Raw genomic sequence first — 57,671 nt, 5'->3', positions numbered from 1 at the left:
GCTGACGCTCGCGGTCGGCTGCGTCATGGCCGCCCCGTTCACCGGAGGTGCGAGCCTGGCCGGCGCGGCCGCGGCGATCGCCGGCCTGAGCGGCACCGCCGCGGCCACGGTCGGCGTCGGCGCCCTCGCCGCCGGCGCGGTCGGCGCGGGCATCGGCGCCGCCGGCGGCCACATCATCGAAAACAGCTGAGCCGCAAGGCTGATCGAAGGGGCCATGTTCCGACGGCGTTCGGAACATGACCCCTTCCCCATCCGGCCGCGCCGCCCTCGCGACGGCGGCCGCACGACCCCTCGTTCCGAGACGATGCGACATGACGGCGGCTCTCTACCGCAAAGAAGCACTCGACAATCTCGCGGGCCCCGACCGGCTCGACGAGATGGTGCGCGTCACCTCTCCGCATGGCTGGGCGGCGCTGGGCACGGCGCTGGTGATCGTGACCGGCTGCCTCGGCTGGTCGATCCTCGGCAGCTATCGCACCACCGTCAGCGGCAAGGGCCTGCTCGTCCCGGCGGGAGGCGCTTTCGTCAGCGTCTATGCTCCCAAGGCAGGCTGGCTCGACAGCTATCGTCAGCGCGGCGATAAGGTGAAGAAGGGCGATCTGATCGCCCGGCTCAGCGCGCCCGAGGACGCCGCCCGCCTCGTCGATGTCGATAGCCGCGTCACCCAGCTCACGGCGCAACGCGTAGCGCTCGCTGCGCAGATCGAGGACCGCATCCTCAAGGAGACGATCGCGGCCCAGCGCAAGCGCGAGGCCCTGCAGGAGACGATCGATCTTGGAGCATCCCGGGTGGACGCGCTCAACACCTTGCTCGGTCAGCGCGAATCCCTCTTGTCCAAGGGGTTGATGCCCTCCGACCGGATCATCGAAACCCGCGAGAGGCTGTTCGCCGCGCGCGAATCGATCTCCCGGGCGCGAACGGAGCTGTTATCGCTCGACGCCTCGCTCCAGACCCTGCGCCACCAGACCGACCAGGAGCGTGCGGCGCTCGATCGCCAGTTGCGCGACGCCGAGGGGCAGCGCGCCCAGAGCCATCTCAGCGAGAACCTGGCGACCACCATCGTGGCCCGTTCCGACGGCACCATCACCACCAACGAGGCCGGCGACCATGCGCTGGTCAGCGCCGGCCAGAAGCTGATGGTGATCGAACAGGGCGGGCCCCGGCTCGACGCGCTGCTCTACGTGCCGGCCGACAGCGGCAAGGAGGTCAAGCTCGGCATGGAGGTGCGCCTGTCGCCTTCCACCGCCAAGAAGGAGGAATACGGCTCGCTGATCGGCACGGTCATCCAGGTCGACGACAGCCCGGAGAACGAGGCGGCGCTGACCCATCGCCTCGGCAACCCCGATCTCGCCCGCCTCTTCACCAAGGCTGGGCCGCCGCTCCAGCTCGTCGTGCGGATCAATCCCGGTTCCGGCGGCCCTGACAGCTACGCCTGGACCTCCCAGCGCAGCGAGCAGATCGAACTCGCCTCGACCACTCTCTTGGAAGGCCAGGTGACCGTGAAGTCGGGCCGGCCGATCAGCCTGTTCATTCCGGCGCTGCGCCGGTTCGTCGGCCTATGAGCAAGGTGCCTCCCGTGCGCTTCCCGCAGACCGGCCGCAAGCGGGTCCCGACCATCTTGCAGATGGAGGCCGTCGAATGCGGCGCCGCCTGTCTCGCCATGGTCCTGGCCCATCACGGCAAATGGGTGCCGCTCGAGGAGCTGCGCGTCGCCTGCGGCGTCTCGCGCGACGGCAGCAAGGCGAAGAACCTGGTGCAGGCGGCGCGCCGCTACGACCTGGTGGCCGAGGGCTGGCGCACAGAGCCGGACAAGCTCGCCGGCAAACCGCTGCCGGCGATCCTGTTCTGGGAATTCAACCATTTCGTCGTGCTGGAGGGGGTCGGCCGCAAGGTCGTCTATCTCAACGATCCCGCCAGTGGCCCGCGCACGGTCACGCATGAGGAATTCGACAGCGCCTTCACCGGCGTGATGCTGACGATGGCGCCGGGGCCCGATTTCCAGCCCTCAGGCGAGCGGACGAATGTCTGGGGCGCGGTGCGCGAGCAGCTCGCGCCCTCGCGCGGCGCCGTCGTTTTCCTGGTTTTGGCCGGCATCGCCGCCCTCGTGCCCGGCATCTTCGTTCCGGCGGCGACGAAGGTCTTCGTCGACGACATCCTCGTCCGCCATCTGACGGACTGGATGCGGCCGCTGCTGCTCGGCCTCGCCTGCGCGGCCCTTCTCGGCGGGCTGCTGAGCTGGCTGCAAGGCTATTTCCTCGCGCGCCTGCAATGGAAGCTCGGCGTGTCGCTGGGCCTGAAGCTGACATGGCACCTGCTGCGGCTCTCGCCGAGCTTCTTCGCCCAGCGCTATGCGGGCGACATCGCGAGCCGGCTCGCGACGACGGAGCGGGCCTGCGACCTGATCGGCAGCCAGGTTTCGGCCATGCTGGTGACCGGGCTCGCGACCCTGTTCTACGGCGCCCTCATGGCGGTCTATGATCCGGTGCTGGCCGGCATCGGGTTGGCGCTCGCTCTCTTCAACGCGGTATTTGCCCGTCTCGTCGCGCGGCGACAGGAGGATGCCGCCCGCACCGTCATGCGCGAATATGCGGCGCTCGGCAGCCTTTCCATCAGCGGCATCCAGTCGATCGAGACCTTGAAGGCGACGGCCTCCGAGGACGATTTCCTGAATCGCTGGGCCAATGCGCAGGCGCGCACCATGAATGCGGTGCACCGCTCGCAATTGCCGCTCCAGCTCCTCGATCTGATCCCGCGCGCGCTCGGCGCGCTGACGATGGCCGCGATCCTCGGCGTCGGCGGCTGGCGCGTCATGGAGGGGCTGATCACGATCGGGACGCTCGCGGCGTTCCAGACCGTGCTGTCGAGCTTCCTGTCGCAGGTGAGCGGGCTCGTCGGCGTCGCCTCGGGCATGCGCGAATTGCGGGTGGCGATGGAGCGCGTCGACGACGTACTGCGCTATCCGCTCGACCGCCGCCTGGATCCGACATTTGCGGAAGCGGCCGAGACTGCGCCGCGCCGCCTCTCCGGCGCGGTCGAGATCACCGATCTCGCCTATGGCTACAACCCGCTCGATCCGCCGCTGGTTGAAGGCTTTTCGCTGACGGTCGCGCCGGGTGCGCGCATCGCCCTGGTCGGCCCCTCCGGCAGCGGCAAATCCACGATCGCGCGGCTGATAGTCGGGCTGGCCGATCACTGGGCGGGCGAGATCGCCTTCGACGGGCAGCCGGCCGACCGGATTCTGCCGGGCGTCCGCGCCGCCTCGATCGCCTATGTCGAGCAATCCGTTGTCCTGATGGAGGGCACCGTTCGCGAGAACCTGACACTCTGGGACCCGCGGGTGAGCGAGCGGACGATCGTCGAGGCCGCCCGCGATGCCGGGCTGCACGACACCATCGCGGCGCGCCCCGGCGGCTACGATGCCCCGGTCAGCGAGGGCGGCAGTAACTGGTCGGGCGGCCAGGCCCAGCGCCTGGAGATCGCCCGTGCGCTGGTGGGGGAACCGAGCATCCTCGTGCTCGACGAGGCGACCTCCGCCCTCGATGCCGCGACCGAAGCGGCGATCCTCGACAATCTGCGACGCCGCGGCTGCACCATCATCCTGGTCACCCACCGCCTCAGCGCCATCCGCGATTGCGACGAGATTCTCGTGCTCGACCGAGGCCGGATCGTCCAGCGCGGATCGCATGAGGCGCTCTACCACCAGCCGGGCACCTATGGGGAACTGATCCGTGCTGCATGAAGCTCCTCACCTGCTCGCCGCCTCCGGCACGACGCCCGTCGATCCCAGCGGAGCCGTGCCCGTCTCGGCCGCCGGCCTGCGGGTCGATGCTGGCTCGGCCGATCTCTATCTCGACTGGCCCGGCCGGGCGGGACGGCGCCGGCGCCTGGCTACTCTCGGTCCCCACGACATCGCCCTGCCGCTTTCCCTGACAGCGGCTCTATCGCCGATTCCGGCGGAAGCGCGGCTCCTTGCCTTTCCCGCGCTGGGATCGCGGCTGTCGGCCTTCGCGATCGAGCCCTTCCTGGCCAGCCTCGATGCCGGCGAGGCCGCCGCGATCGAAGCAGCAGAGAGTTGGGTCGAGCGCACCGCCCGCGCTGCAGCCGAGCCTTTGACGGGCACCCCCGTCCTGCTCGGCGATGGAGAAGGCAGGCTCGAACCGGGTTGTGTCGCGCGGCCGGCGCAAGGGCTGCTCTGGGCCGCAGCCGGCGACGCAGCCCTTCTGACCGATCTGCCGGGCGCCGGCCCGGTTCTCCCCGGAATGCCCGCGGTCCCGGTGACATCGGGTGGAATCGTCGCTGAACGCAGCACCGCGATCGGCTGCCGCACGAGCGCGGCCTTGGCCGCGGAAGGCGGCCTCGCGCGCGCCCTGCTCGGACATCACGAGCGGATAACCCGCGCACTCGCCTTCGCGGAAGCGAACCGGGACGACGACGAGGTCGCCCGCATCGCCAGCAAGGTTGTCCGCGACCGCGCCGTCCTGGCCTCGAGCGTCGCGCCGCTTCTGGCTCCTGCCGCCGGCGGCGTGCTGCACGGCGCTTCGCTCGCGTCGACTTTCCGCACCGTCGCCGAGGCCACGGCGGTCAGCATGCCCTCCACGCCGTCGCCCGAGGCGGGCAAGGATGACGGCCTGCCGATCGAGCGACAGATCGCCGACCTCGCCGCCTGGGCCGGCGTGCGGACACGCCGCATCCGACTGGAGCCGGGTTGGTGGCGCCGGGGCGGGCAATCGGTTCTCGGCTTCCGGCGCGAGGACGGCAGCCCGGCCGCGCTGATCGCCGGAACGGGTTGGCGAGGCGGCTACCGCATCCGCGAGGCGGGCCGGGACCGGCCCGTCGATGCCGGGACGGCGGCTGCCGTCGCCGACTACGGCTACGTGCTCCAGCGCCGCCTCCCCGACGCGGCGATCGACGGAAGCGGGCTGCTGCGCTTCGCCGCGCCACTCGCGTGGCCCGCCCTGATGGCCATCCTGATCATCGGGCTGGCCGGGAGTCTGCTCGGCCTCGTGACGCCGATGGCGACCGAGATCCTGTTCGAGACGGTGATTCCGGCGGCCTCGTATCCCGAACTGCTCCAACTCACGGCCGGCATCGCGGCGCTCGGGCTCGGCGGCATCGTCTTTGAGCTCGTGCGCGGCTTTCTGGTGCTGCGGCTCGCCACGCTCCTGAACACCGATCTCGAAGGAGCGGTGTGGGACCGGCTCCTGCGCTTGCCGGCCGGTTTTTTCCGAAACCACGCCGCGGGCGATCTCGCCTTGCGGGCCGCGGCGATCAACCAGATGCGCGACGCGGTGAGCGGGACGGCGGTCAGCTCCCTGCTCTCGGCGGTCTTCTCGGTCTCCAGCCTCGCCCTGATTCTCTATTACGAATGGCGCCTCGCCCTCGTCGCGATCGGCCTCGTCATCGTCCAGCTCGTCGTGATGGTGGGGGTCAATCTGCGGATGCTCGCCTGGAAGCAGCGGGCTCTTGAAACGGAAGGCCGGCTGCAGGCCCTGGCGCTGCAACTGATCCAGGGCATCGCGAAGCTGAAGGTCGCGGGCGCCGAGGCGCGGGCCTTCGCCCGCTGGTCGCCGCTCTTCATCGCGCGGCGGGCCCTCGGCTTCCGGCAGGGCGCGCTTTCATCCGGCTTCTCCGCTTTCGGAACGGCTTTTGGCATCGCCTCGGCCGCCCTGCTGATCGGGATCGTCGGCCTCGGCGGGATCGAGATCGGCATCGGCCGCTTCGTCGCCTTCAACGCCGCCTATGGCCAGTTCATGGCGGCGACCCTGTCGCTGGGAAGCGCGCKGCCCGCCTTGTTGTCCCTGAAGCCGCTCTATGGCCGTGCCGCGCCGCTGCTCGCGGCCTCGCCCGAGAACATCGGCCGGCGCGGCGCCCTGCACGATCTGCGCGGCGGGATCGAGGTCAACGATGTGGTGTTTCGCTACCGCGTCGACGGCCCTGCCGTTCTCGACGGCGTGTCGATCAGGATCAGGCCCGGCGAGTTCGTCGGCATCGTCGGTACCTCCGGTTCCGGCAAGTCGACGCTGATCCGCATTCTGCTGGGTTTCGAGACGCCGGAGAGCGGCTCGGTGTTCTTCGACGACCAGGAGTTGAGCAGCCTCGATCTGCGTGCGCTGCGCCGGCAGATGGGCGTCGTGCTCCAGTCGAGCCGCGCCACGAGCGGTACCATCCTGGACAATATCCTCAACGGCGCCGCGCTGAAAGAGGCGGATGCCTGGGAGGCGGCGCGCCTCGCCGGACTGGACGCCGACATCCGGGCCATGCCGATGCGCATGCACACCTTCGTCGGCGAAGACGGCACGCTGCTCTCGGGCGGCCAGCGGCAGCGCCTGCTGATCGCGCGTGCGGTGGTGCGCCGGCCGCGGATCCTGCTCTTCGACGAAGCGACCAGCGCGCTGGACAACCGGACCCAGCAGATTGTCTCCCAAGGGCTGGAATGGCTCGACGCCACCCGCGTCGTCATCGCGCACCGCCTGTCGACCATCCAGAACGCCGACCGCATCTATGTGCTGCAGGGAGGGCGGGTCGCCGAGGAAGGAAGCTATCGCGAGCTTCTGGAGCGGGGCGGAGTATTCGCCCAACTGGCGCTCAGGCAGGTCGCGTGAACCAGACATCTCCCGAACGCGACTATGGAATGTTCAGAACCATCGCCGACGATCCGAACGCAGAGGGACCCGATATGAACAGCAAGATCGACAGCAGCAACCGCAAGCTCGACGAGGCCGAGCTCGACGACGTGCATGGCGCCGGAACCGGTGGGCATTGGGACCATAGCGGCAAGGCTTCGATGTGGGTGACGACCGTGCCCGGAGACGCCCATGGTTTCTTCAAGCCGACCAAAAACAGAAGCTCCGTCCGCCCGGACGGCAATGGCGGCTATATCCGCTGGGATCGTGCCGGCAATTGCGAAGCCCCGGCCATCCGCAGAACCTGAACCCTATCAATAATTTGGAGCCTGATCCGATCAGATTGAATCAACCTGATCAGATCAGGCCGCGCGGATAGCCCGCTGCAGGATGCCCGCGTTCCGGCCTGGCCCGGCGCCGTGATTTGAAGCCTCCGCGTCATGACCGTGCGGGAGCTGCTGCGGTGTCTGGCACATCCCACCCCACGTGGCTCAAGGCAGCCACAGCTCGACGGAGAAGACAATGGGCAACGAAAAGCTTGAAACCGGCGAAGATCGCAAAGACCTGAAACTCTCCGATGACGAATTGGAGACTGTCACGGGAGCAGAGAAAATGAATCTATCAATTCTGCATCCGATCGACAGCTGGGGAAAGGTGTTCGGAAAACTCTTCGAACCGTTCAAGGCCACGCTGGATTCGCTCCAAGAAAGATCAAATAGGCACAAGTGATCCAGGGAACACGCGGCGTAAGCAGGCCTCGATAGGCCTTTCTCAACGCAATGACGGGCCCGGCCCGGGAAGGAGCAGACCGATGAGCACAGAGCCCGATAACGCTCCGCTGAACGATGCCTCGCTGGAAGACGTCAACGGCGGCTACAACGTGGTGGATGGCTTGGCGCGGCTCGGACACTCGATCGAGAGCAGTGCTCTGGCTGGCCACAAATTCGGAGCGGACGCCGACAATCATATGGCTGCCGCTGGCGGCGCCTTTGTTGGTATCATTTCCCCTGTCGAGTGGCGCTGCCGTGCCAGAGACCGATCTTCACATCCCTGAGATCGGTCGCCCCCCTTGGCCGGCTTGGCCAAGGGGGGCGGTTCGGCTTCCTTATCGACGCTTGAGCGCGTCCATGAGGGCTGCACCCAGGGCACCCTGGCTTTCCTTCTGCGGTGTCCGCGCCGGCCCTCCCCGGCCCGGGTTACCCTTGCCGTCGCGCGCGTCCTTGCCGCCGCGGGCATCCTGGCCGTCGCGAGCCCCCTGGCCGCCGCGCGCATCCTGGCGCGCGGTCTCACGCGGCCCCTTCGAGCTGTCGCCGCCTGCGTCGCTGCGCATGGACAGCGAGATGCGCTTGCGCTTGATGTCGATCTCCAAGACACGCACCTTCACGACGTCGCCGACCTTCACCACCTCATGCGCGTCCTTCACGAAGCGCTCGGCAAGCTGCGAGACATGGACGAGCCCGTCCTGATGGACGCCGATGTCGACGAAGGCGCCGAAGGCGGCAACATTCGTCACCGTGCCCTCCAGCGTCATCCCGACTTCGAGGTCCTTCATGTCGTCGATGCCATCAGCGAAGGCCGCGGTCTTGAAGGCAGGACGTGGGTCGCGGCCCGGCTTGTCGAGCTCGGCGATGATGTCGCGGACAGTCGGCAAGCCGAAGCGATCGTCGACGAAGCTGCGAGGATCGAGCCTGGACAGCACAGCGCTGTCACCCATCAGGGAGCGCAGGTCGCGCCCGCAGGCGGCGACGATCTTGCGGGCGACGCCATAGGCCTCCGGATGCACCGATGAGGCGTCGAGTGGTTCTGATCCGTCCCGGATGCGCAGGAACCCGGCGCATTGCTCGAAGGTCCGAGGTCCGAGCCTGGCAACGGCGAGCAACTGGCGGCGCGTACCGAACGGTCCGTTGACATCGCGATGCGCGACGATCGCTTCGGCGAGCGCAGCGCCGAGCCCCGATACCCGCGCCAGCAGCGAGGCCGAGGCCGTGTTGAGGTCGACCCCGACTGCGTTCACGGCATCCTCGACCATGGCGTCGAGCGCGCGGGCGAGATGATACTGATCGACATCGTGCTGATACTGGCCGACGCCGATCGATTTCGGATCGATCTTGACGAGCTCCGCCAACGGGTCCTGCAGGCGCCTTGCGATGGAAACCGCGCCGCGCAGCGTGACGTCGAGGTCCGGGAACTCGGCGGCGGCCTGTTCCGAGGCGGAATAAACCGAGGCGCCGGCCTCCGAGACGACCACCTTGATCGGCTTGGGCGGCGGCAGATCGCCGAGCAGCTCCGCGACCAGCTTCTCGGTCTCGCGACTGCCGGTCCCGTTGCCGATGGAGACAAGTTCCACGCCATGCTTGCGGATGAGGCTCGCAAGCTCGGCCTGCGTGCCGCGAACATCGTTCCGCGGCTGGAATGGATAGACGGTCGTGGTGGCAAGCAGCTTGCCGGTGCCGTCGACCACCGCCACCTTCACGCCGGTCCGGATGCCGGGATCGAGACCCATGGTCGCCCGCGATCCGGCCGGTGCGGCCAGAAGCAGATTCTTGAGGTTGCGGGCGAAGACATTGATCGCCTCGGCCTCGGCCTTCATCCGCAGATCGGTCATCAGGTCCACCGAGAGGTGAAGCGACAGCTTCGCCCGCCAGGTCCAGCCGACGACCTCCATCAGCCAGGCATCGCCCGGCAACCTGTCGCCGATCGCGTAGGTGTCGGCGATCATGCGCATCACCGGCTTGACCGGGCGCGGATCATCCCTGTCCACCTCGATGTCGAGCGTCAGAATGTCCTCGTTCCGGCCCCGCAGCATGGCCAGCGCACGGTGGCTCGGCACGTTGGCCCAGCGCTCGACGTGATCGAAATAGTCGGCGAACTTGGCGCCCGCCTCCTCCTTCCCTGCGATCACGCGCGCACGCAACTCGGCCCTTTGATGGAGGTAGCCGCGCAAACGACCGAGCAGTTCGGCATTCTGGGCGAACTGCTCCGACAGAATGTCCCGGGCACCGTCCAGCGCGCTCTTGGTGTCAGGCACGTCGTCGGCCAGATAGGCCGCCGCCAGCTCGGCCGGGACAGCTCGGCGATTGGCCAGGATCGCCTCGGCGAGTGGCCCCAGGCCGCGCTCACGCGCAATCTCGGCCTTGTTGCGGCGCTTGGGCTTGAACGGAAGATAGATGTCCTCCAGCTCCGCCTTGGTCGTGGCGGCAGAGATCGAGGCCTCGAGTTCAGGCGTGAGCTTCTCCTGCTGGCGAATGGCCCCGAGAATGGCGGCGCGTCGACCTTCGAGTTCGCGCAGATAGATCAGCCGTTCTCCGAGCAGGCGCAGTTGGGTGTCGTCCAGCCCCCCGGTCGCCTCCTTGCGATAGCGCGCGATGAAGGGAATGGTCGCCCCCTCGTCGATCAGTGCAATGGCGGCGGCTGCCTGCGGCAGGCGCGCGCCGATCTCGGCGGCGATGCGGGATGCGATTGCGGCGTTGTCGGACATTCAGGACACTGGAACCGTTGCTGGAACAGAGATGATGGTTGGGTGCCTGAGGCGATGCAGCGTGATCGCATCCGCACCGGGCATGTCCCCTTCATAGCACCGCTCTCGATCACCTCCACCCCGCGCCGACGGTCCCACCCGAAACAGGCAATGTCCGCCGAAGGCGAACCGGCGTTCTCCGCCCGACAACGACGCCGCATCCGCCCTCGTCAGAAGTTGACGGCGAGCCGTGCGGTGCCGCCGAGGCTTCTGGTGTTGGTGGAGAGCTCGCTGTCGAGGCGGATGCCGAGCGAGACACGCTCGTTGAACTTTGCGTCCAGGCCGGCGGCGATCAGGGCGCTGTCGCGGTCGGGCCGGGCCCCGCTGGCGGCGAAACTCGCGCCCGGCAGCGCAATCAGGCTGGCGGCGAGGCTGGCATCGCGCTCGACGTAATGAGCCCAGGCGGCTCGCGCGAAGCCGGTGACCGGCACTGCGCCGACCATCGCCTGCCCGTCGAGCTGGAAGCCGACTTCCCAACGGCTGGTGACAGCGTTGCGCCTGGCGACACTGAGTGCACCGGCATTGCCGGCGAACCCGGCCCCTTCCGTGAAGGGACTGAGTGCACCGGCATTGCCGGCGAACCCGGCCCCTTCCGTGAAGGTGGGGCTGCGCACATGCACCGCCTGCAGGGCCGCCAGCGGCGAGATTGTGAGGCCGTTCCAGCTTGCCAGCGCCGCGGTCGCCTGCAGCCGCCCGCTCCAGGCCGTACTGGCATAGGAGGAGCTCAGCGCATTGCCGAGCGCCGGCACGGCGCGGTGGACGTCGTTGTCCAGTCTGGCATAGCCGCCGGCGGCGGCGAGGTTGACCGGGCCGAGCCTGGTCAGGCCATAGAGCCCCGCCTGGAAGGCGTCGCTGTGGATCTTGCCGAGCCCGCCGGACAGCGAGGCGCGCGCCTGGCCCGCGGCGACCGCGACACCCGCGACCGTACCCGGCGCCAGCAGGACATCGGCGCCGACCGCCAGATGCGCGTCATCGAGCGTGCGATTGGCCGAGCCGATAAGGCGCTCGCCATCATTGCGTCCGCGCGAGCCAAAGGGAGCGCCCCAGAGCGAGAAGCGCGCCGGGTCGAAGGTGGCAGGCCCGGCGGCGCTTCCTTTCGAGGGCAGACCGGCGGTGAAGCCGGCCGCTCCGCCGGGCGCCCCCGCCGCACCGGCCAGACGGCCGCGGCCGTTGGGGTCGAGCATGGTGCCGAGGAACGCGTTCGCCGCCTGGAAGCCGAGCGCCGGAACGCTGGCATGGATCTCGCCCGAGAGTTGGTTGACGACGGCCGGAATCGCGCTCGCCGGCTGGTTGTAGAGGTTGAACAGCGGCGAGGCGTCGCCCCCATTCGCCACCGCCCTGTCGATCGAGGCGGCGACGGCATAGGCGTTACGCGGCGAGGTCACGCCGAGCGCAGGCGAGCCCGATGGAGAGCCGGGTGGCGAGCCTGGTGACGAGCCGGGATCCCCTGAGCCGCCGGGTGTCAGCGGGCGCGGGGTCAAGGTCAACTGCACGTCCTGGGCGGTGTAGCTCACGGTCGTGGTGACGCCGTCGCCGAAAGCGCCGGTCGTGTCGACGGTGCCGAAGGTGCCGCTCCGCCCGCCCGCTGCCGAGAGCAGGGTGTAGGGGCTGTTGAAACGGAAGGTCTGGCCGAGTGGCACGATCTGCAGCGTGCCGGCGAGCGCAGCCGTGCCGCTGACATTGATGCGGTCGGCGAGCGGCCCCTGCACCTCGGCACGGTAGGTCGAGACCGCGTCCATCATGAGATTGCCGGAGACCGTCAGCGTGCCCGGAGAGTTGCCAGGCGAGAGCGTGCCGCCGGTGACGGTCACGCCCGGGACGGTGCCCGAGCCGCCAAGCGTGCCCCCGGCGTTGAGCGTCACGCCGGAAGAAGCGGCGATCGAGCCGTTCACGACCAGCGTGCCGCCATCGACTGTGGTCGAACCGGTGTAGCTGCTCGCGCCCGAGAGCGTGAACCCGCCCGTGCCGGTCTTGATCAGGCTGCCATGGCCGTCCGATCCGACATTGCCAGCGAAGGTGCTATTGGCATTGTTGCCACCGACGGTCAGAGTGCGTCCGGCACCAAAGATCACCTGCGCGCCTGCCGTACCGCTGAGCGCGCCAATGCTCTGGTCGCCGTTGATCCGGAAACTCGTATTCGCGCCGCTCAGGGTGACGACGGCTTGCGGCGAAAGCGCATTGCTGCTGACCGCGTCGAAGGCCGCTCCGCCCGAGATGTTGATCTGCCGGGAGTTGAGCAGTGTGCCGCCGAGCGCAATGCGGAGCATGCCGCCCGATACGGTTGTCGGGCCTGAATAGGAATTGACGCCGTACAAGTCCTGACTGTTCGCCCCGACTTTTGTCAGGCCGCCGGTCCCGGTGATATTGCCGAAGAAACCGATATTCGAGCCACCGCCGAGGGTCAGCGTGGCCGAGCCGAGCGCGACGGTCGTCCCCGCATTTCCCGCCAGGCTGGCGACGGCCTGATCGTAGCCCGCGAGCCTCCAGGTCCCGCCATTCAGCGTGATGTTTGTCGAAGAGGGCAGAGCGTTGCCGATGCCCATCTGCAAAGTGCCGCCATTGACGATTGTCGCACCGGTATAGGTGCTGGCGCCAGCCAGGGTCAGCGTGCCGCTGCCGTCCTTGGTCAGCCCGCCCCCGCTGCCCGAGATCACCCCGCTGAAGGTCGAGCTGGCGTCCTGCGAACCTGCGCTCAGCCGCGCCCCAAGCCCCAGCTCGATCAGGCCGCTCCCGCTCAAGCCGTCCACGGCAAGGGCCGAGTTGAGCCGATAGGTGCCATCGATCTGGAGGTTCGTCTTCGCTTCGACGGCGCCGGGATTGTTGGTGGTCAGCGTCGCGCCGGATCGCACCTCGAGCGTGCCGATGCCGGCGCCGACCCCAGTCCAGATGCTGTCTCCCTGAAAGCTCAAGCGCGACGCGCCCGTAATGCTCGTAGAGAACGTCCCGCCGCCAATCGTCAGCGCCGCAGCGATCCCGATTGCGCCACCGCCTTCGAGACGGTTGATTGTCGCTTCGTAGCTTGAGAACTGCAGCGTTGCGCCATCGTTGATGGTGATCGAGCGGAATGATCGACCGAAGTCGGCGAGCCCAAGCCGATCTTGGCCGGCGGCGATGGCATTGCCCCCCTCGATGACCAGCCGCGCACCCAGGCCTCCGAATCCAGTCCAGCCGGTCACGTTGATGTTTCCGGTGTCGGTGGCTGAACCGAGATAGAGGGTCGAATTTCGTCCGAACCGGCCGAACGACACAGACAATGTTCGACCGGCGACGGCCGTCAGCCGGGCGACCGAGTCATCGTCGGTCAACACCTGGCTGCCCAGGTTCACGTCGTTCAAGGCACGGATATGACCAGCCGTCCCAATGAAGGTCAGTGTGCTGAAAGGATAGGGATTATTGGTTGAAACCTCGCCCAGGCCGCCCACATTGCCATTGGTCTGCCCATTTGCGGCATGGGACCCAAGGAAACAGAAGGCAATATACAAAGTGATTGAACAATAAATCCTGTAAAAATTGATGTATCCGCTTCTGACATCATGGTGCCTTGATGATATACGCCCGTTCTTTGTCGGCGGCTTCGAGGAATTGATAGCAGAAGGGCGCATAGCTCGTTATCTGTCGATCTCGATCGGCTCTGGACATCGCATTACTCCAGCCCCCACACAGATAGCAAAGTCCAAACTTTGCAGGTATTCCGCCATGAGCGACGCTTTTCGGCCGGTCAGCCGCGCCGACCATCTGCATCCCGCCGTCGATGCCTATGCGCAGGAGCCCGTATGGTCCTATGCGGTCGAGCTGATCCGTTCGCCCGCCTTCGGCCACGCGTTGCAGAACTACTGCATCGCGATGATGCAGCCACCGGAGATGGCCTGGCCGGCTGACAAGTTCTTCGGACAGAAGCTGCGCTATCTCGTCTCGTTCGCCTTGATCGGCCAGGATGCCCGCTGGCGCCGGAGCGGAGGAGAACTGCCGACGATTTCCGCCCTTCAGCGGTCTGCACACGCCAGCCCCCGGCAGGTCGCCGCCCTCGTCGCTGCGCTGAAGCTGGGCGGGTATGTCGTCGCGACCCGCGCCTCCCAGGATCGCCGCGCCGTGCGGCTACAGCCCGCGATGGCGCTCCTCCTGGAGATCGGTCGCTCACCCCTGGCATTTCTCGAAGCTTCGGAGCAAATCGCCCCGCCGCCACGGCCGTTCGCCGCTCACCTGCGCAGCCAGGACATCGCTCTGGCCGACTGGCTCGGCCGTTCCTACGATATGTTCCTTCAGGAAGACGTCTACTTCGCGCCCTTCGCGAAGATTGTCCGGTTGGCCGAACAGGATTGCGGCTATCCGGTGCTATCGGCCGTGCTGGGTGCTCATTACGCGGCCCGCGCCGGTGCCGCCGCACCTGTTTCGTTGTCCTATGGCGGATTGGCGGAGCGCTTTCGCGTCTCGCGCCAGCATATCGGCAATATCCTGAATGAGGCCGAGCGGCGCGGCTGCTTTTCAGTCGATCACGGCGGCCGCACGGTCGCGGTCGCGCCTGATTTTCTGTCGGAGTTCGAAACCTGGTCTGCGGGGCAGATAGCCCATTATCGCCTGCTCGCAGAACAGGTCAGATTTCAATCGGAGCCGGTACTATCGGAATAGTCGCTTTCCCGGTCCTGCGGTCATCGTAATGGACCACCGAGATCACGCCTGGACATCGGACCGGATATCGTATCCGCTCCGATGATCTCAGCCTTTGTGTTTGCATCGGCTTTCCCGAAAACCGCCGTCCGCTATGTCGGGCCGACGCTAGCGATCTCCACCCTCCTCCGGCTGAAAGCGCGGGCTGCCATAGGGATAGTAGTCCTTCAGCGTCAGGTTCTCGTAGGGCAGAGCTTCGAGATGCACCGTGCCCATGAAGGGCTGCGACGGCTCGACCAGCAGGATCGTCGGCGCGAAGCCGCTATCGTCGAAACCCCGGCGGAAATGGACGCGGGACTTGATCGCGATGATATCGAATTCCGCGGGCTTGAGACCGAGTTCCCGGAGTTCCGATGGCTCGATGATCTGGACCAGATAAGGGCTCAAGACCAGCACATTGCCGTTGCCGAAGCTGACGCAGACGGACTCGTTGCCCATGCCGCGTCGGTTCGTGGCCGTCCGGATATCGCGGATCGTGCCGGTGATGCGCACGGGCTCGCCTGCCGATTCATCGAAGAGGCCGCCGATCTCCGCGTCGAACGCATCGCCGGGCCGGGCTCCGGCCGCGAGCACGGCACGGATAGCCTCGGGCGAGGCGATGGTGGCGATCAGGGTGCGCTCACAGCTCTGCGCGACGATCTCCCGCAGCAGCCAGGTGGCATAGCCCGAGCGATCGCTGTAATCGGCGAGCACGACCGGCGCCCTGCCCTCCGTCACGGCCTCGCGGGCGAGAATGACGCCCTGCTCCATCGTGTGGATCTTCACGGTCTCGAGCAGCGCCTTTCGCCGCCGCCAGGTCCAGTCGGCCATATCGCGGAGCACGCGCTCGGCGAGATCCGGGTCGTCATTGGTCAGGACCTGAAGGCCCATCCCGGCATCGGGAACGTCCGACCAGGGAAATCCGAAGAAGACATTGACGAAGACATCCGGCTCCCGCGCCTCCCAGATCAGCGCCCGCTGGATCAGGTCGGACCAGGGCGAGGCGCCGGTCCACATCACGACCGTGGGTGCGAGGATCGGGATCCGCAGCGACCGGTGCACCGGCTTGAAGCCGCCGCGGATCGCCCTGACCAGCATGCGCGCCGCGCGCTCGCCCTGCAGGTGCATGTCGTAATGGGGGAAGTATTTGACGCAGAAGGCCATGTCGGCCTGCTCTAGAAATGCTTCGTCCTCATTGCCATGGGGATCGAATGTCGCGGAGATGAAGGCCTCCGGGCCGACGACCTCGCGGACGCGCCTTGCGATATCGGCCTCGGGACGCGGCACGCCGCGTACCGCCAGCGCGCCGTGAAGCGCCAGATAGACGCCGTCCAGCGCCGGTTGAGCCTTCAGCTCCTCGATCATGATGCCGAGGAAATGCTCGTAGGCATCCTGCGTGACCCAACCCGAGCCCGTGCCGGTGCGCGGCCAGAGCGGCGAGGTGATGCCGATCAGCTCGACATCGTCGTGTTCGCGCGCGACCTGGACGAAGCCGCCCATATAGCCCTTCGGGTCGGTCGCAAGCAGCACCTCGCCGCCGGCCGGCGAGCCGGGATAGATGAAATCCTCGCGGGTGGTGTCGTTGGGGAGGAAGGTGACCGTCTCATGGGCGAACTGGAGAACGGCGATACGGATCGGCTTGGACATCATGCTCGTTTCACGTCGTAGAATTGTGCGAAGCCAATACGCATCCCGGCCAATCCGCGATAGGCCGTCTTCTCGTAATAGGCGCCGAGCGGGATATAGGGCACCTCGGTGAAGAACTGCTTCTGGATTTCGGCGCAGATCGACTTTTGAGCGGCGATATCCTTGGCCCCGAACCAATCGAGGCGCAGCTCTTCCAGGCGCGGCGATTTCGGCCAGCCGAACCAGGCCTGATCGCCATTGCCGCGGATGCCGAGCTGGCTGGCGGGGTCGAAATTATTGGTGCCGTTCAGATAGGTGAAGAAGATGTTCCAGCCCCCCTTGTCGATGGGTTGCTTGCTCGCGCGGCGTTGAACGACGGTGCCCCAATCGGTCGAGACCATGTCCACATTCATCCCGGATTTCTGCAGCGCGTCCGCGGCCACCATCGCCAGCGCATGGGTCGAGGGGTAATCGGTCGGGTCGAGCAGCACGATGCGCTCGCCCTTGTAGCCGGCTGCCGCCAGCGCGCGCCGGACCGCCGCGAAATCCCGCTTGCCGACCAGAACCTCCGTTCCGGCCGTGGTCGCCAGCGGCGTGTCGGGGCTGAACACGCCGACATGGTCCTTCCACATCGAGCGTTCGTCTCCGGCGACCGCGGTCATGAACTCGGTCTGGTCGATGGCGCCGAGCAGGGCGCGCCGGATTGCGGGATTGTCGAAGGGAGGGTGGAGACTGTTGAAGCGCAGGCAGCCGATGCCGCCGGCCGGATCGAGACCTTCGACCTTCAGTCCGGCCTTGGCTCTCAGCGTCCCCAGCAGATCCGGTGTCGGGTTCTGCCACCAGTCGATCTCGCCGGTGCTGAGCGCGTTGGCCGCCGTCGAAGGGTCGGGCATGATGCGCCATTCGACCCGGTCGAAGAACACGCTCTTGGGGCCGGCGGTGAAGGTGGCGGAGCCATCCGGCCGCGGCACATAGCCTGCAAATTTCTCATAGACCGCCAAGGCGCCCGGCACCCGCTCGTCGGCCTTGAAGCGGTAGGGGCCGCTGCCGACCATCTCGGTCACCTGCTTGTTGGGGTCGGTCAGCGCCAGCCGTTCCGGCATGATGCAGGGCATCGACGTCCCGGTCTTGCCAAGGGCTGCCGGAAGCAGCGGGAACGGCCGCTTCAGCCGGAATTTCACGACGCGGTCGGATTCGGCCGACAATTCGTCCGTCGCATCCATCAAGGCCCGGCCGAAGGCATCGCGCGCGGAAAAGCGACGGATGCTCGGCACCACGTCCTGCGCCCTCACCGGCTCGCCATCATGGAAACGCAGGCCCTCGCGCAATGTCAGTCGCCAGGTCTTGCCGTCGTCCTCGATCGTATGGCCCGCCACCATCTGGGGCTCGAAACCATAATCGGCGTTCTGCCCATAGAGCGTATCGAAGACCAGATAGCCGTGATTGCGCGTCACCGTCGCCGTCGTCCAGACTGGATCGACGATCGCGACATCCGCCTCGGGAACGAATTTCAGGAGCTTTGCCGGCAGCGCGAGGCTGGGCTTTGCGAGGGCCGATACGGCGGCGCCAGCGGCAGCGCCCAAAAATGTCCGACGCTTCATGCCTTGAGACCTTCCGTGCGAGCAGATGGAACGGTCGCGGGTGCCCCCGGAGCCTGCCGGCGTCGCCGCTATGTCAGCACGCCGATCCTATGGCGGCGGAAAGAACGCGTGCAAGGCGCGCAGCGCAAAGCCGCCCCCGTGAATCCGCCATAGTTTGTGCAACTGCTCGTTCCTTAGCGACAAGGCGAGCTCTGATCCGCGCCGCCCCGGCGATCGGAGCCGATCTTTCGATAGCGTTCGGCAGAAGGACGCTCTGAGGTGATCGCAGCCGGACGTATCCAAGGACAGCAATCACCCGGGCTCTCCGGTCCCTTGAGGCTGGTGAAACACAAACGCATGACCGCAGCTCAGGCGTCCTTCGATGGATTTTTCCCTTGCGGCCGGGGGAGCGCCATCGCGGGCATCTTTGTGGTCATGATCGGCGATCGACAGGCCCGTCACGGACGTCGGCGCCTGGACCTGATGACCAGTCGATGACCATCGAGCGGGGTCGCGCCATCCAGCCGCTAGAGGCTTGCCTTGCAAACCGTCGTCTCGACGGTTTCTCCGCGCTTGTTCAACAGCTTCCAACGCTTCAATTCGGCCTGGAAATAATAAGTCGGCAGTCGGTCATCGTCCGGCACCAGCTTCTGCAGGTCGAAGACGTATCGCCGTGCCTCGCCGTGGATTTGAACCATGACCCCGCCCGCAGCGTCCGGTCGGTCGATGACGATCACACCTTCCTCGAAGCTGCAGGTATAGGTCACGCCCCTGTCGGTGTCCGCGTGGGAGACCAGGAGAAGCGCGCTCGGAAGAAGTGCCGCCAAATAGGGGATCATGAACGGGCTCCGGAATCGCTCTCTCCACTCGATACGCGCCCATCGAATGAAAGTTCCCCGCCTGCCCGGGCCACGAGCAGACATGCCCATCGCGGGCGTGATCGCGCTTCCGAATAGATAAATAATAAGGCGCTGCTAAACATGTCATCATGAACAGTTATTCATGGAACATCTTGCCTTACCCGCACGTTTACCTTTTCAGCTGGGGCCAAAACCGAGCCCCATGAAAAGGAAAGAACCATGATCAAGAATCTTGTTCTTATCGCCGCTCTCGCCGTCGTTCCGGTGACCGCATTTGCGCAGTCGAACTCTGGTGCGGCAGCGGGCGCCGCCACGGGCGCTGGCGCTGGCGCAGTGGGAGGCGCAATTGTCGGGGGACCTGCCGGTGCAGCCGTTGGCGCGGTCGGCGGCGCCGCGGCTGGCGCGATCGTAGGAGGTATCGCTGCGGACCAGAGAACCGAGTTCCGGACCTATGTGACGCAGCAGAAGGTCCCTTCGGTGGCTTATCGCGAAAAGGTCGTCGTCGGCGCGACATTGCCCGACACCGTGACCTATCGCGAAGTTCCCGCTCGCTACGGCAAAACCGAATATCGCTACACGGTGATCAACGATCAGACCGTCCTCGTCGAGCCGAAAACCCGCAAGATCGTGCAGATCATCGAATGATCGAGAAGGAGCCCACCCTTCCTGGGTGGGCTCCTGTCTTTGCATTTCCCGGACAAGCCCAAGTCTGACGTCATCACAATATTCTGGGGGAGATACGCTTTGATACGGACACTGTTAATGGCTGCCGGCATTGCCGCGACCGCGATGCTCGGCGCGCCAGCCCAGTCTCAGGTACGGCTCGATATGGGAATTGACCGGCCCGGCTATGACGCCCCCCGATATCGCGAGCGCCGAGCGTATGGCGAGCGTCGGGTCATCCGCGAGCGCTACGCGGATTGTCGGTTGGTGGAAAAGCGTCGCGTCAACCGCTTTGGCGAGGTCGTTGTGCGGCGCTCGCGCATCTGCGGCTGAGTATGACCGGCGCTCCGCCGTGGATGATCCTCGGCTTGTCCACGCACCTGCTTCCTTTCCCTTCCGCACTTCAGCAATTTCCTGGGAGACACCGATGCGAAAGTTCATCCTTGTTGCGGCTGCCGCGCTGGGCTTCGGCTCAATTTCGCCGTCCATGGCGCTGGCCACTCCGGTCGCGGGTTTGACGGCGATCGAGGGCCAAAATCACATCGAGCAGATCAAGCATGGCGGCCACGGGTATAAGGGCCATAAGGGCTGGCACGGGTCTCCCCACTGGAAGCGTGGACGGGGCTACGGTCGACACTACGGCGCCCCCCCTCCACACGCGCGCGCCTATGGGCGCCGGGCACACGACTCCGGATATTACCGCTACAGGTAAGGCTGTGCGGCGAAGCGCCGGCGTCGCGCGTTGCCGCTGCCACATCAGCATATCGCCGCCTGACGCGCATATCGACAGGCGGCGGCGACTGCGGCCGGAAGTGGGGTCAACCGAATCAGTTCCTGCACTTTCACCGTCGTGATTGCACCGTCGTGATTGGCTCCCTCCCCCAACCGCTCTCACAGCCCGTGGACACCGTCTCTTCCCGCGGAGTTTGCGCCCTGAGGAACAGATTGGGGTGCTCGGAATTCCCATTCCATCCTGCCGCAGCAGTTCAGGCTGCGAACCAAAGAGAAGGACCTTCCAAACATGCGCGCCATCGCGTTTACTTTCGCTGCCACCCTGCTTACCGGCACCGCCATCGCCCAGACGGCGCCCGTCCCTGCACCGGCGGAGCCAAAGATATTCGTTTCTGTCGAGGAGTCTTCGGCGCTCGTCAGCAGTCTCAAGGGTCTCGACGTCAGGAACTCTGGTGACGAAAGCGTTGGCGAGATCGAGGATTTCGTCATCGCCGGCAACGGCTTTGATTCCTACATCCTGTCTGTCGGCGGCTTGCTCGGCATGGGCAAGCACTATGTTGCGGTCAGTCCCAGCGCCCTTGCCGTCACCTGGAATGCGTCGGACAAGAAATGGAACGCCCGGATCAACGCCACCAAGGAACAGCTGAAGGCGGCCCCGCCGTTCAAGTATGAAGGCCGCTTCGCGAAGTGAGCGAGCTGAAGTCAGCCCGCGGTCGCCTCGCTGCCGTTCCGGCGCAATGTCCGCTTCTTGGAAATCCCTCACCGTTCAGCAGCGCGCACGGCGCGCCAGTGACCCGAAGCTGAACCTGATTTCTGCAGGGGCGGCACACGTCATCGATATCTCGCGGTCGGGCGATCGCCCGGCACGCGAGAACGCACCTGCCGTAAAAGACACGGACGGCCTACCTGCGGCGCGAGTCATCGCAGCCGTGCGTCGCAACACCTAGTCAGCGAGCTTCGCCGCCTTGATCCGCAGCGTGACAATGACCCCCTCGAGGGACCAATTGTAGTCGATCGAGCCCCCCAATTGCCCTGAGATGCTGCGAACCACGAGGCGGCTACCATAACCACCGGCGCCGTTCGGAGGTTCGACGGCAGGGCCTCCCCGCTCCGTCCAGATGATCTTGATCTCTTCGTCGTCAGAGCAACCCGAAACGTCCAGGGTGCCGGTCTCGGCCGACAGCGCGCCATATTTCAACGAGTTGGTCGCGAGCTCATGGATGATAAGGGCCAGCGTGGTCGCCGCACTCTCACCAACGCCCATGCGCGGCACCGCGACGCGGATGCGCCCGCTGAAGGCGCCCAGGTCCTCATAAGGAGACAGCAGGATCGACAACAGGTCGCCGAGCAGAGCCGCATGGCCTTGGTGGCCCGGGAGCGGTCTCACCAAATCGTGGGCTCGGCCAAGTGCCGCCAGGCGCCCGGTCAATTCGGTGGCCATCTCTTTGGCGGTCGTCGTGGACCGCGACGAGATCAGGGTCAGCCCCGAGGCAATGGACAGCAGATTCTTGACGCGATGGCTCATCTCCCCGGCGAGAAGCTCATGGCCTTCCTCCGCCTGCTTGCGCCCCGTCACATCAAGAAAGATGCCGTAGGCAATGCCATTGTGCAGATGCGAATCGTCGCCAATGCCCCGAGCGGAGATCCATCGGATTTCCTCATCGATAATAATGCGGAAATCTATTTCATAGGAGCCGACGATCGCCCGCGTCGCCGTGAACGCGCTCCGTACCCGATCCCGGTCGGCGGGGTGAATTCGGGCTGAGAGATCCTCGAACTTTACCGGGATGCTGTCGTCCTGCACTGCCCATAAGGCATATCCCCGTTCGTCCATGGCGAACCGGTCGGTCTCCACGTTCCACGACCAAAGGGCCACCCCGGCCGCGCCGATAGCGCGACGGAGGCTCTCAGCGCTCCACGACAGAGGGTTGCTGGTGGGCATAATGACACTCGGTGAGCGGACGCGGGTGGGCATCGTAGCAGCGGAGGCCGGAGTTCTCTAAGCCTTAAGGGCAGACTGCGACCATTGTTCAGGGGAATATCGCCTCCCCAACAACCTGGCAGTTGCGCTCTGACGACCGCCAGCGGAGGTTCGCATGCCCTGGGACGGCGCCGGCGGCGCAGCACACTGACTCTCGCCCAGCCGACCGCGTTCTGCTCCAGCGCCCACACGGCAGGACGCTGCGTCATTTAACATCTGAGTTATACAACTTTTCCGCGGCATCTACGGCGAATGCCGTATTGTCGCGAGAGTGCCGCTACCCTAACTCTCACGGTCGGGCATGCATTGCGGGTGCGTCTCGATCTTGTCCGCGGCGCCGGGGGGCTAGATGAGGCGAGTGCAGAGGGCGGCCGGTGTGGGGCGCGGAGCGCGAGCGCCGCTCGCCATCCTGCGACTGATCGAAGATGCGGCTCGTGGCCGGCAACAATCCGGCCTGCAGGCACGCGGACACGCGCGGCCGGGCCGCCGCGCTGCGTCCTTCCCGGCGACCACGGCGCTGTCTCTCGTCACCTGGCTCGCCGGCCTGCCGCTGGGAGCTGCCGCGCAAACGCCATCCGTGACGGTGACGGGCGATGTTTCGCCTCTTCCATCGCCCAATCCGCTGCCGCATTGGACTCCGGGCGGCTTCCTCAACATTGGTCAAACAGGCACTGGCGCGCTGACCATTGCGGGCGGCGGTACCGTCAGCGTGGGCTCCGAAATTGTCCGCATCGGCGTAGCCGTCGGCGGTAACGGCTCAGTCAGCGTGACGGGGACTGGATCATCCCTCAGCGGCAGTGGACAACTCGATGTTGGACACTCTGGCACTGGCTCGCTGCTCATAGAAGCAGGAGGGACTGTCTCGTTTGATTCCGTTGTCATAGGCAACGCCGCCGGCCCCTCCCATCGTGCCGCGGGCTCGGTGACGGTCACAGGGGCCGGATCGTCCCTGAGCAGCAGTTCGTTCATGTATGTCGGCGGTTTCGGCGACGGGACGCTCACCATTCAGGCCGGAGGCACCGTTTCCGTTGAAGGTGGCGGGGGCATCCTTGGAGTCGCCTCCAATGGCACTTATGGCGGTACAGGCACATTGAACATTGGTGCCGCGTCCGGCCAACCGGCGGCGGCGGTCGGGAGCCTTCTCGCGGCCGAAGTCGCATTCGGCGCAGCCACGGGACGCATTGTCTTCAACCATACCTCTACGGCCTACACGTTCGCGCCCAAGATCACAGGCGCCGGCGCGCTTCTTATCGAGGCCGGGGTCACCATCCTGACAGGGACGAATACCTATAGCGGCGGGACGAACATCAACGGAGGCGTTCTGTCCATAAGCCGCGACGCCAATCTCGGTGCGGTCTCAGGGGGGCTGACCCTCAACGGTGGCACACTCAAAACCACCGGCAGCTTCACCTCGGCACGGGATGTGACGTTGGGCGCAGCCGGCGGCACGATCGACACCAGCGGCGTGTTGACCCTTTCGGGTCAGATTTCCGGCCCGGGCTCTCTCTTTGTGAACGGCGCCGGCACCCTGTCGCTGACCGGAGCGCAGAATGTCATCGGGGGCGCGCTCACCCTCGGCGGCAGCGCGAGCCCGACGCTCGAGATCAAGGGCGGTTCGCTCACGGTCGGCGATCCGGCCGGCTGGGCAATGGGCTGGAACGAAGTGTCGAGCGGCCTGCTCCGGGTCAGCAATGGCGGAACGCTGAAGCTGGTGGACCCGATGGGGTACCTGGCGATCAAATCCGCCATGGAGGTTTCGGGGGCAAATTCCAGCGTCACCAATGAGGGCTACACGGATGTCGGCGGTCCTGCTGCCGCGACCCTGACCATCAGCGGCGGCGGCGTGATGAACAGCAAGGCGGGCGCGCTCATCGAGGGGCATGGGACCTCGTCGACCGTCAGCGTGACCGGAGCCGGCTCGGTCTGGAATGTCGAGCAGCACATGTTCATCGGCTCCAAATGGTCCAATGGAACCGGCGCGCTCGTCGTTTCCGACGGTGGCATCGTCAATCTGAACGGCAACCTCTATTACGATTCCGATGCCGGGCTGGGCCTCGCCAGCGCCACTGTGACGGTCACGGGCGCAGGCTCCCAGCTCAACGTGGTCGACGGCCTCTTCGTCGGTTATGGCTGCGGCTGCGGCGCCACCACCGCCATGCTCACTGCTGCGGATGGCGGCACGGTCAAGGCCGGCTGGGTGGAGATCAGCGATACCTCCGTGCTCAATCTCGGCACCGGCGGGCGCGCGGGCGCGATCGACACGCGCGCGATCCTGAATGACGGCGCCATCGTCGCGGATTTTGTCGATACCGCCACGCTCGCCGCGAACATCTCGGGCACGGGGACGCTGACCAAGCAGGGTTCCGGCCGGCTCATTCTGACGGGGAACAGCAGCTATACCGGGGCGACCTCGGTGCTGTCGGGCCTGCTCACGGTCAACGGCTCGCTGACGGGCTCCGCCATCACGCTGGCCGGCGGCGCGCTCGGCGGTTCCGGCACGGTCGGGAGCGTCATTGTCGGCCATGCCGGCACGGTCGCACCGGGCAATTCGATCGGCACGCTGACCGTGGCCGGCAACATCTCCTTCGCGCCCGGCTCGACCTATCAACTCGAGGTCAATGCCGCCGGCCAGTCCGACAGGATCGCCGCCACCGGGACCGCGACCGTGTCCGGGGGAACGGTGCAGCTCCTGGCGGAACAAGGCGGCTATGGCGCCTCGACGCGCTACACCATCCTGACGGCGCAGGGCGGGGTCAGCGGCCAGTTCGCCGCGGTGGCCTCCAATTTTGCCTTCCTGACGCCAAGCCTGGCCTATGGCGCCACCGAGGTGGCGCTGACGCTCGATCGCAACGCGATCGCCTTCCCGCAGGTCGCCCTGACCCGCAACCAGGCCGGTGCCGCGGGAGCAGCCGAAGCGCTGGGCGCCGGCCACCGTGTCTACGATGCGCTGCTCACGGCAAGCGTCGCCGACGCCCGCGCCGGCTTCGACGCGCTCTCGGGTGAGGCTCACGCGCAAGCGGTCGGCGTCGCGATCGAGGACAGCCATCTCATTCGCGAATCCATCCTCAACCGGCTGCGCTGGCCCCTGGCCGCCGGCTCGTCCGGCGGCTCGGTCAACGGCGCCTTCAGCGCCGACGCGCCCGGCAGATCTGCCGGCACGGCTCTGCCGGCACCGCGCCTCGCCACGGAACGCTTCACGCTTTGGGGCGAGGCGATCGGGGCGCAGGGGCGCACGGACGGAGACCGCAACGCGGCTTCGCTCGACCGGCGCGGCGGCGGCATGCTGCTTGGCGCCGAGCTCAACTCGACCTGGAGCGATGCCGGGCACTGGCGCTTCGGCATCGCCGGCGGCTATACGCGCACCGATTTCGATGTCGATGGACGCCGCTCCAGCGGAGAGCTGGGCAGCGCCCATGGCGCGCTCTATGGCGGCATGCGTTTCGGGGCGGTCTCGCTGCGGGCCGGCGCGGCCTATGCGTGGAGTGATCTCGACGTAACGCGCCGGGTGACACTGCCCGGGATCTCCGATGTGCTGCGCTTCGATGGCCGCAGCGCGACCGCCCAGGCCTTCGCCGAGATCGGCTACGCCCTGCCCTACGGGCCGGTCTCGTTCGAGCCCTTCGCGCAGATCGCAGCCGTCACGGTCCGCACCAGCCGCGACGCCGAGACAGGTGGCCCGACCGCACTGCAGGTGCTCGGCCGCGATCAGCGCCTCGGCTTCTCGACGCTCGGCCTGCGGGCCGAGATGCAGTTGGGCGCGACGCCGCTGCTGGCCCGCAGCATGCTCGGTTGGCGCCATGCCTTTGGCGACACGACGCCCGCAGCCAAGCTCGCCTTCCTCGGCGCAGCAACGCCGTTTCAGACTTACGCCGCCCCGCTTGCCCGCAACGCCCTGGTGGCCGAGGCCGGCCTCGCCTGGCGCGCAACCGCGACCACCACGCTCGGCGTCAGCTACAGCGCCGCGATCAGCGACAAGGCCCGCGATCATGCCCTCAAGGGCAGGCTCGACGTCCGGTTCTAGGGCATCGGCCCGAAAGGTGGACTGCCGTTTTCGGGAAAGCCGATGCAAAGACAAAGGGTTAGATCATCGGACTGGATACGATATCCGGTCCGATGATCTCGATGTGAGCTCTCGATAGGGTGTTCATCCGGTCCGGAGCGAGGACGCCGAGGTTGCGAAGCTTCAGTCTCCGTCCGAGGAGGACCGGAACAGCGGACGACCGCCGTCCCGGTTTCACCATGCGGCCAACGGCTTGAGCGGGTGGAAGGTTACCGCTGCTTGCCGGCCGGACGAACGGGGCTGATGCCGTCTACGATGCAGGCTGCGCCTCCGGCATCGTCCACTTGCCATTCAGGATCTCGGCCCGAGGACGGTAGAGCCGAAGCGTGTAATTCCACCCCTGCGTAATCGGCAGGCAATTCGCGATTTTTCCGTCGCAGCCGCCGAACTGGATGTCGATCGCGCCATCGGCACTCTTCTTGCCGGTGATGCTGTTGACCGAATAGGCGTCGTAATCGTTCTTCTGGAAGAAGCCCTTGTCGTTATAGACGCTGATCGACCAGAACGAGTCGACAGGGACATCCTTGACCTTGAGCTTGTAAACCGTTGTGCCGTCGTTCTTGGCCGGGGTGAACGAGGGGTACGATGCGTCCTTGTCGGGGTTGCCGCCCCAGCCGGCTGCCGTGCCGATCAGGTGCTTGACCGGATCGACCTTGCCCTTCGGGCCGAAGGCGTTGGTGAAGCTGCCGGATGCCGCCGACAGCGCTTCGAGCGCGTCACGGATCTTCTTCTGTTGAGCCAGGTCCCAGTTCGGGGCCTCGAACTTGCCAGCCGACTTCTGCTCAACCTTAAGCGCATCCTGCAGCGCGTGAACCTGCGCGAGGTCCTTGGTGTCGTTGGGGTCGACAAGGATACGGACCGCAACGAACACATAGCGGGTGCCGACCTTGTCCTTGGTCAGCGTCGTGCGGCCGGGCTTGTAGACCACCATCGGGGTGTAATGGTCTTCACTGATGACCTGCATCGAGATGAAGCGCTTCCCGGCTTCGGGAAGGGTGATGGTCACCGGGCCGGCGTCGAGGTCGAAGAGCGCCTGGGAGTAGAGCGTATCCCGGTTCATCCGGACCACGGGCTGCTTGTCGATCGGTGTCGGCGTCCTGCTATGGGCGAATTTGCCGAAGCCGCCGTCAGCGGCCGTTTTTGCCATATAGAAATCGGTCTCGGCGCGCTTGAAGTTGTCGACATTGACCGGAACCGTCTGCGCATACGCCGCGCATGGCGCGAGAACCAGGAAACTCAGGCTGTAGATCGACGTCATTCGCATGGAACGGCACCTCATTGGCGTCTCTGATTCATGTGCTMATCGGGGCATGACCGAATGGGTCCGCGTCCGTGCTGCGGCTTATCGCCAGCCCAGGGGGCGGGGGAAACCCGTGATCCGCCCCGCCAGGACTGCCTCCGCGGCATTTCGTGCATGGGCCGCCTGCCCGTCTTGCCATTTCGCGCCAATCGCGACCGGGTCTTCTTCACCAGTTGCGGCAACGCGCATCTGGTCGCGCCGATCCAGATGATGGCGCAGAAAGTTCATGGCGCCCGTTCGATCACGGCAGCAAACCCCGCGCATCCGGCGCAGGGCTCGCGCCGAGCATGGGGCGCTGATCACAGCGATCAAGGCCGGCGACCGGGTGAAGCTGGTCGAGCTCTGCCGCGCTCCTCTCGCCCCCCGCGCGCGACGCTCATATCGCCGCAGGGGAGCAGCGGTCCCGGCGTCGCCGTCAGGAAGGGCGGCGGCTGGCCCGGGGATGACGGCCCGGGCTTTCGAGGGCGGGCCAGAGCGAGATGGCGGAGACGGCGGACTCGGTCCTGTGCATGAGCGCGACCATCGCCAGGAGGCCTGGCCGTTCCAGGAAAGCATCGGCCCGAAAAGTGGATCGCGGTTTTCAAGCGCAGCGTGGTCTAACCTATTGGGACGAGCATGTTCATCAACGGAACGTGCTGCTGACAGCCATACATGTCGCCCTCGCCCGCGGAACCCTGGGCGCGCGGGCGCCTGATCGTGATCTTGATGGCGTTGGCCATGTCGATCTCGAAGAAGGATGAGATGTCCGAGGGGTCAAGACTGTAAGCTTTCGCGACCGTCTCCGGCGTTATCGCGCCGGAATTCCGGATGGTCTCGTAGTTCGCCTTCTCCCTGCACAGGATGTCGAAGGTGATGCGGTAGGGACCGGCATTCTTGCTGCGAACGATGTCGGCGATCTCGCAGAGCGGACGGGCGGCCATGTCACAAATCCTCCAGCGTGACTGGGAAAAGCTCGGTCGGCGAAGCCACCTTCATCAGGTGATAGGCGCTGAACTCGTAGACGGGGCCGACATCGAGGTCGGACGGGGAATAGGGAAAGGCGAGGTTTCCGGAGGGGTTGATGATGCCCTCGTAGTGATGGTGCAGCATGGCTCCGCTGATCTGGTGGCAGGCGGCATGCGCAAGTTCCTGCGAAGCGGCGGTGACCTCGATCACGAGGCCGATTTCCCGCGCTGGCGAATGCTCCCGCTCCAGCTCCTTCATCACGCCGTCGCGGCCATAGACATGGAACTGCACCGAAATAAGATCGGGCGCGAAATAGTCGCGTGCCCGCTCTTCGAGCTGGTCCAGGATGCCGTCGAGCGCCGCGATCGTGGTCGGACAGCGAATACCGGCGATCGCGATCGAGCGATAGCCGGCGAGTCGCGCGCCCTCCAGCTTGACATAGTAGTCCTCGGTCTCGGTCAGCCTGGCACCGGTGACGCGCACCTGCCTATCGCCGAGCTGCTCGAAGGAGCAACCGGTGAGGTCGATCTCATGCCCCGGGCCGCCTTGCCTGAACGGGTTCTCGCGCTCGTAGAGCGAATGTGCGGAGACGGATTTGACGGAAGCCCGCCGCCTGATGCTGCCGGGCTCCAGCACGAAGCCGTCCTCGTCCACGGTGCCGAGCATCACATCCATGGCGAATGGCTCGGCAGAGAATGCGCCGCATTCAAGAATCTTGCCCATGTGGATGGCCAGGGCCGGATCGGCCCCCTTCCAGATCGGATAGGCGGCGATGACGGAGTCGTCGCAGGCGCGGCCGGCGATGATCACGTTGGCGCCTGCGTCGAGCGCCTCACAGATCGGTTCATGCCCCATCTGCGCGACCAGGGTGACCGTTTCGTCGAGCGCGCCCTGCGTCAGGGGGTAGCCGGCCTCGAAGCCGAGCACCTCGTTCGCCGCCACCGCCTGCTTCGCGCGCTCGATCGGGATATCCGAGCGGATGGTGGCCAGCCTGAGCTGCAGCCCGTTCTCGCTGGCGATCTCGCGGACCAGAGCCGCCGTGCGATCGACCTGGACGCCGGATCCCGCGCCGCCGACGCTGCCGACGATAACCGGTATGCCAGCCGCACGCCCGGCACGGATCAGGGCGGTCAGCTCGCGCTTGATGCTCACGTCCGAGACGAGGGGCTTGCCCGAGCCGAGATAATGCGGACCCGGATCGGTCGACCCGGCATCGACGGCGATCACGGCTGGGTTGAGCGACATGCCGCGCGCGAGCGCTTCTTCGCCAAAGCCATAACCTAGCGTTCCGGTGGGGGTGAGGACTGTGATGGGCGGCATTCCTGCCTCTCTTTCGCGAAGAAGTTCCTTCCACGATAGAGGCGGTCGCACGAGGCCTGCGGTCAAATCGCTTCTGCCGCCCCAGACATAACGAAAAGATATGCTAGATCGGAGGCTCCCCGATGGCTGTCGCCATGATTGCGAGCTTGCGGGTCAAGCCGGTCCTGACATGCTCGACGAGAGCGCGCGTGCCGAGCGCGGCATCGCGGAAGCTCGGCAGGGCGACCCAGATGTCGTAATCCACGGCGGGCCGGAAAGGGCGAACGACCAGTTGGCCGCTCGCGAAACCTTCGGTGCTCAACGGATCGACGACCGACACGCCGACGCCGGCCGCGACGAATGAGCAGCAGGCCTCGGTGAGTTGCGCCGTCAGGACGACGTTGGGCCGGGCTCCGGTTTCGGCGAAGGCCTTGTCGACTTGCAACTGCGCGCGATCCTCCTCGACCATGCCGACGAAGCGTTCCCCGGTGAGATCGGTCGCATGGACCACATCCAGTCCGGCCAGCCTGTGGCCCGGCGGCAGTGCGCAGACGGCGCGCATGGTGCAGAGCTTCTCGAACCGCACGCCCGGCCTGTCAGCCGCGAACATGCCGAAGCCGACGTCGACGGCTTGCGTGGCGATGCGCTCGACCAGCAGCCAGGAATTGCGGCTCGACATCTCGATCCGCAGGCCAGGCCGCGCCTCCAGGAATTCGGCCAGGATCGGCGGAAGGATGCGGGTGGCGAGCGAGGGAAAGGCCACGAGCCGGATTTCGCCATAGTCGAGCCGCTGGATCGCCCTGGCGCGCGCCTGGATCGAATCGACGCCGAGGAAGACGCGTTCGACCTCCGCATACAGCATCTGCGCCTCAGCGGTGGGGATGACACCGTTCCTCTGACGATGGAACAGGCCGAAGCCGCATTTGCGTTCGAGCAGCAGAACGAGCTTGCTGACGGCCGGCTGAGACAGCCCGAGCCTCTCACCCGCCCGAGTGAAGCTGCCGAGTTCCATGATCGCCTTGAAGGCCTCGATCTGGCGGATGTTCATGCGCGCGGCGCCTCGGCAGGTGCAGGCATTTCATCACTCATGCCGTGCCCGTGCGCGACGTGGTCGGCGAAGCGTTCCAGCTCGGCCAGGGCATGCGCGACGAAGCTGTCGACGAGGTTGAAGGATCGCGCCGCCTTTGGGCGAATGAGCCAGATGTCGAACTCGACCGCAGGCGAGAACGGCCGGATGATGACGGCGGGGTTGGTGTTGTTGTAGGCGCTGATCGGATCGACCACCGCCACACCGGCGCCGGCCGCGACGAAGGAAAAGGCAGTCTCCGACTGGCCGACCTCGATGCGCAGGCGCCGCTGGATCTTTCGCTCCTCGAAGATCCTGTCGATGACGAAACGCGAATGGTCCTGCGGCCCGAGCGAGATGAAGTCCTCGTCCGTCAGGTCGTGAGCCTCGATGGATCGGCGCGTGGCCAGGCGATGGCCGGCGGGCAGGATGCAGAGCCCGCGCAGCCGGTGAAGATGCGTGCTTTCGACTTCCGGCCGATCGCTCGGCAGAAAGCTAAAGCCAACATCGACATGCTGGGTGGCGACGGCGTCGATCAGGCTACGGGAACGCATGCTTTCGATGCGAAAGCGCGTGTCGGGCCTGTCCTTGCAGAAGCCCCACAGAATGTCGGGCACGACGCGACGGGCGATGGCGGGAAAGGCGGCGATGCTGAGTGCCCCCCAAGACTGGTCGCGCAACGCCGTCGCGACCCGGGCAATCTGACCGACGCCTACGAACATCCGTTCCACTTCAGCAAACAGCGCCTGGGCCTCTCGCGTCGGGGCCAGCTTGCTGCCCTGCCGCTCGAAGAGGCGAAAGCCGCAATGGCGTTCGAACAGGGCGATGAGCTGGCTGACTGCCGGCTGCGAGATGCTCATCCTCTCGCCGGCGCGCGTCACACTGCCCGTGGTCATGACGGCACGAAAGGCCTCGATCTGGCGGACGTTCATGTGACAGCATAAGCTCCAGTTATTCTGCAGCGATAATTTTCTATTGGAAAATTATATTCCGCAAGATGATCATCCCCTCAAGGACGCACGAGGATGTCCGAGGGACATTCCGGCAAGCGTTCGGACAACGGGGATCGTCATGTTCATCGAAAACGCCCAGCGGCGCCTGCGCGCCATGATGTCCGTCTCGGCCGGCACGGTTCGCAGCGCACGCTACCTCACCGGCGCATCGCTCATCGGGCTCGGCCTCGCCGCCTCGCTCGGCGCCGCGCAAGCCGACCAACTCGACCGCGTCAAGCAGCGCGGCAAGCTCATCGTCGGCATCCGCAACGACTACATCCCCTTCGGTTATCTGGACCCCAAGGCCCAGAATGTCGGCTTCGAGGTGGATCTCGCCCGGGCCGTCGCCAAGGACCTGCTGGGCTCGGAAACTGCGATCGAATACGTCCCGGTCGTCGCCTCGAACCGGATCGAGTTCCTGAATGCCGGCCGCATCGACGTGATCTTCGCGACGCTCGGCGTCACCGCGGATCGCGGCAAGGTCATCGACTTCACGCAGCACTACTATTCCATGGCCGGTATCGTCCTGATGGCGCCGAAGGAAGCGACCTACAAGAGCTGGGACGACATTCGCGGCAAGAAGATCTGCGGCAGCCAGGGCAATCTCTACAACCGGACGCTGAGCGAGAAGATGGGCGCCGAGCTGGTGCTGTTCACCGGAACCGCCGAAATCTTCAGCGCCTTCCAGGGCGGCCGCTGCGACGCCATCGCCTTTGACGGCCCGAACCTGAACATGAAGGTCATGGAGGACGGCTGGAAGGACAAGTACAAGATCGCGCTGCAGACCTTCGAATACGTCCCGATCGCCGGCGGCGTGCGCAAGAACGAGCCCGCATTCCTCAAGGCGGTCGACACGGCCATCATCAAGGCCGAGGCCGGCGGGCTGATGGTCGAGGGCGAGAAGAAGTACAATCTCGGCGAGAGCGAATACGTCCAGAAGCGCGCTGCCGATGCGAAGAAGGCGCAGTAGCGCGAGCGCGGAGGGTCAGGCGCGAGCGAGCGGGGTTCGGCTCATCATGCATGCGTTGAAGGTCGCTCCTCGCAACAGGCGCCGCGCCATCGATCGCAGCGCCGGCCTCGCCGGCCTGGATGCCGGCGTGCGACGCATGCTGCCGCCGGCGCTCTATCACTACCTCGCCGGCGCCTCCGACGACGAGGCGACGCACGCCCGCAACCTTCGTGCATTCGGCGAGCTCGCCTTCCTGCCCAAGGTGCTCGTCGACGTCTCGCGGCGCTCGCTCGCCAAAACGCTGTTCGGCGTCGAAAGGCCCCTGCCCTTCGGAATCGCGCCGATGGGGCTCAGCCGGCTGATCGCCCCGGATGACGACATTGCGCTCGCGCGGGCCGCCGCCGATGCCGACATCCCCTTCATCCTCAGCGGCGCTTCATTGACAGCGATGGAAGAGGTCCGGGCGGCCGGCGCGACGAGCTGGTTCCAGGCCTATGTTCCAGGCGAAGCGGACCGCATCGCGAGGCTGATCGACCGCGTCGAGGCGGCCGGCTTCGACACTCTGGTGATCACCGCTGACACCGCCGTGCACCCCAAGCACGAGCGCGCCGCGCGGCACGGCTTCCATTCACCGGTGAAGCCGAGCCTGGGCCTCGCCTGGCAGGGCCTGTCGCGCCCGGGCTGGCTCCGGCGCGTTCTCTTGCGCGACCGCTTGGCCGCGCTGAAATTCCGCTTCGAGAACATGGATGCCGGACAGGGGCCCCCGGTCTTTTCCGCGACCCTGGTCCGCGATATCGGCCGGCGCGATGCGCTGTCCTGGCCGCATATCGAAGCGGTGCGCCGACGCTGGAAGGGCAAGCTGGTCATCAAGGGCATCATGGCGGCCGGCGATGCGGCCGTGGCCGAGAAGGCCGGGGTGGACGGCATCATCGTTTCCAATCACGGCGGTCGGCAAGTCGACTGCGCCGCCAGTTCGCTGGCGGCCCTGGAGCGTATCGCCGAGCGCGGCCTGACGCTGACCGTCATGCATGACGGCGGCATCCGGCGTGGCGCCGACGTGCTGAAGGCGCTCAAGCTCGGCGCCGATTTCGTCTTCGTCGGACGGCCGATGCTGATGGCGGCGGCCATCGGCGGCCAGCGTGGCGCCGCCGAGGCCATCGCCTTGCTGGCAGAGGAGATCGACATCGCCATGGCGCTACTCGGCATCGATGACCTGCGTGGCCTGGCGGAGGTCGAGTTGCTGCGGGATCGGAGACCTCTGTCATGAGCCTCGACTACAGCTGGCTCAGCGACGGCCTCTACCAGACCTGGCTGCTGCGCGGCCTGGGAACGACAATCCTGATGAGCCTGCTCGGCATCGCATTGATGCTGGTGATCGGCGTGGCGGGCGCGCTGTGCCTGCATTTCCGCCTGCCGGTACTGGAGACGCTGACGACCGTTCTGGTCGAGCTGTTCCGCAACACGCCGCCGCTGGTGCAGCTCTTCTTCCTCTATTTCATGCTCTCCGAAGTCGGGCTGAAGCTGACAGATCCGACGACGGGCCGCAGCGTGCCGTTGTTCTCGGGCTTCACCTGCGTGGTGCTGTCGCTGGGTCTCTACAACGGCGCGATTGCGGTCGAGATCATCCGATCGGGTCTGCTCGCCGTGCCGTCTCAGACCGTCGAAGGCGCGCGTTCGCTCGGATATACGCGCTTCCAGACCTTTCGACATGTCGAGCTGCCGATTGGCTTCAGGCTGTCGATGCCGGCCATGACGAACAACGTCGTCAGCCTGATCAAGACCTCGTCGCAGGCAGCGCTCGTCGCGGTTCCCGACATCATGTACGGCGCGACGCAGATCTCCCTCGAGACCTTCAGGAATCTCGAGGTCATGCTGCTGATCTGGATTCTCTACGTCGCCCTGGCGAGCCTCGCCGTCGTCATCCTGCGCCGGCTGGGCGACGTCTTCCGCATCCCCGGATACGGAGTCCAGGCGTCATGAGCCGCGAATGGCGCGCCTTCCTGCTCGGCATCATCGGCGTTCCGGCCGTGCTCGCCGCCTTGCTCTTCGCCGTGTATGGCGCCGAAACGCCGGCCATTCTCGCGAAGATCTGGCTGCGCACGCCGCTGCTGCTCTCCGGCTCGGCCGACTTCAGCGGCTCGACCGGGGGCTTCGCAGCGAACATCCTCATCAGCCTCTGGGCGATGGCGATCGCTGCAGCCGTCGGCGCCGTGCTCGGGATCGGACTGATCTCCCAGGGCAAACTCATCCGCATTCCCTCCGAATTCGTGATGAACGTGCTGCGCAACTCGCCCTGGCTGGTCGTGCTCTACGCGATGCTCTACCTGCTGCCCTTCGAGGTCACGGTCTTCGGCGCCACCGTCTTCCTGTCGCCGATGGTGAAATCGATCGTCGGGCTCGCCCTGCCGGTGACTGCGAACATCGCCGAGGTGTTTCGCGGCGGCGTCGAGGCCATCGCCAGCGGGCAGTGGGAATCGGCGCGTTCGCTCGGCTATCGCCGGCTGCAGATCCTGCGGCATATCGTGGTGCCTCAGGCGCTGCCGCTGATGACGCCGAACCTGATGACGATCTATGCGATGCTCTTCATCGGCACGAGCCTCGTCGTGGTCACCGGGACCTCCGACGTGATTTCGGTCGCGCGCACGGTCATCGGCAGCGATGGCGATCACATCGCCACGGCCGTCTACATTTTCGTGCTGCTGCTCTTCTTCCTCTTCAGCTTTCCGATCGCGATCCTGACACGCTGGCTCGAACGGCGCGTGCGAGCGAGGTGACCATGACGACCGCCATTCCGAAAACCTTCATCGAACTGCGCGACGTCCACAAGTCGTTCGGCGCCTTCCCCGTGCTCAAGGGCGTCTCGCTCTCCGTCAACGATGGCCGCGTTGTCTGCATCATCGGCCCCTCGGGCTCCGGCAAATCGACGATCCTGCGCTGCATCAACGGGTTGACGCCGATCAACAGCGGCAGCATCCGCGTCGGCGATTTCCAGGTGGAGAAACTCCGGACCGACCGCGCATTCATCCCGCTGCGCCATCAGGTCGCGATGGTGTTCCAGCAGTACAATCTCTTCCCCCATCGCACGGTACTCCAGAACCTCACCATGGCGCCCATCCAGGTGCTCGGCGAGAAACCTGCGGAGGTGACGGAGCGCGCCCGCGCCCTGCTCGCCAAGGTTCGGCTGACCGGCAAGGAGGGCGCCTATCCGGGTGAGCTTTCCGGCGGCCAGCAGCAACGTGTCGCGATCGCGCGGGCGCTGGCCATGCAGCCCCGCACCATCCTTTTCGACGAGGTCACCGCCGCGCTCGACCCCGAGATGGTCAGCGAGGTGCTGAGCGTCATCCGCGATCTTGCGCGGGAGGGCATGACCTGCGTGCTGGTGACCCATGAGATGCGCTTCGCGCAGGAGGTCGCCGACGAGGTGTTCTTCACCGATCGCGGCGTCATCGTCGAGCACGCGCCGCCCGCGACCCTCTTCAAGGCCCCCTCCGACCCTCGCCTAAAAGACTTTCTCGACAAGGTTCTCTGAAACGCTGCGGCCAGGATTGATTGCGATGACTGCCCTCAAGGTATTGGTTCCCGACGCGCATCTGCGCGATCTCGACGTCGAGCACGGCGTCTCGGGCGACAGGCTGGACTACATCGTTTTCGACGAGACAGATCCGGACGCGATTCCAGACGAAATCTGGCGCAGTTGTGACGCGGTGCTGGTCTGGCACCGCATGAAGATCACGGCCGACGTGGTCGCCAAGCTCGATCGCTGCAGGCTGATCGTGCGGGTAGGTGTCGGCTTCGACAATGTCGACGGCGCCGCCTGCCGCGCGCGCGGCATCCCGCTCTCGAACGTTCCGAACTACGGCACCACCGAGGTGGCCGACCATGCGCTGGCGATGCTGCTGCATCTCGTGCGGGGGCTCGGCAGCTATGAGGCGCGGCTGAAGGCCGATCCGGTCGCCGGCTTCGTCGCCGAGGACGTGCCGGTGGTGCGCCGTATCCGCGGATCGACCTTCGGCGCGATCGGCATGGGGCGCATCGGCACGGCGGTCGCCCGCCGCGCCGCAGCCTTCGACATGAAGGTCATCTATGTCGATCCCTTCCAGCCGGAGGGACATGATCTCGGCCTGGGCATCGAGCGCGTCCGCACGCAGGAGGAACTTCTGCGCCGCGCCGACGTCGTCAGCCTGCATGTGCCGCTCTCCGACGACACGCGCAATCTTATGGGGGCAACCCAGTTCGCCGCGATGAAACCCGGCAGCATCTTCATCAACATCGCCCGCGGCGGGCTCGTCGATGTCGATGCCCTCCACGACGCGCTCAAGAGCGGCCACATCGCCGCCGCCGGCCTCGACGTGCTGCCCAAGGAACCGCCGGTGCCGACGCCGGCGCTGATCGAGGCCTGGCGCGGCAACGCCTCCTGGCTCGCCGGGCGCCTCGTCGTGACGCCGCACGCCGCCTTCTACTCGGAGGCCGGCTATCTCGACATGCGCACCTTCTCCGCCGAGATCCTGCTCGAATTCCTGTTCGAGGGACGGCTGCGGAACAACGTCAATCCCGGTTGGGACGCCAAGGCGAACTGACGGCCGGCAAACACCTCTCGCACACGGGAACAAGACAATGGCCTTTCAGCAGAGCGAAACCGACTTCAGGGCGCTCAGCGCCGAAGAACTCCAGGCCTGGCGGGCAATCCCGCCGGCCGTAGCCTCCGACTGCATGAACCGCACGCAGGTGATGAAGGCGGCGATCAAGCCAATCGCTGCCGACACGATCCTCTGCGGCCAGGCCCGCACCGTAACGACGATGGTCGGCGATTGCGGGCCGATCTGCTCGCTGATCGCTGCGGCCAGACCGGGGGAGATCATCGTCGTCGATGCCGGCGGCGTCGAAGACACGGCCGTCTGGGGCGGGGTCATGACGGAAGAGGCCGTTCAGAGGCGGATCGGCGGGGCGGTCATCGACGGGGCGGTGCGGGACGTCTCCGATCTGCGCAAGGCCGGCTTCGCCATGTTCTGCCGCGCCATCGTGCCGAGGGGACCGCATCACGGATTTGGCGGAACGATCGATGGCACCGTCGCGGTCGCGGGCGTGCCGGTTCGATCGGGCGATATCGTCCTCGGCAATGACGACGGCGTTGTTGTCGTACCGCTGGAGCGCGCTGCGGAGGTCCTGGCCGCCGCGCAGGCGCATCTGCTGAAGGAGGAGGACTGGATCAAGACGATCCGTTCCGGCGGAACAATACCTGAAATGTTCTCTATACCGGCCGCAAAATAGCAGCGGAACGACGATTGGTTGAGGGTGGCGGCAATCGTTCTGCGCTGGAGGCCCGTATGGCCCGATAGCGAATGCCGGGTTTCGGGCAAGGCATGAATCTCTGGAGCTGGCGCGAACGTCAGCAATCCACCCGATCGGTTCCGTGCATGAGCGCGCCCATCGCCCGAAGGCTTGGGCGCTCCGCCGGACGAGGCCGCCTCAGGCCGGTGCGGCAGGCGCGCCGGCCCATTCGGTCTTGGCCGGGATCGTCTCGCCCTTCATGACGATGGTCAGCAGGCCAAGCCTGGCGTGGTCACCGACATTGGTATCGTAGAGCACCGTGGTCAGTCCGCCGAGGGCGCAGCCGCGGCCGATCTCGATGCGGCCGACCTTCATCACCCGGTCCTCGAAGAGATGGGTCTGGAGGTTGGCGGTCGCGTTGATCGCGGCATAGTCGCCGATGCTGACGCAGTCGAACTCGGTGATGTCGGTCGAGTCGAGATAGACGCCCTGGCCGAGCTTCACGCCGAAGAGGCGCAGCACCCAGGGCAGCATCGGCGTGCCGCGCAGCGCATTGAGCAGGATCGCGCCGGCGGTGCCCCAGTAGAGCGTCGTCATCGCCTCGGTGCGCAGCGCCCACCAGGACCAGAGGCCGCGATTGCCGGGCCGGTAGACGCCCATCACCAGCCATTTCATCAGCAGCACCGCGCTCGCCAGCGCAACCGAGGTGCCGACCGCGCAGGCGATGAAGACCGGTGCGAACTCGCCCCAGCTCTGAGCACTTTCGAGGGCTGGGAAGAGGACAAGCTCGGCCGTGATCGTGCCGAGCGTGATGAACATCATCGTCGGCATCGAGGCGCTGAACAGCTCGAGGACGGCGCGCAGGATGCGGCGCCAGACCGGAGGCCGGAAGGTCTTGGCGATGTCGGCATCGTCGAAGCGCTGGCGCGAGGGCAGCAGGATCGGCGGACTGCCGAAGCGGGTCTCGCCGGGCTGCATCGCCACGTCGGCGGGCGGCTTCGACTTGATGCCGAGCAGCGAGCCCGTCGGCAGGAAGGCGCCGGGCGGCACCACCGCGTCATTGCCGATGAAGACCCGGTCGCCGGTGCGCACGGGCTTTGCGGTCATCCAGCCGCGGCGGACATCCTCGTCGCCGAGCACGACCTCGTCGGCGACGAAGCAATGCGCGCCGATCTCGATCATGTCGAAGCGGCCGCCGAAATTGGTGGCGATCTCGGTGTCCTTGCCGATCTTGGCGCCCATCATGCGGTACCAGAGCCGCATGTAGACCGTGGAGAACAGCGAGGACAGGCTCTGGAGCATCACATCCGAGGCCAGGCCCACGGTCCATTTGCGCAGGCCGTAGCCGGAGGCGATGGCATGCGTGCCCTCGACCGAGCGCGGCATCACGAGCCAGCGGATCGCGGTCACGAGCAGGACGGTGGCGAACATCAGCACCATCGCGGTCGGCCAGGCGAGGACCGGCAGGACCCAGCGATAGTCGATGCCGACCAGCTCCTGCAGCGGCCCGTCGAAACGGTCGAGAATGAAGAAGGCCGGGAAGATCGGCAGCAGCGCCAGCGCCGGCATCACCAGAAGCATGGCGCCGAAGAAGACGCTCTGCAGCGCCCTGACCGGCACCGAGGGCTGCTGGGCGTGCTGGGGCCAGGACGCGGGATCGACCTTGCCGGTGCGATGGCCGGGCGAACCGTCCCAGTGCTCGAAGGCGCCGACGCGGCTGCCTGCGGCGAGCGCGGTCAGATCGGCGAGCTCGGCGCCCTCCCTGATCACCGTGTCATGGCCGATGGCGCAGGAGGTGCCGATATAGGCGTCCTTGCCGATCGTGATCGTGCCGATCACCAGCTCGTTGCCGATCACCTCGGCATTGGCGAGGCTGAGCTTGCCGCCGAGCGTGACGTCGTCCCCGATCTCGACGAGGTCGATCGCGCCGGCCTCGAAGCCGCTGACGAAGACGCCCTTGCCGACCCGGGCGCCAAGCAGACGCATGGCGACCCTGGCCAGCGGCGTGCCCTGCATCAGGTTGAGATGGACCATCCCGGTGAACTGGCGGGCGAGCCACCAGCGGAAGAAATAGACGCCCCAGAGCGGATAGCAGCCGGGCGTCGTGCGCCAGAGCACCAGGCGCTTGCCGAGGATGCCGGCGATCATCACCGAGAGCGTGACGAGCGCATAGATGCCCATCATCATCAGGATCTCGCGCAGCTCGACGCGCCCGTCGACCGTGATCAGCTCGTAGATGACATAGATCGTCAGCCAGGGGCCGGTCAGCGCCAGCAGCAGCACCGGCATGCAGGCGAGCTGCGCCAGCCCGCAGAACAGCCGGCGCCGCAGCGGCGGCGGCGTGAAGGTGAGATCGCGCGCCGGCGGCCGGCCGATATTGGCCTGCCTGCGCTCGTCGAGCCGGGCGGCGATCGCGCGCAGGGTGCGCAGGCTGTAGACGTCCTCCAGCGTGATGCTCGGCAAAGCGGGATTGGCACGCACGCCGGCAAGGAAGGTGGCCGCCAGCAGCGAATGGCCGCCGAGATCGGCGAAGAAATCGGCCTCGAACCCGATCGTCTGGCCCGGGAAGAGCGGCCGGGCGGCGTCGAGCAGCGCGGCTTCGGTCGCGCTCCGCGGCTCCTCCTGCTCCTCGGCAGACGCCGCCATCGTCAGCGGCGCCGCCTTCAGCGCCTTGCGGTCGGCCTTGCCCGAGGTCAGGCGCGGCAGGCTCGCCATCTCCTCGAAATGCGAGGGCAGCATATAGGGCGGCAGGGTCTCCTTCAGGGCGGCGCGCACCGCTGCACGGTCGAAGGCGGTCGCCGTGTCCGTCACCACGAAGGCGACGAGCCGGTCGATGTCGTCGTCGCGACGCAGCACCACGGTCGCCTGCGCGATGCCGGGCAGGTCGCAGAGCCTGGCCTCGATCTCGCCGAGCTCGAGCCGGAAGCCGCGCAGCTTGACTTGATCGTCGATGCGGCCGTGGAAGTGGATCTTGCCCTTCTCCGAAATGCTGACCGCATCGCCCGAGCGGTAGAGCACCGGGTCGGTGCCGTCGCCGCCGAAGGGATTGGCGATGAACTTCTCGGCGGTGAGCTCGGGACGGCCGAGATAGCCCGCGGCGACGCCGGGGCCGCCGATCAGGAGCTCGCCCTCGGTGCCGGGGCCGACGATCGCCATCTGTTCGTCGACGACATAGCAGGTGTAGTTCGGGATCGGCAGGCCGATCGTCACCGCCTCGTCCGGCGTGACCTCGTCGACGGTGGCGACGACGGTGGCCTCGGTCGGCCCGTAGGAGTTGAAGACCTTGCGGCCCGGGCGGCACCAGCGTTGGCGAACAGCCGGCGGGCAGGCCTCGCCGCCGAGGATGATGATGCGCAGGCTCGGGATGTCCTGCGGCATCATCGCGAGCAGCGTCGGCACGGTGTCGAGCACGGTGATGCCGGCCTCGGTCATCAAGGCCGGCAGGCGCTCGACCTCGCCCAGCACCTGCGCCGAGGCGACCCAGAGCGTCGCACCGACGAGATAGGGGACGAAGATCTCCTCCAGCGAGAGATCGAAGGCGACGGAGGCGCCCTGGAAGGAGACGTCGTCAGCCGCCATGCCATAGACGTGGTTCGACGAGCGCAGATAGTGGCAGATGTTGCTGTGCGCGATGACGATGCCCTTGGGCTTGCCGGTCGAGCCCGAGGTGTAGATCGCATAGGCCGGGCTCGCCGGCGTCACGCCCTCACTGCGCGGATCGACCGGCGGAGCGTCCGTGCCGGCGGCGATCAGGTCGGGGCAGCGCACGGCCTCGGCGGGCAGCTCCCGGTCGAGTTTCGCGCCGGTGACGTCGTCGATGACGATGATACGGGCCTCGCAATCGGCGAGGCATTCACCGATGCGCTCGGGCGGGGCGTCGGCGTCGAAGGGGATATAGGCCGCACCGGCCTTGAGGATGCCGAGCAGCGCGACATGCAGGTCGAGCGAGCGCGACATCCACAGGCCGACAAAGGCCCCTGCCCCGACGCCGCGCGCCCGCAGCGCGCGCGCCACCTTGTCGGCGCGGGCGTCGAGCTCGGCATAGGTGACGCGCTCGGCTGCGAAGATGATGGCTGTATGCTCAGGCGTCCGCCGGACGGATGCCTCGAAGATCTCGCCGAGCAGTTCGTCGCGCAGGAGCGAGGGCTCCACGGCGCCCACGAGCTTTCCGGCACCGCGCCCGACGATGGCATGCATGATCCGCTTCCCCCAGCCAGACGCCGCAAGGCTGAACCGCCTGTGCGAGACCGGGATTTGCTAGCGATGAGAGATGTAGATTGCGTTAGGACATTGCGAAGCGTTGTTCCCGCCCTGCCCCACGAACGCTGGGTCAGCGCCAGCAGACTATTCACGCCCCGGAGGAGAACGCCCCCTGGCCGGGGCGATCGATCGCAACGCTTGCGAACAGCACTCTAGATCATCAGACCGGATATGGTATCCGGCCTGATGATCTAACCCTTTGTGTTTGCATCGTCTTTGCCCCGAAAACCGCAATCCACTTTTCGGGCCGATGCTCTAACGACGCGCCCGGAGTTTCATCGGCATGCCGCCCTGCGGCCGAAGCGTGATCCGCTGCTGCGGAACTGGGGGATCACTGCCGGCATATTCGAACCGGAAGGCGCCGATCAGCTGTGCCAGGCTCAGCACCGCCTCGATCATCGCGAAATGCTGGCCGATACAGATCCGCGGTCCGGCGCCGAAGGGCAGATAGGCATAACGATCGATCGTCTCGCGCGCTCCAGGCAAGAAGCGCTCCGGCCAAAACTGCGTCGGCGCGGTCCAGAGGGAGCGATGCCGATGCAGCACATAGGGCGAGATGATCACGAGCGCGCCCTTGGGGATCGCGACGCCCCCGACCTGATCCTCGGCGATCGCGACGCGCGACAGCGAGGGCACGGGCGGGTAAAGCCGCATGGCCTCCTCGATCACGGCGCGCGTCATGGTCAGGCGATCGCCAGCGAGCACTGCGGCGACAGGGTCGGCCGCCACCGCATCGGCCTCGGCCTCGAGGCGCTCCCTGACATCGTCGGCCATCGCGACGAGGTAGAGCGACCATGTCAGGGCGTTGGCCGTCGTCTCGTGGCCAGCGCCGATGAAGGTCACGATATTCGCGCCGACCTCTGCGTCAGTGAGGCCCGTGCCGGTTTCGGGATCACGCGCATCGAGCAGGGCATCCAGCAGATCGCGGGCATGCGGAGCGCTTGGCGGTTGAGACAAGCGCAGCGTTTGCCGGTCGGTCACGATCGCCTCGATCTGCCGCTCGAAGAAATCGATGGCGGACCGCGCGCGAATGCGGCCGATCCGCGGGATCCAGGCCGGTGCGCCCAGGATATCGAGAGGATCGATGCGCCCCTGCGTCGCGAAATAGCGGGTCAATGCCTGCCCGAAGGCCACGGCGCCGCCCGCGATCGCGTTCGAGAACAACGTCTCGGCCAGCACGTCATAGGTCAGCCGCGTCATGTCCTCGCCGATGTCGACGATCCTGCCGGGGCGCCGCTGCGCCATCCGCGCCACCTGACTGGCGATCGGGGGCAGCATCCTGGCGGCAAGCGCTTCGACCCGCCTCGGCGTGAACAGCGGCGCAAGCGTGCGGCGGGCCCGCTTCCAGGCGTCGCCCTCGACCGTCAGCAGCCCCTGCCCCAGTCCCGGCGCGAGAATGGTCTTCTGAAGCGCGTCCTTCGGATAATTCGCGTTGTTCTCGACGAGCACATGTCGGATCGCAGCAGGGTCCGAGATGACGACGCCATAGCCGAGCACGCTTTTGCCCGCGACGATCGGATCCTCGAAATGCTGCTGGCGCCAGATCGTCAGCGGGTTGCGACGCAGGCGCAGCAGCAGCTCCAGGCGGCCGAGCTGGCGATCGCCCGGAACCGGCGCCGGGGGCGTCCGCCTTCTGGACGGCTCGGCGGGAACCTCTGACAGAACCATGCGATGGCGCCTTCTGAAACGAAGAACCGCCGGGCGAGCGTGGCCTGTGCGGGTGTCGTTTCAAAGGCAGGTGCTGAGGGCTGCTGAAAAGGCGATCTCCTCGATCGAAGGGGGCGCCCGGCGAGGCAACACCCCGGACAAGGGCTGAACCCATCCCTCGCATTCAGGGAATCGTTACGTTCAGCAGCTACGCCCGGTCTTCATCGGGCACGCGGAGCTCGCCGGGTCGCGCAGGATGACAGCTCCACAAGGCGACCCTGCAGCGTCACGCACGCTCCCGGCGCGGAAGGCTCGACCTGCGCTTGCCGTCCTCTGGACTCCCGGCCGGACGCTCGCCCCGTCCAATCGCGCTGCAATGGATCAGTTTCTCGCCAGCGCACGCAAGCTGGATCTGGATGTTACGATCGTCGCAGAAGCCGACCTCGATCGGCTGGCTGAGTTCGACGGCGTTTTTATCCGGGATCACACGCGCCTGGACGATTACACCCACCAGTTCGCGCTGCGTGCGGCCGAACTCGGCCTGGCCTCGATCGATGACCCGATCTCGATGCGGATCTGCGCCGACAAGGTGTCCCAGGTCCGTCTCTTCGAACGCCACCGGGTGCCGACGCCGAAGACGTTGCTCCTGCACCGCGGGAACATCGGCGATGCGATCCCGCTGCTCGGCCTGCCCTGTGTCGTCAAGCTCCCGGACAGCTCGTTTTCCAGAGGCGTCTGCAAGGTGGAAGGCGAGGCCGAATTTCGGGTGCGCTGCCTGCAATGGTTCGATCGCTCCCCCGTCCTGGTCGCTCAGGAGTACATCCCGACCCGCTTCGATTGGCGCATCGGGGTGCTCGATTGCCGGCCGCTCTTCGCCTGCCGGTATCACATGGTGCCGGGCCATTGGCAGGTTGTACAGAACGCGGGCTCACGGGACTATCGGGAAGGCTTGACCGAGGCCGTCGCCATCTCCGAAACGCCCAAATCCGTGCTGGCAGCTGCGCTGGCTGCCGCCGACACGGTCGGCGACGGCTTCTATGGCGTTGACGTCAAGGAGTGTGGAGAGCGGCCCCTCGTGCTCGAGGTCAATGACAACCCCAATGTCGATGCCGGCCATGAAGATGCGCTCATCGGGAATGCGCTCTACGACACGGTCATGGGATCGCTCGATCACCGCATCAGAGCGACGTGCCGATAATCGACAGGGCACGGCCCCGGGGCCGCGGCGTCCTCCCTCGGAGGCCTTCGAATGCCAGCCTTCAGCCGGTCCGACCCCGCCAGCCCGGGCCGGCATCCGGAACGCGTCACAGATGCGGACCTCGAGAGGGGAATAGCGGAGCTTTTGAGCCGACGAGCGCCGGTCTCGCCGCTCCGGGGGCTTGCCGCTCTTGCCCTTGCCAAGGAACGGGTCCCGATCGCGGCATAAGCGGATTCAACCATGGCCCACCGTGGCCCCGACCAGAATTGATGGGTCTACGAATTAGGAACTGAAGGCCACGAACGTTCCTGTCGATGGGTTCTGGTCGGTCAGCCTCTACAACGGGGACATGGTTCGGCTCTATCGACCGCGAGCCGAAATTCTCAACGGATCGCGGACGTTTCCGGAGGCACAGCCGATGAACTCCCCGGCACCTTCTAGCTGGCTGTATCAACTCCCACTTTGGGGACGCGATGCCTTTTGGGTCAGGGCCGCGGAATCACACTGATCAACACCGGGATCAGGAAGCCGAGTGCGAAGGCTGCCGACAGGCAGATCAGGCGCATCCTGCGGATGAAGGCTGATGTATCGCGGATCATCCGACCTGCATCCTTCGCGCTGTGCTCGAAGGCCAGAGCTGCGCAGGCCAGCAGCAATGCCGCCGACAGGCCATGGAGCGAGACAGCGAAGCCATTCGGCAGGAGGCGCAGCATGGCCGAGGCCATGAGGATGATGGCTCCGATCAGGGCGCCTGCGGCGATCAGCCCGGGAACGCGTGCAAGGATCGAAACCCTGACGTCCCGGGCAATGGATTGAGGGGCAAACGCGGTGTGAAGGGACATCGGACCGAGCCTTCCGGGGGTTCCCTCGGATCATCTCCCCTTCCCGCGCCCGCTTGCATGCGCTTGATCACACAAGCTCCGATGCCAGCCCCAGGCCGGCGAATTCGACCGTGGCCGGAGGCCCGCAGGCGAGCATTCCCGACTGGAGTTGCCTGACAGGACCGCTTGCCTGACAGGACCTCTTGCCCGACGGGACCTCTTGCCTGAGCGGACCGCCTGACCTCGGCTCTCGACCGCGAGCGGCCGTAGGCGACCGGTCAAGGCAACGTCCGGGTCTGGTTGGGCCGGACCTCAGTCGGTCTCTGGAAAATGCTGATAACGGACCACCCCCGTTGCAGACGCTTCTGCGACGCGACACCGTGGCGTTCAGCTCAGGCTGCCGATCGTTCGCCCGTCCTGCGCCCGCTCCCCGGCAGCCCGGCCGTTCACGGCTGCGCGGCCAGTGCTTTGGCTACCGCCTGCGCAATCCAGTCCTGCGGGGTCAGACCCGCCGCCCGCGCCCTGGCGCTGACCGCGTCGACGACGTCGGGCATCAGCGGCACGTCGAGAATGATGCGGTCCGCGATCTCGATGGCGTAGACCGCCCGTGTCGCCTGCAGGCTGAAACTCCGCAGCCGGGCGGTCTTCTGCGCGTCGGCCAGCGCCGTGTCCTTGGCCAGCAGGGCGCAATAGGCGCCGATCAGATTGTCGATGATCAGGGTCTTGGTCAGGCCCTGGCTGCGCAATGTGTCGACGGCGGCATTGAGCGAGGCGGGATGGTCGAGCGGATCGGAGACCGGCAGCAGCGCCGTGATGTCCTTGACGCCGGCCGGCGTATCGGCGGTCGGCCGCCCCCCGCACTCGAAACCGGCCGCCCAGGCGCCCGGGCCGATCAGCAGGGTCGACAGTGACAGCGCAGCCAGCAGGCACGTTGCGGTTCGCATGATGGTCCTCCTCGAATTGGCCCGAGCCGGTGCCGGCCGCCATGGAGCCTGGCGCTCACTGCGCCTTCTCATAGGCAGCATATTGCTCTTCGGTCATGGTCGGCAGCTTCTGCACGAAGGCAACGACGGCCCGCAGGTCGTCATCGCTATGGGTGTCCGCGAAGGACGGCATGCCGGTCATCCGCACCCCGTTCTTGACGATCCAGAAGATCTCGGCGGCGCTCCAGTGCTGGATCGTATCCGGCAGGAAGGGCGGCTCCGGATTGAGGCCCTTGCCGATATCGGTCGGGTCCTTCCCCGGGGCGCCATGGCAGTAGACGCAGGTCTCGTTGTAGAGACGGAAACCCCGGGAAATGTCCGTGGATGGCGCCGGCGCCGGCACCTTGGCCGCCTGGCGGGCCACCGACTGGCGCATGGCGGTCTGCAGGAGAACGAATACCGGGGCGCTGTGCGGCTCGCGGGCGGCGATATTGACGAGACCGCTGAAGACCAGGGCGAGGCCGGCGATGGCCAGGACGATGAAGGCTGTGACGAAACCCGCGATGAATCGCATGGCACCCTCCGGCGCGGGATCCGACCGGCCGGTGCTTCGCCGCCGGGCGGCCACTCTCCTGCGGCATGTCCATGCTACCTGAACGGCGCGGGATCGAATAGCGCCTGCCGCTTTGCGCCCAGCCGCCCGGAACCGGGCAGTGCTTCAGGACTGAGCACCAGATCGCCGCGAAGGCAGCAGCGCAGGCCGGTTGCACGGCATTCCGTTCGAGCGCATCTAATGTCCGACCGACGCAACGGAGCTTGCGAACGCCCATGCGGGAATCACCGACGAATTGGATTACCGCGGTGGTGCGGCCAAAGATCAGCACTCTTTTGCGGAGGGAAACCTCCGAAAAGCTCTGGATCAAGTGCCCGGTCACCGGCCAGCTTGTCTTCCACCGGGATGTCGAGGCCAATTTATGGGTGATTCCGGGCTCGGGTCACCATTTGCGCATCACGGCAGCGCAACGCCTGGCGATCACACTCGATCCGGGCTCCCAGGAGGATGTGCCCGTGCCGGAAGGGCCGGTCGATCCGCTGCGCTTCCGCGACACGAAGCGCTATATCGACCGCCTCAAGGAGGCGAGAGCGAAGACCGGGCTGCAGGACGCGGTCAAAGTGGTCCGCGGCAGGCTCGAGGGCATACCTGTCACGGTGGCGGTCCAGGACTTCCATTTCATGGGCGGCGCGCCTGGCATGGCAGCCGAGGAAGCCATCGTCACCGCTGTAGAAGCCGCCATCTCGCACCGCACGCCCTTGATCCTGTTCGCGAGCGGCGGCGGGATGCGCATGCAGGAAGGGATGCTGGCATTGATGCAGATGCCGCGCACGACCGTGGCCCGACGGCGTCTGGCCAAGGCGAAATTGCCGTATCTCGTCGTGCTGACGGACCCGACGACGGGCGGCATCACGGCGTCCTATGCCATGCTGGGTGATGTGCATATCGCGGAGCCCGGTGCCCTCATCGGCTTCGCCGGACCGCGCGTCATCGAGCAGACGATCCGGCAAAAGCTGCCGGAGGGCTTCCAGAAGGCCGAATACCTCAAGGAGCACGGCATGGTCGATATCGTCGTGCCCCGAGCCGACATGCGCGCGACGCTCGCGAGGCTCTGCGGCCTGCTGACCCGCGAACCGCCGCGGCCCCGTCCTGAATGAGCTGATCCTTGCGGCCGTCGCCGAGACGTTGTCGGCCTCGATCGCACGTTTCGCGCACGGCTGCGGCAACAGCGCTCCCCAGCTTGTGGGGAGGCAAGACTGGCGGTCGATCGCCCTGCGTCCAGACGCAGGCGGCCGCTCGCGGTCAGTCCAGCGACAGGCCGCCGCGAAGGCCGCGGGTCTCGAGCGGCAGCGCAGCCACGCGGACGCCGCTCGCCGGCGGCGCGTTGAAGGCGCGCAGGGTCTTCTTGGGCAGGTCGAGATCATAGGGCCGGCTGGGCGGCAGCCGCATCGTGCTGACGAGCGTCAGGGTCGGGCTTGCCGGCGCAGAAACGGCCGGCGCGGGAGCCTCCGGGGCGAATGCCAGCGGCGCGGCGGCAAACGAGGTCTGCACGGTCGATGTGGTGGCGGGAGCCGCAGGCAGGTTGAGCGCAGCCAGCTGATAGTTCGGCTCCTCGATGCGGCGCCGCTCGGGCCGCTCGCCCTTCACATAGAAGGCGTTCCCGCCTGCCAAGGTCACGTAATGCATGTTGGGATAGGAAAAGCGCATCCCGGCCATGTGGAAATGCTTGGCCGCTCCGACAGGCTCGTGGCGCTTTCCGTTGAGGATGTCTTCCGCGATGGCCTCGACCCTCGGCAGGTCGCGTGCAGCCATCGGGCGGGTCAGCACGCCGGCGGCGAACTGGCGCGGCGCGCCGACGACGCCGCAGATCGTCTCAGGGTAACGCGGCGATTCCACCCGGTTCATCACCACCGTGCCGACGCTGAGCAGACCCGCATCGCTCGACCGGTTCGATTCGAAATACATCGCGCGGACGAGGCATTCCTTCTCGCGCGGATCGGCCTTGGCCAGGGTAACCGCGCGCTTGCGCGCCTCACGAGGATCCTTTGTCGCCGGCGCCACCGTCGAAGCGGTCTCGACAGGCGACATGCTGCAGGCGCCCAGCGCCGGCGCAGCCAGTGAAATCAGAAGCGGGATCGCCTTGCGGCCGGAGCGGCTCTTGCCGATGGGACGGCCAACATTGCCGACGGGACGGACAGCATTTGCAGCGATCACGGCGCGCTTCATGCGGCAACCTCCTGATTACGGGCTCCGGGCTGCCGCAGGCGGCGGACCGTCATCCCTGGAAGGGACCCTGAATACGTTAACAGAACGTTAACGCCAGATGAACGGAGCGAAGGTGCCCGACCGCGCTTCGGCCGTCAACACGGCGCGGCTGTCCAACGACCGCCATGGCGGCGCCATGCAACATGCGGCTCTTCGCCCGTGCCAATGGACTGGTGTCGCTCGCGATGGATCCGGAACATGGACCTCGCCCGGACGCGCATCTTCATCGCCCGGGACCACGCAGCGTCCCGCGAAAGCTGGTCGCCGTGCCGGAGTTTCGACCCTAGTGCACCGTCGCTTCTTCGTCCCCTTCCGGGTCGATCAAACCAGCGAGTCCGAGTTCCTCCAGCCCTTCATTGAACTCAGCCAAGGCTGCAGCGTCGCTGGCGAACGTCTCTTCCCAGACGGTCGACCCTCCATCTTCATCGACAAGCTCGAGCGTCCAGCCCTCGCTGTCCGCGAGACGGTAGATCTCGACCTGCACCGTCACGCCATCGCGAGTGACGGTCTGGCAGAGCGGCGAACGGAGAATGTCAGGGAAGTCGTCGGTCATGTCGCCCAATGTACCCCCGGGACAGTGGGGACTCAATCAGCGACGGCGCCCTGACGCGCTCCCGGTCGAGATCGGCCGCACCCGACGCTGACGACGGGATCGAGCAACGGCGCGAGGCGCTCCGTCACGATCATCATCGAGGCGCGGACGCCAAGCGCGATCTCGTCGCCGAACAGGGCCAAGAGCCGGGTGGCCAGGCCGCATTGCCGACAACGGGCGCGGCAAGGTCGCCATACGCGCCTTCGAGCCGGCCGTTCAGCTCGACTTCCAGCGCTGCCGCATCCGCGACAGGCGCAGAGCAAGCCGTGGCCGGGATTTCGCGAACGATCCTCCCCGGCCAGGATTGATCGTCAGGCCAGGATTGGTCCAAGCCAATATCGATCCAAGTCAGGACGAAACGCCGAGCTTACCATGACACCGAGCCGGCAGTCATAGGTATGCGAGCGGCCATCGAGGCCGACCGAGTAGCCCACGCTGGCGTAGAGGGTGGTGTTCCTGGTCAGCTGTGCGTCGGCGCCGACCTTGAACTCGGCCCAGTTGCCGCCGAGATCGGCCCGGAACGGGATAAAGCCGGTGGCCGAGAAGAACGCGGTCTTGGGATTGCCCATGAATTCGTTCCAGAGGCTGGCCTTCAGCCAGGCAGTCAGCATCCGCGGTCTGGCGCCGAGCGTGGCCTCGTACAGCGTCCAGCTCCGCGCAAGGCGAGCGCCGATCCGGCCGGCGAGTGAGTCCGCGTCGGAGAAGCGCACCAGGGCTGCCGAGCCGTTCGAGAGCGTCTGGTAGATGATTTGCGCCTGCGGCTCGAAGACGACGCCGTAGCCGAGCTGGAGCGGATAGCCGCCTTCGAGCGAGGCGGCAAAGCCGAACGCGTCGCGGTTGAGGGTGAAGCCGCGCCTGGAATCGGCCTTGGCATCATACCAGGTGCCCTGGACGACGCCGTCGAGATACCAGCCCGACGGCCCGAAATGGGTCCAGTATCCGCCAAGCGAATAGACATCGATGGTGTTGTGGCCGGCCTTGATGCCGTTGAAATGGGTGACGTCGCCCTCGATCCGGCCGATCGCGGCATAGATCCCGGCATGATCGCGTGAGCCGTAGGAGTTCTGGCTGCGATAGAGGTCGAGACCGGCCTGGAAAGCATAGAGGTCATAGTCGTAGTTCGGGCCGTTACGGTAGATGCCCCAGGGGCCGCCATCCTGGTTGCCATGTGTGCCGATGATCCGGGCCAGCCGGCCGAGGCATAGGAGTGCCCGGGGGCGGCTGTGCCGGCCGGCAGCCGCACGGTCGTGGTGCAGCGGTCGTTCTTCTCGGGGTTCGCGCACCCGATCGTCCGCTCCTCCGTGACTTCGGGCGCCTCGAGGGGCGCAAGCTCGCCGACGCGCTCATGCAGACTGTCGATCAGGGTGCGGCCATAGATCAGCTGCATAGCCGGCAGCGCCGCATAGAGCGAGGTCTCGCGGCGAAAATCCGGGATGCCGGTCGAGGGCGGTGCCGGCGACGGCCCGGGGCCGGGAGGCGCAGGCGGCACTGGAGCCAGGTCCGAACGCAGATACCAGCTCTCCAACCCCGACGCATCACGGCTGGACCGATAGAGCGAGTACTCATAGGGACCGGCAACCACAGGGCCAGCCAGTGCGAAGGCGCCGACCGCCGTCGTGGCGCCATTGATCGCATCGACCACAAGGATGCCGTTGCCCACGGTCAGGTCTCCGTGGCCTGTCGTGTTGGCGACCTGGAGCGAGGAGAGGCCCGTCGCGCTGCCCCCGTTGATAACCAGCCGGTCCGACGGCGAATTGTCGTTTCCAAGGAAGGTGTTGAGGCCCAGCCTGCCGCCCACGCCGGTATAGTTGACCGCTGTCAGCGTCTTGTAACTGGCCAGCCCCCCCGGATCGCCGGCGGGCGCCGAAAAGGCGACCAGGCTTGCGTCATTGGTCAGGTTTGTGAGGTTTGAATTGCCGGTCAGATTCCATACCGTGGCGTTGGTCAGGACATGGGCATCCTGCCCTTTCGCCATGTGTTCGAAGCGCAGGATTTCGGCCCCAGGCGCATTCAGGGGAGCGGGATCGTTCGGGGGCGACGTTGACAGGGAGCGGTCGTCTTCCCCCTCGTCGTCGCGCCATGCCCGGGTTCTGCTCTCAGGCCTGCGCGCGCGGATTGAGGACGTCCCTGAGCTGATCGCCGATCAGGTTGATCGCGACCACCGTGATCAGGAGCGCCACGCCGGGATAGAAGCTGATCCAGAACTTTCCCGATAGCATGTGCTGATAGCCATTGGAGATCAGCAGGCCGAGGCTGGGCTCGGTGATCGGCACGCCCAGCCCGAGGAAGGACAGGGTCGCCTCCAGCGCGATGGCGCGCGCGATCTGGACGGTGGCGATCACCATCAGGGGCGGCAGGCAGTTCGGCAGCAAATGGCGAAACAGGATGCGCAGCGATGACGCGCCCTGGCAGATTGCCGCCTCGATATATTCCTTGCGCCGCTGCACCATCGCGCTGGCGCGGGCGATGCGGGCATAGGCGGCCCATTCGACGATGACTAGCGCCAGGATGACATTGACGACGCCCTTGCCGAGAAAGGCCAGGATCATCAGCGCGACCAGGATCGTGGGGAAGGAGAGCTGCAGGTCGACGATGCGCATGATCGCGGTGCCGGTGCGGCCGCCCGCATAGGCTGCGATGAGCCCGAGCGTCGTGCCGATGGCGGCTGCCGCCAGCGCCGATGTCAGGCCGACCAGCAAGGAGATGCGCAGGCCGTAGAGAATGCCCGACAGCATGTCGCGGCCCTGATCGTCGGTGCCGAGCCAGTAGGTCATGCCCGTGGGTGAGACCGATCCGGGCGGCAACTGGCCGTCCATGATGTCGAGCTGCATCAGGTCATAGGGGTTCTGTGGCGCGATCCACGGCGCCAGGAGCGCGAGCGCGATGATCGCGCAGAGCAGCACGAGGCCGAGCACGGCCAGGCGCGAGGCGGCAAAGGCCCGCAGGAAGCGCAGCAGCGGCGTGCGCCGCGTCGCGGGCGCCGCTTCCGGAGCGGCCGCTTCCGGGGCGGCGGAACGCGAGGAGGTTGGCATGGTGTTCACCTGCAAGGCCCGGTCGCTCAGTTCTCGAGCCGGACGCGCGGGTCGAGAGCCGTGTAGATCAGGTCGACCACGAGATTGATGACGACGAACAGCACGACGATCACCATGAGATAGGCGACGATCATCGGGCGATCGAGCAGGTTGATGCTGTCGATGATCAGCTTGCCCATGCCCGGCCAGGCGAAGATCGTCTCCGTCACCACCGAGAAGGCGATCACCGAGCCGAATTCCAGCCCGACGATGGTGACGACGGGGATCAGGATGTTCTTGAGGAGATGGACCCGCAGGATCGCGCCCTCGCCAAGGCCCTTGGCGCGAGCGGTGCGGATATAGTCCTGCGGAACGATCTCGCGGGTCTCGGCCCGCACCAGCCGCATCACCAGCGAGATCTTGAACAAGGCGAGGTTCAAGGCCGGCAGAATGAGATGGCGCAGGCCCTCCAGGGTCAGGAACGACCATTGCAGGCCGAGCAATTCGCGCGTCGGCCCGCGGCCGCCGGCCGGCAGCCAGCTCAGTTGCACCGCAAAGACCATGATCAGCAGCAGCCCGACCCAGAAGCTGGGCAGCGAAAAACCCAGGATCGAGCCGGCCATCATCGTCTTCGCCACCGGCGAGTTCGGCCGGACGCCGGCATAGAGGCCGAGCGGAATGCCGATCACCACCGAGAGCAGCATGGCGGCGAGCGCCAGCTCGAGCGTTGCGGGCATGCGCTGGAGGATGACCCGCAGCGCCGGCTCGTTGAAGACGAAGCTGCGCCCTAGATCGCCCCTGACCGCGCCGCCGAGGAACGAGAGATATTGCTGCCAGAGCGGCCGGTCGAGCCCCAAGGCCGCGATCACGCGCAGGCGTTCCGCCTGGTCGGCATCGGGCGGAACCAGAACGGCAACCGGATCGCCGATCACGTTGACGCCGACGAAGACGATCACCGTCATGGCGAGCACGACCGCGAAAGCCTGCAGAAGTCGTTGGGCGAACCAGGCAATCATCTCATGTCCCCGGGCGACGGACCGGACCGGTCCGCCGCGTTGTCGATACTCGTGTTACCTGGCGCTGCGGGCATCCACCGCCAGCGTGCGTTCGTCGCGGCGCGGGTCGATGACGATGCCCTTGCGGGTGACCCAGGCGTTGTCGAGGATGAAGAGCGGGATGATCGGCACCTCGCGCGCCGCGGTCTCGACCGCGCCGACGAGCAGTTGCTCCCGCTTGCCGTCGTCGATCGTCGCCAGCGCCTGGACGATCTGGGTATCGAGCGCCGGATTTGCATAGCGCCCGTAATTGAAGACGCCGAGGCCCTTGGAGGGATTGTTGCTGGCGAGCACATTCGAGAGCAGATAGCCGGCCTCGCCCGTCGGGCTGCCCCAGCCCCAGAGCCCGGCACCGAATTCCTGCTTGCCGCCGCGCGTCGCATAGGCGCTCCAGGGCAGCGTCTCGACCGCGGTCTTGACGCCGATCCGCGTCCACATCTGGGCGACCGCCTGGGCGGTCGCCGCATCGTTCGGGTAGCGGTCATTGGGCGTGAAGAGCGTGATCTTGAACCCGTCCGGGAAGCCCGCCTCCTTCAGCAGCGCCTTGGCCTTGTTGGGGTCATTGGCGGGAACCGTGACGCTCTTGGCATAGGAATAGGTGCCGGCCGGCAGCCACTGGCCGGTCGGCCGGGCCGTCTTCTGCATGATCCGGTCGGCGAGGCCGTCGCGGTTGATCGCGATGGACAGCGCCTGGCGCACCTTGAGATCGAGCAGCGGGTTCTTCGGCAGCGGCTTGCCGTCATTGTCGGTGATGGTGGCGGCACCCGGCTCAAGCGAATTCAGCGCGAGATAGATGACGCGCAGCCCTTCCGTCGTGGCGACGGTGACGCGCGGATCCGCCTTCAGCTTCTCGAGATCGCCGACGGGCGGCGTGTCGATGATGTCGACATCGCCCGCCAGGACCGCGGCGACACGTGCACCGGAATTGGTGATCATCCGCAGCGTGACCTTGTCCCAGTCCTGCTTTGGCCCCCACCAGGCGTCGTTGCGGACGAGCTCGACCCGGTCGCCCGGGGTCTGGCTGACGAATTTATAGGGGCCGGTGCCGATGGCGGCCTTGCCGGAATTGTAGTCCTCGGTCGTGGCGCTCTCGCCGACATGGCGCGAGATGATCGGCACGAAGGCCAGCTCGCGCGGCAGGTTGGGGGCCGGCTCGCCGGTGTCGATGCGCAGCGTCAGCGGGTCGACGACCTCGACCGTCTTCACGGCGCGCAGGAAGCCGCCGAAGCCACCGGGACTGTTGGGGACGTTGCGGGCGCGCTGATAGGTGAAGGCGACATCGTCGGCGGTGAAGGGCTTGCCGTCATGCCAGGTCACGCCGGGGCGCAGCTTGAACTCCCAGACGGTGTCGGAGACCGGCGTCCAGCTCAGGGCGAGACCGGGCTTCAGGCTGACATCGGGCGCGCGGTCGACCAGGCGGTCGAAGACATGCATCGCGACGGAATGATTGGGCGTGGCATTGTAGAAATGCGGGTCGATCGAGGTGAAGGCGCCGCCGATCGCGATCCGCAGCGGGGCCGCCTGTGCAGGAGCGAGGCCGAGCCCCGTCGTCAGCAGCGTCGCCGCAAGCCAGGTTTTGAGTGATGCGCTCATCGGGGTCCTCATGATCGAATGACTGGAATTAGGTCTGTTGGCCGCTTCATTCCGGCTCAGCCGCTCAGCCACATGCCGTCGCGCTGCGGGTCGGCGCCGGCCGACAGGCGGCCGGCATCGGCGAGCACCGCATGCAGCGCCGCGAAGGCGAAGCCCTGGTAGGAGCGCGCGACGCGATAGCTCTGGCGCTCCAACTCCGCGGCGACATAGCGTGGGATCCGGTTCGAGATATCGATGCTGTTGCTGGTCACGCTGATCCGTGGCGCCGCGACCGCATCGAAGACCGGCATGCCGAAATCGATGATGTTGCTGATGCCCTGCGCCATCGCCGGCAGGATCGCGGTGCCGCCTGGCGCGCCGATGACGATGAAGGGCCTGTCATCCTTGAAGACGATGCTCGGCATCTGCGAGCTGGTGCGGCCCTTGTTAGGCGCCAGCGAGCCCGGCCGGCCGGGCCGCGGATCGAAGGCGCTCATCAGCCCGTTATACATGAAGCCCAGCCCATCGCTGATGACGCCGCTGGGGATATTGAGCGTGTGGGTGAGCGTCACCGCGTTGCCCTCGCCGTCGACGACGCAGACCTGCGTGGTGTCGTTGGCCTCGGGCTTCAGCTTCAAGCGCTCGATGGCGCCGCGCTCGCCCCGGCGGATGCTCTGCGCCAGCGTCGCGGCATAGTCCTTCGCCAGCAGCCGGTCGGTCGGCACCTCGACGAAATCGGGGTCGCCGATATGCGCGTCCTTGTCGGCCGTCACCCGCATCAGCGCCTCGGTCAGGATGCGCAGATGCTCGCCGCCATTATGCTCGAGTTCGCCGAGCGGGAAGTTCTCGAGGACATGCAGCAGCTGGATCAGCGAGACGCCGCCGCCGGGCGGCTGGACGCTGGCGACGCGGTGGCCGCGATAGCTGCCCCAGACCGGCTTCGACCGCCGCAGCTGGTAGTTCGCCAGGTCCTCATAGGCAAGCAGGCCGCCATTCGCCTTCATGTCGGCGGCGATCTGCTCGGCGATCTCGCCGCGATAGAAGATCTCGGGGCCGGCTGCCGCGATCCGCTCCAGGGTGCGGGCGAGATCGGGATTGGCGACGGTGTCGCCGGGGCGCTTCAGGCTGCCATCGGCCCGGAAATACAGGTCCCGGCCGGTCGCGCTGAAGCGGAGCAGGTCCTCATTGGGCACCCGCCCCTGCTCCGACTGGTTCAGCGCCATGTAGTAATGCATGTAGGGCCGGATCCTGAAGCCGCCCCGCGCGTAATCGATCGCCGGCTGCATGATATCGGCGAGATCCATGGTGCCGTATTCGGCCAGCGCCGTGGTGTATCCCTTCAGGTTGCCCGGCGAGCCGACGGCCTGATAGCCGATCTCGTTGACATGGCCCTTGACCACGAAGGAGAAGCCGTCCGGCGCCTCGCCGATGATCGCGTCCTGCCACATGTCGGCACGGGTCGCCGACGGGCTGCGGGCATAGAATTCCAGCACCTCATGGGCATTGCGGCCGGGCATGTAGATCTGCATCGAGCCATAGCCGGCGATGCCGGTCATCTGCGGATCGACGACGGATTGCACGAAGGCGCAGGCGATCGCGGCATCGACGGCGTTGCCGCCGCGCCTGAGAACTAGCGCTCCGGCCTCGACGGCCTCGGGCTGGGCCGCGA

At 66.4% G+C, this 57,671-nt stretch carries 44 protein-coding genes and 1 pseudogene (2 of these 45 only partly in view); 21 read left to right on the top strand and 24 right to left on the bottom strand.

Features of this window, described 5'->3' with window-relative positions:
• The 7 genes from AC1DGP_RS23575 to AC1DGP_RS23545 form a co-directional block, all read left to right on the top strand.
• A protein-coding gene (locus AC1DGP_RS23575) for a hypothetical protein (protein WP_476832591.1) crosses the window boundary here: on the top strand, window positions 1–190 show its end. It extends 305 nt beyond the left edge of the window; the window shows 190 of its 495 coding nt (coding positions 306–495); its start codon lies off the left edge, out of view; the stop codon is at window positions 188–190.
• Between the two features lie 121 nt (window positions 191–311).
• On the top strand, window positions 312–1,562 hold the full coding sequence (locus tag AC1DGP_RS23570; protein WP_476832590.1) for an NHLP bacteriocin system secretion protein: 1,251 nt from the start codon (window positions 312–314) through the stop codon (window positions 1,560–1,562).
• Entirely contained in the window at window positions 1,559–3,739 is a 2,181-nt protein-coding gene (locus tag AC1DGP_RS23565) for an NHLP family bacteriocin export ABC transporter peptidase/permease/ATPase subunit (RefSeq protein ID WP_476832589.1), read from the top strand. The genes AC1DGP_RS23570 and AC1DGP_RS23565 overlap by 4 nt, the downstream gene beginning before the upstream one ends.
• A complete protein-coding gene (locus tag AC1DGP_RS23560) occupies window positions 3,729–6,602 on the top strand; it encodes an NHLP bacteriocin export ABC transporter permease/ATPase subunit (protein ID WP_476832588.1) in 2,874 nt (957 codons plus the stop codon). The genes AC1DGP_RS23565 and AC1DGP_RS23560 overlap by 11 nt, the downstream gene beginning before the upstream one ends.
• Window positions 6,599–6,931, top strand: coding sequence for a hypothetical protein (locus tag AC1DGP_RS23555; protein WP_476832587.1), 333 nt, complete (start codon window positions 6,599–6,601; stop codon window positions 6,929–6,931). The genes AC1DGP_RS23560 and AC1DGP_RS23555 overlap by 4 nt, the downstream gene beginning before the upstream one ends.
• A gap of 214 nt (window positions 6,932–7,145) precedes the next feature.
• On the top strand, window positions 7,146–7,352 hold the full coding sequence (locus tag AC1DGP_RS23550; protein WP_476832586.1) for a hypothetical protein: 207 nt from the start codon (window positions 7,146–7,148) through the stop codon (window positions 7,350–7,352).
• 82 nt (window positions 7,353–7,434) lie between these two features.
• Window positions 7,435–7,677: a hypothetical protein gene (locus AC1DGP_RS23545; protein WP_476768696.1), complete on the top strand. Its 243-nt coding sequence runs from the start codon at window positions 7,435–7,437 to the stop codon at window positions 7,675–7,677.
• A gap of 51 nt (window positions 7,678–7,728) precedes the next feature.
• Here the strand turns inward: AC1DGP_RS23545 and AC1DGP_RS23540 are convergent, their stop codons facing one another.
• Window positions 7,729–10,101, bottom strand: a complete 2,373-nt coding sequence (locus tag AC1DGP_RS23540; RefSeq protein ID WP_476832585.1) for a Tex family protein — start codon at window positions 10,099–10,101, stop codon at window positions 7,729–7,731.
• Between the two features lie 209 nt (window positions 10,102–10,310).
• The gene (locus AC1DGP_RS23535) at window positions 10,311–13,445 is read right to left on the bottom strand and encodes an autotransporter outer membrane beta-barrel domain-containing protein (protein WP_476832584.1); all 3,135 of its coding nucleotides are present in this window, start codon (window positions 13,443–13,445) and stop codon (window positions 10,311–10,313) included.
• Window positions 13,446–13,653: 208 nt separating this feature from the next.
• Here AC1DGP_RS23535 and AC1DGP_RS23530 point away from each other — a divergent pair, with 208 nt between their 5' ends.
• Window positions 13,654–14,766, top strand: a complete 1,113-nt coding sequence (locus tag AC1DGP_RS23530) for a MarR family transcriptional regulator (protein WP_476832583.1) — start codon at window positions 13,654–13,656, stop codon at window positions 14,764–14,766.
• 147 nt (window positions 14,767–14,913) lie between these two features.
• Here AC1DGP_RS23530 and AC1DGP_RS23525 read toward each other — a convergent pair whose 3' ends face one another.
• The 3 genes from AC1DGP_RS23525 to AC1DGP_RS23515 form a co-directional block, all read right to left on the bottom strand.
• Window positions 14,914–16,419, bottom strand: a complete 1,506-nt coding sequence (locus AC1DGP_RS23525) for a M81 family metallopeptidase (RefSeq protein WP_476832609.1) — start codon at window positions 16,417–16,419, stop codon at window positions 14,914–14,916.
• A gap of 11 nt (window positions 16,420–16,430) precedes the next feature.
• Window positions 16,431–18,011: an ABC transporter substrate-binding protein gene (locus AC1DGP_RS23520; RefSeq protein WP_476832582.1), complete on the bottom strand. Its 1,581-nt coding sequence runs from the start codon at window positions 18,009–18,011 to the stop codon at window positions 16,431–16,433.
• Between the two features lie 506 nt (window positions 18,012–18,517).
• A complete protein-coding gene (locus tag AC1DGP_RS23515) occupies window positions 18,518–18,829 on the bottom strand; it encodes a hypothetical protein (protein WP_476770934.1) in 312 nt (103 codons plus the stop codon).
• 240 nt (window positions 18,830–19,069) lie between these two features.
• Between AC1DGP_RS23515 and AC1DGP_RS23510 the strand changes: the two genes are divergently transcribed.
• From AC1DGP_RS23510 to AC1DGP_RS23500, 3 genes are all read left to right on the top strand, one after another.
• On the top strand, window positions 19,070–19,495 hold the full coding sequence (locus tag AC1DGP_RS23510; RefSeq protein ID WP_441507131.1) for a DUF1236 domain-containing protein: 426 nt from the start codon (window positions 19,070–19,072) through the stop codon (window positions 19,493–19,495).
• A gap of 117 nt (window positions 19,496–19,612) precedes the next feature.
• On the top strand, window positions 19,613–19,846 hold the full coding sequence (locus tag AC1DGP_RS23505; protein WP_441507130.1) for a hypothetical protein: 234 nt from the start codon (window positions 19,613–19,615) through the stop codon (window positions 19,844–19,846).
• A gap of 688 nt (window positions 19,847–20,534) precedes the next feature.
• Complete coding sequence (locus tag AC1DGP_RS23500; protein WP_476770931.1) at window positions 20,535–20,936, top strand: PRC-barrel domain-containing protein; 402 nt, start codon at window positions 20,535–20,537, stop codon at window positions 20,934–20,936.
• A gap of 252 nt (window positions 20,937–21,188) precedes the next feature.
• Here AC1DGP_RS23500 and AC1DGP_RS23495 read toward each other — a convergent pair whose 3' ends face one another.
• Window positions 21,189–22,187, bottom strand: coding sequence for a sensor histidine kinase (locus tag AC1DGP_RS23495; RefSeq protein ID WP_441507128.1), 999 nt, complete (start codon window positions 22,185–22,187; stop codon window positions 21,189–21,191).
• Between the two features lie 388 nt (window positions 22,188–22,575).
• Here AC1DGP_RS23495 and AC1DGP_RS23490 point away from each other — a divergent pair, with 388 nt between their 5' ends.
• Window positions 22,576–26,247 carry an autotransporter outer membrane beta-barrel domain-containing protein gene (locus tag AC1DGP_RS23490; RefSeq protein WP_476832581.1) on the top strand — a complete coding sequence of 1,224 codons (3,672 nt, stop codon included), beginning with the start codon at window positions 22,576–22,578 and terminating at the stop codon, window positions 26,245–26,247.
• 289 nt (window positions 26,248–26,536) lie between these two features.
• Here the strand turns inward: AC1DGP_RS23490 and AC1DGP_RS23485 are convergent, their stop codons facing one another.
• The 5 genes from AC1DGP_RS23485 to AC1DGP_RS23465 form a co-directional block, all read right to left on the bottom strand.
• Window positions 26,537–27,544, bottom strand: coding sequence for a DUF1254 domain-containing protein (locus AC1DGP_RS23485; RefSeq protein ID WP_441493596.1), 1,008 nt, complete (start codon window positions 27,542–27,544; stop codon window positions 26,537–26,539).
• A gap of 638 nt (window positions 27,545–28,182) precedes the next feature.
• Window positions 28,183–28,506 carry a DUF4387 domain-containing protein gene (locus tag AC1DGP_RS23480; protein ID WP_476771012.1) on the bottom strand — a complete coding sequence of 108 codons (324 nt, stop codon included), beginning with the start codon at window positions 28,504–28,506 and terminating at the stop codon, window positions 28,183–28,185.
• A 1-nt stretch (window position 28,507) separates the two neighbouring features.
• The gene (locus tag AC1DGP_RS23475; protein WP_476832580.1) at window positions 28,508–29,851 is read right to left on the bottom strand and encodes an acyclic terpene utilization AtuA family protein; all 1,344 of its coding nucleotides are present in this window, start codon (window positions 29,849–29,851) and stop codon (window positions 28,508–28,510) included.
• Between the two features lie 103 nt (window positions 29,852–29,954).
• Entirely contained in the window at window positions 29,955–30,878 is a 924-nt protein-coding gene (locus tag AC1DGP_RS23470; protein ID WP_476770721.1) for a LysR family transcriptional regulator, read from the bottom strand.
• On the bottom strand, window positions 30,875–31,828 hold the full coding sequence (locus tag AC1DGP_RS23465; RefSeq protein ID WP_476770720.1) for a LysR substrate-binding domain-containing protein: 954 nt from the start codon (window positions 31,826–31,828) through the stop codon (window positions 30,875–30,877). Before AC1DGP_RS23465 ends, AC1DGP_RS23470 begins: the two co-directional genes overlap by 4 nt.
• A gap of 139 nt (window positions 31,829–31,967) precedes the next feature.
• Here AC1DGP_RS23465 and AC1DGP_RS23460 point away from each other — a divergent pair, with 139 nt between their 5' ends.
• From AC1DGP_RS23460 to AC1DGP_RS23430, 7 genes are read left to right on the top strand one after another with little or no spacing between them, the layout of a single operon-like run.
• The gene (locus AC1DGP_RS23460) at window positions 31,968–32,858 is read left to right on the top strand and encodes a transporter substrate-binding domain-containing protein (RefSeq protein ID WP_441493589.1); all 891 of its coding nucleotides are present in this window, start codon (window positions 31,968–31,970) and stop codon (window positions 32,856–32,858) included.
• A gap of 46 nt (window positions 32,859–32,904) precedes the next feature.
• The gene (locus tag AC1DGP_RS23455) at window positions 32,905–34,104 is read left to right on the top strand and encodes an alpha-hydroxy acid oxidase (protein WP_476832579.1); all 1,200 of its coding nucleotides are present in this window, start codon (window positions 32,905–32,907) and stop codon (window positions 34,102–34,104) included.
• Entirely contained in the window at window positions 34,101–34,817 is a 717-nt protein-coding gene (locus tag AC1DGP_RS23450) for an amino acid ABC transporter permease (RefSeq protein ID WP_476770717.1), read from the top strand. The genes AC1DGP_RS23455 and AC1DGP_RS23450 overlap by 4 nt, the downstream gene beginning before the upstream one ends.
• Window positions 34,814–35,611 (top strand): ABC transporter permease subunit, encoded by a 798-nt coding sequence (locus AC1DGP_RS23445; protein ID WP_476770716.1) that lies wholly within the window; start codon window positions 34,814–34,816, stop codon window positions 35,609–35,611. The genes AC1DGP_RS23450 and AC1DGP_RS23445 overlap by 4 nt, the downstream gene beginning before the upstream one ends.
• A gap of 2 nt (window positions 35,612–35,613) precedes the next feature.
• Entirely contained in the window at window positions 35,614–36,366 is a 753-nt protein-coding gene (locus AC1DGP_RS23440; protein WP_476770715.1) for an amino acid ABC transporter ATP-binding protein, read from the top strand.
• A 25-nt stretch (window positions 36,367–36,391) separates the two neighbouring features.
• Entirely contained in the window at window positions 36,392–37,414 is a 1,023-nt protein-coding gene (locus tag AC1DGP_RS23435) for a C-terminal binding protein (protein ID WP_476832578.1), read from the top strand.
• A 37-nt stretch (window positions 37,415–37,451) separates the two neighbouring features.
• Window positions 37,452–38,105 (top strand): RraA family protein, encoded by a 654-nt coding sequence (locus tag AC1DGP_RS23430; protein WP_113518985.1) that lies wholly within the window; start codon window positions 37,452–37,454, stop codon window positions 38,103–38,105.
• 198 nt (window positions 38,106–38,303) lie between these two features.
• On the opposite strand, the gene AC1DGP_RS23425 is transcribed toward AC1DGP_RS23430, so the two are convergent.
• Together AC1DGP_RS23425 and AC1DGP_RS23420 are read right to left on the bottom strand one after the other, a co-directional pair.
• Window positions 38,304–42,302: a Pls/PosA family non-ribosomal peptide synthetase gene (locus AC1DGP_RS23425; protein ID WP_476832577.1), complete on the bottom strand. Its 3,999-nt coding sequence runs from the start codon at window positions 42,300–42,302 to the stop codon at window positions 38,304–38,306.
• Between the two features lie 318 nt (window positions 42,303–42,620).
• On the bottom strand, window positions 42,621–44,033 hold the full coding sequence (locus AC1DGP_RS23420; protein ID WP_476769321.1) for a cytochrome P450: 1,413 nt from the start codon (window positions 44,031–44,033) through the stop codon (window positions 42,621–42,623).
• 355 nt (window positions 44,034–44,388) lie between these two features.
• Here AC1DGP_RS23420 and AC1DGP_RS23415 point away from each other — a divergent pair, with 355 nt between their 5' ends.
• Window positions 44,389–45,210: an ATP-grasp domain-containing protein gene (locus AC1DGP_RS23415; RefSeq protein WP_476769320.1), complete on the top strand. Its 822-nt coding sequence runs from the start codon at window positions 44,389–44,391 to the stop codon at window positions 45,208–45,210.
• Between the two features lie 485 nt (window positions 45,211–45,695).
• Here AC1DGP_RS23415 and AC1DGP_RS23410 read toward each other — a convergent pair whose 3' ends face one another.
• The 3 genes from AC1DGP_RS23410 to AC1DGP_RS23400 all read right to left on the bottom strand — a co-directional run bounded on the left by AC1DGP_RS23410 (window position 45,696) and on the right by AC1DGP_RS23400 (window position 47,528).
• Window positions 45,696–46,052, bottom strand: coding sequence for a hypothetical protein (locus tag AC1DGP_RS23410; RefSeq protein ID WP_476832576.1), 357 nt, complete (start codon window positions 46,050–46,052; stop codon window positions 45,696–45,698).
• Window positions 46,053–46,477: 425 nt separating this feature from the next.
• Window positions 46,478–46,975 (bottom strand): hypothetical protein, encoded by a 498-nt coding sequence (locus tag AC1DGP_RS23405; protein ID WP_476769318.1) that lies wholly within the window; start codon window positions 46,973–46,975, stop codon window positions 46,478–46,480.
• 55 nt (window positions 46,976–47,030) lie between these two features.
• Window positions 47,031–47,528 carry a c-type cytochrome gene (locus AC1DGP_RS23400; RefSeq protein ID WP_441493578.1) on the bottom strand — a complete coding sequence of 166 codons (498 nt, stop codon included), beginning with the start codon at window positions 47,526–47,528 and terminating at the stop codon, window positions 47,031–47,033.
• A gap of 254 nt (window positions 47,529–47,782) precedes the next feature.
• Between AC1DGP_RS23400 and accD the strand changes: the two genes are divergently transcribed.
• On the top strand, window positions 47,783–48,664 hold the full coding sequence (accD, locus tag AC1DGP_RS23395; RefSeq protein ID WP_476832575.1) for an acetyl-CoA carboxylase, carboxyltransferase subunit beta: 882 nt from the start codon (window positions 47,783–47,785) through the stop codon (window positions 48,662–48,664).
• A 145-nt stretch (window positions 48,665–48,809) separates the two neighbouring features.
• On the opposite strand, the gene AC1DGP_RS23390 is transcribed toward accD, so the two are convergent.
• The 8 genes and pseudogenes from AC1DGP_RS23390 to ggt all read right to left on the bottom strand — a co-directional run.
• Window positions 48,810–49,733, bottom strand: a complete 924-nt coding sequence (locus tag AC1DGP_RS23390; protein ID WP_476769315.1) for a cell wall hydrolase — start codon at window positions 49,731–49,733, stop codon at window positions 48,810–48,812.
• Between the two features lie 322 nt (window positions 49,734–50,055).
• Entirely contained in the window at window positions 50,056–50,325 is a 270-nt protein-coding gene (locus AC1DGP_RS23385) for a hypothetical protein (protein WP_441493575.1), read from the bottom strand.
• A gap of 350 nt (window positions 50,326–50,675) precedes the next feature.
• Window positions 50,676–51,647, bottom strand: coding sequence for an autotransporter family protein (locus tag AC1DGP_RS23380; protein WP_476832574.1), 972 nt, complete (start codon window positions 51,645–51,647; stop codon window positions 50,676–50,678).
• A gap of 53 nt (window positions 51,648–51,700) precedes the next feature.
• Window positions 51,701–52,339 (bottom strand): annotated as a pseudogene (locus tag AC1DGP_RS23375) (autotransporter outer membrane beta-barrel domain-containing protein); the annotation flags it as partial.
• Window positions 52,340–52,460: 121 nt separating this feature from the next.
• Complete coding sequence (locus AC1DGP_RS23370; RefSeq protein ID WP_441508673.1) at window positions 52,461–53,396, bottom strand: ABC transporter permease; 936 nt, start codon at window positions 53,394–53,396, stop codon at window positions 52,461–52,463.
• A gap of 26 nt (window positions 53,397–53,422) precedes the next feature.
• On the bottom strand, window positions 53,423–54,391 hold the full coding sequence (locus AC1DGP_RS23365) for an ABC transporter permease (protein ID WP_476769313.1): 969 nt from the start codon (window positions 54,389–54,391) through the stop codon (window positions 53,423–53,425).
• A gap of 54 nt (window positions 54,392–54,445) precedes the next feature.
• Entirely contained in the window at window positions 54,446–56,023 is a 1,578-nt protein-coding gene (locus AC1DGP_RS23360; RefSeq protein ID WP_476769312.1) for an ABC transporter substrate-binding protein, read from the bottom strand.
• Between the two features lie 56 nt (window positions 56,024–56,079).
• Window positions 56,080–57,671 carry the 3' portion of a gamma-glutamyltransferase gene (gene ggt / locus AC1DGP_RS23355; RefSeq protein ID WP_476832573.1) on the bottom strand. The gene runs 16 nt beyond the window's last position, so the window shows 1,592 of its 1,608 coding nt (coding positions 17–1,608); its start codon lies beyond the right edge, outside the window; it ends in the stop codon at window positions 56,080–56,082.

This window comes from Allobosea sp. 05T433 (assembly GCF_056396065.1).
The sequence above is the reverse complement of the archived record's forward strand: the minus strand, read 5'-3'. Positions and strand labels throughout refer to the sequence as shown.

What these genes read in the sequence shown, in the direction of transcription:
- AC1DGP_RS23495 (WP_441507128.1), bottom strand. Translation starts at nt 22,187, where the DNA reads ATGCCCACCAGCAACCCTCTGTCGTGGAGCGCTGAGAGCCTCCGTCGC.
- AC1DGP_RS23415 (WP_476769320.1), top strand. Translation starts at nt 44,389, where the DNA reads ATGGATCAGTTTCTCGCCAGCGCACGCAAGCTGGATCTGGATGTTACG.
- AC1DGP_RS23460 (WP_441493589.1), top strand. Translation starts at nt 31,968, where the DNA reads ATGTTCATCGAAAACGCCCAGCGGCGCCTGCGCGCCATGATGTCCGTC.
- AC1DGP_RS23365 (WP_476769313.1), bottom strand. Translation starts at nt 54,391, where the DNA reads ATGATTGCCTGGTTCGCCCAACGACTTCTGCAGGCTTTCGCGGTCGTG.
- AC1DGP_RS23565 (WP_476832589.1), top strand. Translation starts at nt 1,559, where the DNA reads ATGAGCAAGGTGCCTCCCGTGCGCTTCCCGCAGACCGGCCGCAAGCGG.
- AC1DGP_RS23370 (WP_441508673.1), bottom strand. Translation starts at nt 53,396, where the DNA reads ATGCCAACCTCCTCGCGTTCCGCCGCCCCGGAAGCGGCCGCTCCGGAA.
- AC1DGP_RS23570 (WP_476832590.1), top strand. Translation starts at nt 312, where the DNA reads ATGACGGCGGCTCTCTACCGCAAAGAAGCACTCGACAATCTCGCGGGC.
- AC1DGP_RS23430 (WP_113518985.1), top strand. Translation starts at nt 37,452, where the DNA reads ATGGCCTTTCAGCAGAGCGAAACCGACTTCAGGGCGCTCAGCGCCGAA.
- AC1DGP_RS23510 (WP_441507131.1), top strand. Translation starts at nt 19,070, where the DNA reads ATGATCAAGAATCTTGTTCTTATCGCCGCTCTCGCCGTCGTTCCGGTG.
- AC1DGP_RS23405 (WP_476769318.1), bottom strand. Translation starts at nt 46,975, where the DNA reads ATGCGAACCGCAACGTGCCTGCTGGCTGCGCTGTCACTGTCGACCCTG.
- AC1DGP_RS23440 (WP_476770715.1), top strand. Translation starts at nt 35,614, where the DNA reads ATGACGACCGCCATTCCGAAAACCTTCATCGAACTGCGCGACGTCCAC.
- AC1DGP_RS23360 (WP_476769312.1), bottom strand. Translation starts at nt 56,023, where the DNA reads ATGAGCGCATCACTCAAAACCTGGCTTGCGGCGACGCTGCTGACGACG.
- AC1DGP_RS23410 (WP_476832576.1), bottom strand. Translation starts at nt 46,052, where the DNA reads ATGTCCCTTCACACCGCGTTTGCCCCTCAATCCATTGCCCGGGACGTC.
- AC1DGP_RS23485 (WP_441493596.1), bottom strand. Translation starts at nt 27,544, where the DNA reads ATGACGTCGATCTACAGCCTGAGTTTCCTGGTTCTCGCGCCATGCGCG.
- AC1DGP_RS23520 (WP_476832582.1), bottom strand. Translation starts at nt 18,011, where the DNA reads ATGAAGCGTCGGACATTTTTGGGCGCTGCCGCTGGCGCCGCCGTATCG.
- AC1DGP_RS23550 (WP_476832586.1), top strand. Translation starts at nt 7,146, where the DNA reads ATGGGCAACGAAAAGCTTGAAACCGGCGAAGATCGCAAAGACCTGAAA.
- AC1DGP_RS23500 (WP_476770931.1), top strand. Translation starts at nt 20,535, where the DNA reads ATGCGCGCCATCGCGTTTACTTTCGCTGCCACCCTGCTTACCGGCACC.
- AC1DGP_RS23390 (WP_476769315.1), bottom strand. Translation starts at nt 49,733, where the DNA reads ATGAAGCGCGCCGTGATCGCTGCAAATGCTGTCCGTCCCGTCGGCAAT.
- AC1DGP_RS23455 (WP_476832579.1), top strand. Translation starts at nt 32,905, where the DNA reads ATGCATGCGTTGAAGGTCGCTCCTCGCAACAGGCGCCGCGCCATCGAT.
- AC1DGP_RS23470 (WP_476770721.1), bottom strand. Translation starts at nt 30,878, where the DNA reads ATGAACATCCGCCAGATCGAGGCCTTCAAGGCGATCATGGAACTCGGC.
- AC1DGP_RS23480 (WP_476771012.1), bottom strand. Translation starts at nt 28,506, where the DNA reads ATGGCCGCCCGTCCGCTCTGCGAGATCGCCGACATCGTTCGCAGCAAG.
- AC1DGP_RS23400 (WP_441493578.1), bottom strand. Translation starts at nt 47,528, where the DNA reads ATGCGATTCATCGCGGGTTTCGTCACAGCCTTCATCGTCCTGGCCATC.
- AC1DGP_RS23475 (WP_476832580.1), bottom strand. Translation starts at nt 29,851, where the DNA reads ATGCCGCCCATCACAGTCCTCACCCCCACCGGAACGCTAGGTTATGGC.
- AC1DGP_RS23450 (WP_476770717.1), top strand. Translation starts at nt 34,101, where the DNA reads ATGAGCCTCGACTACAGCTGGCTCAGCGACGGCCTCTACCAGACCTGG.
- AC1DGP_RS23540 (WP_476832585.1), bottom strand. Translation starts at nt 10,101, where the DNA reads ATGTCCGACAACGCCGCAATCGCATCCCGCATCGCCGCCGAGATCGGC.
- AC1DGP_RS23465 (WP_476770720.1), bottom strand. Translation starts at nt 31,828, where the DNA reads ATGAACGTCCGCCAGATCGAGGCCTTTCGTGCCGTCATGACCACGGGC.
- AC1DGP_RS23505 (WP_441507130.1), top strand. Translation starts at nt 19,613, where the DNA reads ATGGCTGCCGGCATTGCCGCGACCGCGATGCTCGGCGCGCCAGCCCAG.
- accD (WP_476832575.1), top strand. Translation starts at nt 47,783, where the DNA reads ATGCGGGAATCACCGACGAATTGGATTACCGCGGTGGTGCGGCCAAAG.
- AC1DGP_RS23545 (WP_476768696.1), top strand. Translation starts at nt 7,435, where the DNA reads ATGAGCACAGAGCCCGATAACGCTCCGCTGAACGATGCCTCGCTGGAA.
- AC1DGP_RS23385 (WP_441493575.1), bottom strand. Translation starts at nt 50,325, where the DNA reads ATGACCGACGACTTCCCTGACATTCTCCGTTCGCCGCTCTGCCAGACC.
- AC1DGP_RS23435 (WP_476832578.1), top strand. Translation starts at nt 36,392, where the DNA reads ATGACTGCCCTCAAGGTATTGGTTCCCGACGCGCATCTGCGCGATCTC.
- AC1DGP_RS23420 (WP_476769321.1), bottom strand. Translation starts at nt 44,033, where the DNA reads ATGGTTCTGTCAGAGGTTCCCGCCGAGCCGTCCAGAAGGCGGACGCCC.
- AC1DGP_RS23490 (WP_476832581.1), top strand. Translation starts at nt 22,576, where the DNA reads ATGAGGCGAGTGCAGAGGGCGGCCGGTGTGGGGCGCGGAGCGCGAGCG.
- AC1DGP_RS23530 (WP_476832583.1), top strand. Translation starts at nt 13,654, where the DNA reads ATGTATCCGCTTCTGACATCATGGTGCCTTGATGATATACGCCCGTTC.
- AC1DGP_RS23515 (WP_476770934.1), bottom strand. Translation starts at nt 18,829, where the DNA reads ATGATCCCCTATTTGGCGGCACTTCTTCCGAGCGCGCTTCTCCTGGTC.
- AC1DGP_RS23445 (WP_476770716.1), top strand. Translation starts at nt 34,814, where the DNA reads ATGAGCCGCGAATGGCGCGCCTTCCTGCTCGGCATCATCGGCGTTCCG.
- AC1DGP_RS23425 (WP_476832577.1), bottom strand. Translation starts at nt 42,302, where the DNA reads ATGCATGCCATCGTCGGGCGCGGTGCCGGAAAGCTCGTGGGCGCCGTG.